The organism is Marinobacter sp. 3-2 (genome assembly GCF_003751355.1).
GTDB lineage: Bacteria > Pseudomonadota > Gammaproteobacteria > Pseudomonadales > Oleiphilaceae > Marinobacter > Marinobacter adhaerens.
Genome location: NZ_RJUQ01000015.1, coordinates 57,672 through 113,839, shown reverse-complemented (window position 1 = coordinate 113,839; position 56,168 = coordinate 57,672). Strand labels below are relative to the sequence as shown.

Sequence of the window (56,168 nt, the reverse complement as noted above, 5' to 3'; positions counted from 1 at the left end):
TCACCGTGAACCACGGCTTCACCGAATTCAAAGCGACAGGAGATGACATTCGCATAGGCCCCGGCGAAATAGTGGGTCAGCTCATCCAGGCCCGATACGGTGCTCAGTGGGTCCTGGAACCGGATATCCTCGCTGTAGACCCGGGAGAGCTTGTTCAGATTACCCTTGTCGAGTTCGTTGAACAGCGCTCTGAAATTATCGAGCGTTGCCGGCACCGCCGAATTACGCGTACCTACTTCGATCTTTGAGGCGGTTGTCATTGCCTGCTCCTCCTCATTTTATCCAGTTCGCGTGTTTCGTCCTGAATGTGCTTGGGTATCGGGTTGAGCTCCCAGATGATGCCAAGCTTCGACATCAACCATAGCCCATACCAGGTGATGTCAATTTCATACCACCGGAACCCCTGGCGAACAGATTGCGGCCAGCGGTGGTGATTGTTGTGCCATCCTTCGCCCAGGGTAAGCAGGGCGAGCCAGAAGTTGTTCCGGCTGTCATCCGAGGTTTCAAATCGGCGCTTGCCCCAGACATGAGACAGAGAGTTGATGGATACCGTGGCGTGAAACAGCACGACGGTTGAAATGAAGAATCCCCAGACAAGCATCTGCAGACCGTTGGTCCCCAACCCTGGAGCCCACGCGGCCAAAGCCTCGCCCAGCGCGTAGATACCAACGGCGGCGAGAGCCGGTACCAGAGCGTCAAACCGGTTAATCAGCCTGAGTTCCGGGAATTTCAGCCAGTCCCGAATCCGGCGTTCGTCGGTCGCAAAGCCGGCGTCACAGGTGAACCACCCCATGTGGGACCACCAGAATCCGCCCTGATGGGGCGAGTGCAGGTCCTGAACATCATCGGAGTGCTGATGATGGTGGCGGTGGTGGGCAGCCCACCAGAGCGGGCCGCGTTGGGCCGCACTGGCGCCGAGCACCGCGAATACAAACTGGGCAGGCCGGCTGGTCTTGAACGTCTTGTGGGCAAAATAACGATGGTAGAATCCGGTAATCGCAAACATCCGCACGAGGAAGAAAGCAATCGCGAATCCGATGGCGAATGCGCTTACGCCGGTGTAAAACGCCAGAAGGCAGGCCAGATGGAGCGCAATGAACGGAATAACGCGTAAAAAATTGAATGATCGGGACGTGGTGTCTATGTGATCCGAACCTGCTTCGGAATCGAACCACCTCAGAATGTTTGTAAGCCAATGTTGCATTCGGGTCATACCCTGATTGCCCTTTCTCTTTAATGGAATCTTGATCGCACACTCAGTCTTGATGCCGCTGGTGCTTCATGGAGAGTAGTACGATCTCACTACTGTAATTGGATGCACGATAAACCATGTTTAATCAAACCTTTGATTCGTCACTTATACGCCGTATCGCCATTGTCGGTTCAGGCCTCTCCGGGCTGACCGCCGCTATCCAGCTGCGCGGTCTCGGCCATGACGTTACGGTCTTCGAAAAAAGCCGGGGACCGGGTGGCAGGCTCGCTGCGAAGCGGGTAACCGGCGGGTCAGCAGATATGGGCGCGCAATACTTCACCTCCCGGAACCCGGATTTCCTGCCGTTTCTCCATAAATTTGCCGGCCCTGAAAGCTTCGGACCGTGGGAAGGACGGTTTGGTTTCCAGACGAATGCTGATAAATGGGAGTCCTTCCCTCAGGAGACCCGTTACGTCGGTATTCCCCGCATGACAGCGATTACCCGGGCCCTGTCCGGACACGCTCACGTTGTTACCGAGACACGCGTTGCCAGATTGGCCCGAAACGACCAGTCCTGGTCTCTCTTTTCCACCGCCGGCTCGCACCTCGGCGATTTTGATGCAGTTATCGTTACCGCGCCTCCGGCACAGGCTCGGGATTTGCTGGCGGACAGCGGCCTCGACGCTCTGGCCTCCCACCTGGACGATCCGGTGAGCCGGGTTCTGCCATGCTGGGCCGTTGCCGCCCACTTCCCGATATCGCCCTGGCCGCATCACGAAGGCATGCGCTGCAAGCACCCGGCGCTGTTCTGGGTGGCCAACAACTCCAGCAAGCCCGGTCGAAACGACGAGGGCCAGTGGTGGGTTTTGCACGCCAGCCCGGCCTGGACCGAAGACCATGTGGATACACCAGCCGAGGAGGTGGCCGAAAAACTGTTGGCTGCGTTTCGTGAAACGACCGGCTTCGATACCGGTCCGGACGAAGTGGTTACCCATCGCTGGCTCTACGCGCGCTCTGAAGGCGGAGAATACCCTGGCCATCTTTGGTTCCCGGATTACAAGATCGGGCTCGCAGGCGACTGGCTCAGTGGCGGCCGGGTAGAGGGCGCGTTCGACAGTGCCTGCGGACTGGTTGCCGAACTGACGACCGCTCCCACTACTCAGTGAGAGAGTCCTGGTTACCGGTGGTCACATCGGGCCTGGTATAGAAGTGCGTGATGGTGCCGTCACTGAACTTGCTGAAGAAGGCGCTGACGTCGGTGATCTTCTTCAGCGACCGGGTGCGGTGGATAGGTTCGCGCACGAGCACCTTGATGCCGTTGAAGTTGTCCTGAATGTTCGAGAAGCGCGCCCGCATCGAACAGGTCACTACCTGGGCAGGGCTGAGAGAAAGCTCTTCGGCCAACCATGCGCTATGACGTTCGATCCCCCTGGCTGAGAGGTCTTCCCGGGTATCCAGGTGGTTCAGTTTCACCCGGTTTACAATGCAGAACGAGAAACTCTTCGGGTGCTTGCGGGCCACTTTCCGAAACGCCTCCCAGAAGAAGTTGTCGGTCAGTTCTGCAAAGTAGGCCATGTCGCTCAGGCAGGTATCCACCCATTCAAAGTTCTCCGGGTCATCGAGCACTTCGTTGATCGCTTCCCGAAGCAGCCAGTCAAAGCCCAGCGCGGTCTTGTGCGCGTAAACCTTGCGGTACATCTGGTGGCGACTGTAGACAAAGTCCTCGAGCGCCCCCAGCCCTTTCTGGGTTATGGCCAGCCCCAGCCAGGGTTCGGACACATCCCATCCAAAACGCAGGTTGCTCAAAAGGTGGTCCAGATTGAAACCGCCGATGGTTACCGAAGAGTGGAAGCCGTCCCGCAGCATGTAATCGGCCCGGTCAGCGTCGATTTCGCCGGATACAATCGATGACAGCAGATCCATCACCAGCCCGGGTATGTTTTCGCTGAGCGGTGATCCCGCCGCGGCATCCTCTCCCGCAATAAAGGCCCAGAATGTGCGGGCATGACGACAGAACGTCTCGCTGGGTTTTACGTCCGTCGTTTCCATAATGCCGATAACGTCCCGGGCGAAAAGCCCGGCACTTTCGAGATCCACCGCCATGAGCACATCGTGGGCGACACGCACCGAATAATGCTCGTGTTCCAGCTCGTCGGGTTCTTCCGGGTGGTAGGCGGAATAATCCACGCCGCGCCACAGATCCCGGAAGCGGCCGGGACGGGACATCAGTTCCCGAATGCGCCGGGCCTGGGTGAACTGATGGGAAAAACTTGAATGCCCGCTGTCATGCAGAAGACAGCCCAACCGGATGGTTTTGGCCAGATAGTCGATGGCGTCGAGCTGGCTCAGGCTAAGGTCGGTTTGCTCGCTGAGCTGGCGCTCCCTGAGGTAGGCGTCGATCATCGAGCGGAACATGCGCGTGCCCACATGCATCACACCAATACTGTGCAGAAAGCGGGAATGGGTTGCACCGGGAAAGACCAGGCTCAGGATGTCGTTCTGGCAAATGTTTCGCAGTCGCTGGAACAGCGGGTGATCAATCACCTGGATCTCGTGCCGGTAAAGCGGAATGCCTCCGTGAACCGGATCCATGATCAGCTTGTCATAGGCTCCGAGTAGATCGTTTACGGCACGTCGCATCAGATGGAATCCTCCGAGTTCATGAACTTGGCCTTGTTATATCACAGGGGCGTGCCAGAATAGGCTTAATCAAGCCAATTTATCGTTTATCGCTGGTAGTTTAGGGCAGTCGCCATGACCTCGCGCACCGAGCGCATACTTATAATAGACGCCGATGAAAAGGCCCGTACGGATCTCGCCCGTTACCTTGAAGCGAGGGGGTTCTACGTAACCGGCTACCGGGATCTCGCCAGCGCCAAGGCGCTTTTTGACGATAACATTCCCGATGTCATCTTTGCAGACCTGCCTCCGGAGTCCATCCGGGATCTCGCCAATCGCCTTGAAGAAGCCGAAACATTCACGCCGATCGTAGCCTGTTCGTCCAGCGAGTCCAGCGCCGATGTGGTCAGCGCCCTCAGGGCCGGGGCGGCGGACTTTGTCCTCAAACCCTGCAACGACGACAAGGGCGCACTGGACGATGTTATCGGGAAATTGTTCGACCGGGTCCGGGTCAACAGGCTGAATCAGCTTTACCGGCAGGAGCTTGAAGAGGCTAATCGTGACCTGCGGGACGGCATCGCCGAGCTGCGGGCAGACCAGCGCGCTGGCCGAAAGGTCCAGTTACGGATGCTTCCGGAGCATGAACAGGTGATGAGTGGTCTGCACGTGGACCACATGATCAAGCCATCGCTTTACCTGAGCGGTGATTTTCTGGATTACTTCCGTATTTCCGACGACAAGGTTCTGGTGTACATCGCCGATGTCTCCGGCCATGGCGCCAGTTCCGCGTTTGTAACCGTATTGCTGAAGAACCTGACCAACCGCTTGCAGCGAAACCTTCGCCGGGGCTCCAGTGAAGATATCCTGTACCCGGACCGATTCCTGGAACGCATCAATTCCGAGTTGCTGGATACCGGCCTCGGTAAACACGTAACCGTATTCGTTGGCATTATTTCCCTGAGCGAACGTAAGTTGAATTATGCAGTCGGCGCCCATTTCCCGATGCCCATCCTGTCCTTTGAGGGTGGGGAGGCTGCGTTTCTCGAGGGAAGCGGGCTTCCGGTAGGGCTGTTTGAGACGCCGGAATGGGAAGTGTATGAGGTTCCCCTGAACAAGCCGTTTCATCTGACCCTGTTTTCGGATGGAATTCTGGAAGTTATCCGGGAAAAGGGACTGGATGAAAAGGAGCGGACACTACTTGAACTCGTATCGGGAGGTCGTCACACTATCGCCTCTCTGAACGAGGCTCTGCATCTGGAACAGATCACAGAGCTGCCGGACGATATCGCTATCGTATCGGTAACTGATACCATGAACGGATCAGATAACACCCCGTCGAATTAGTGGCAGTGTGAAACATGGCTGGTTACAAGATCCTGCAAGCTGAAAAACAGGGCATCTATGTCCTGAAGTTTATTGGGGAAATCCGGCTGAACCTGTGTTCGACGCTGGACAATCTGGTTGAGTCCATCACCCAGGACCCGGAGTTCAAGACCGTGGTGATCGACCTGACCGAGACCGAGATTATCGACAGCACCACACTCGGACTGCTTGCCAAGATCGCGATGGCGGCCCAGAAACAGAGCAACTTCCTGCCCACACTTATTTCGACCAATCCCGATATTACCCGCATTATCACTTCCATGGGTTTCGACAAGATCTTTATTATTGTGCGAGAACCCGCGTCCCGAATTGAAGAGCTTGAAGAGATTCCCGTACTCAGGGCCAGCGAACAACAGGTTCGAGACAAGGTTCTTGATGCCCATAAAGTGCTGATGGGCCTGAACAGCCGAAACAGGGAAGAATTCAAGAATCTGGTGCGCGCTCTGGAATGTGAAGAGCCCGGTTAACTGCGCCGCCCTGGTGCGACATTGCCGGTATCACACCTGATCTGACAGAACGGAAGAACTATGTCTGAACAATCGACGCCCCGGAACACTGAGGCAGCCGCGCCAGTACATGATGTGGCGGTTCTGGGCGGTGGCAGTTTTGGTACTGCCATGGCCAAGGTGCTGGGTGAAAACGGTCACCGTGTTCATTTCTGGATGCGTGGCAAAGCCCAGGCCGAAGAGATCCGCAGCACCCGAATCAATAGCCGCTACATGCCAGGCATTGAGCTGACCGGTGACATTCAGCCCACCACAGACCTGGCGGATGCTGTCAGCAAGGCAGAGATCGTCTTTGTTGCCATTCCGAGCAAAGCCTTTCGGGCCGTTATCCGCGAGAACAGCGACAAATTCCGCGACGAGCAAATTGTCATCAGCCTCACCAAGGGGATTGAAGAGCACGGCTTCAAACTGATGAGCGAGATTCTGCAGGAAGAGATCCCTCGTTGTCGTACTGGCGTGCTCAGTGGCCCCAACCTGGCTGGTGAAATCGTAAACCGGGATCTGACCGCCACTGTTATTGCCGCCAAGGATCCGGATGTACGCCGCTCGGTTCAGGACCTCCTTGGGTGCGAGTATTTTCGCGTTTACGCGAACGTGGATGTGTATGGCGTGGAACTCGCCGGGGCACTGAAGAACATCTATGCGATTGTTGCGGGTCTTGCCTCCGCCCTGGAAATGGGTGAGAACGCCAAGGCCATGCTGATTACCCGCGGTCTTGCAGAGATGAGCCGGTTTGCCGTCAGCCTTGGCGCCAACCCAATGACATTCATGGGGCTGGCGGGTGTCGGTGATCTGATCGTGACCTGCACCTCATCCAAGAGCCGGAACTTTCGAGTGGGTTATGCCGTTGGCCAGGGCCAGAAACTGGACGATGCCGTGGCGGAGCTCGGGCAGGTGGCCGAGGGCATCTATACCCTGAAGCTCGTCAAGCAGAAAGCCGAGGCCATCGGGATCTATATGCCACTGGTTCGTGGGCTTTACGAGATCCTCTATGACAACGCTTCAATCAAGGCGGTCATCAATAGCCTCATGATGTCGGTCCAGAATTCCGACGTAGAATTTATACTGCCGCGGACCATCAGCCAGTAACAGGCCCGCTGAACCGGGACCAGGCCGGAAAGGAGAGAGCCCTTGCAACTGCTCATCATGCGCCATGGGGAAGCTGGCTGGCATACGCTGGATCAGGAACGTGAACTGACAGAGGCCGGCCGGCTTGGCGTGGCTGAGGTTGCCGCTCGCATCGCGGAGTCGCCCTGGCGCCCGAAGCTGGTCTGGAGCAGCCCCTATGTGCGTGCCAGGCAAACGGCGGCGATCGTCTCCGAAATTCTCAATTGTCCCGTTGAAGAAAAGATGTTTATCACTCCGGACGACGACCCGGCAGCCTGCCTTGATGCATTGATTGAGCATCACGAATCACCCCTGTTGATCGTTTCCCACATGCCCCTGGTGGGAGGGCTTGCCACGCTTCTGGTTGACGCACACCGCCGGGGCATTCCGTTCATGACCTCCCAGGCCGTCATGCTGGATATGCCAGTAGTCGGCCCCGGTTGCGCTGACTTGAAAGCCCAGTTTCTGCCCTGATATCGCCAGTAAGTAATTTTTGAATTCTCAAATCCGAGCCCGACTATGTACAGCTTTCCAATCGACTACGTGGAGCCGGTCTTCCGGCCTCCCAGTGAAGCCAAGTCACTGATCCTGCCGGTCACCAACGGCTGCTCCTGGAACAAGTGCACGTTTTGCGAGATGTATACGCAGCCGCAAAAGAAATTCCGGGCCCGCAAGCCTGAAGATGTGCTCCAGGACATCCGTAATGCGGCTCGCAGCCTGGGTGGCGTGCGCCGGGTTTTTCTTGCAGACGGTGATGCCATGGTATTGCCGACCCGTCGCCTGTTGGAAATACTGGGTCAGCTCAGGGAGGCTTTTCCGGATCTTCAGCGGGTTTCCAGCTACTGTCTGCCCCGCAACCTCGCGAAAAAGAGCGTGGAAGAACTGGCTCAACTGAAGGATGCAGGTCTGGAAATTCTCTATGTCGGTATGGAATCCGGCGATGATGAAATCCTGCGCCGGGTCAACAAGGGCGAAACCTGGGAATCCACCCGCTCGGCACTGATGAAAATCCGTGAAGCCGGTCTTACGAGCTCTGTCATGGTGCTGAACGGGCTGGGCGGAGAAAACCTTTCGCGCCAGCACGCGATCAATACCGCAACGCTCTGCAACGAAACACAGCCGGATTATCTTTCCACCCTCGTGGTCAGTTTCCCACAGGGAGAAGAACGTTTCCGCGAGGGCTTCGGAGACGATTTCGTGCCGCTGTCTCAAAAGGGGCTCTTTGAAGAGATACGCCTGTTCCTGGAGCATCTTGAGCTGGATAAGACCATCTTCCGCAGTGATCACGCTTCAAATTACCTCGTGCTGAAAGGCACGCTGGGCCGTGACAAGCAGAAAATGCTGGACCAGGTAAACCTCGCCATTACTAACCCCGGTGCAGCACCGTTGCGCGCGGAGTGGATGCGCGGGTTGTAATTCAGATAGTCGGGAGCCACCGTTATGAGCATGAATCCGGATAATCTTGCAAAGCAGGTGGAGGAAACCGTGAAGAAGGCCGGGAATCCACCCATTGATCAGTGGGACCCCGAGCTTTCCGGGGATATGGATCTTCGCATCAGCCGCGATGGTCAGTGGATCTTCAAAGGCGAGCCGCTGGCTCGAGAAGCGATTGTACGTCTGTTTTCCACCATTCTCCGCCGGGAAAGCGACGGCGAATACTACCTGGTGACGCCCGTTGAAAAGTGGCGCATCCAAGTAGAGGACGCGCCGTTGCTCGCCCATTCCCTGACCGTGACTAAAGAGAGCGACCGGCAGGTCATTTCCCTGACCACCAATGTCGGCGAAACCCTCGAGATCGGCCAGGACCATCCACTGGAAGTGACCACCTATCCGGGCTCCGATGAGCCAAGACCCGTGGTAAAGGTTCGCCATGGGGTCGAAGCGCGACTGGTAACCGCAGCCTATTACGACCTGGCGGAGCATGTTGTGGAACGGAATGAAGACGGACACCCGGTTCTTGGGGTATTCAGCCACGGAATTTTCTACAAAATCGGGCAGGGTGGTTGAAAACCCGTACCGCGGCCCCAGAATTACGGTAGAAAACGCATTAGCTCAGTTGTTAAACTGTGTTTTCATACTTGTTATGAGCCTGGCTCTCTAACGAGGCCCGGTGGTCGTTAGTCCCTCTGTTCAGTCTGGCTGTTCACGATCACTTTCGATTGCCTAAATCAATTAAACAGTCATTGCGGACACGCAAGGAGATCACATGGCCCAACCTCGTGTTGTCACCATCCATTACACGCTCACCAACGATCAGGGAGAGCAGCTTGATTCCTCCCGTGTAGAAGGTCGTGAGCCTCTGTCCTACCTGGAAGGTGCACAGAACATTATCGGTGGACTGGAAAGTGCACTGAACGAAAAGAACGCAGGCGATCAGGTTAAGGTTTCTGTAGAACCTGCTGAAGGCTACGGCGAAGTTAACGAAGAGCTGATTCAGCCGGTTCCGCGTTCTGCGTTTGAAGGCGTTGATACCATCGAGCCGGGCATGCAGTTCCAGGCGCAGACCCCGGGCGGCCCCCAAGTCGTTCGTGTGGTAGAAGTTGGCGACGAAACCGTCACCATCGACGCCAACCATCCGCTCGCTGGCCAGACTCTGCACTTCGACGTAGAAGTAGTAGAAGCTCGCGACGCGACTGACGAAGAGCAAGAGCACGGCCACGCTCACTAAGCTTTTCTGAAGCGCAACGAAAAACGGCTCCCACGGGAGCCGTTTTTTATGCCAAAAAAACGGCCCGCGAGGGGCCGTTTTCTACCGGAATCCGGACTTACATGTTCGGATAATTCGGGCCACCGCCCCCTTCCGGAGTTACCCAGTTAATGTTCTGTGCAGGATCCTTGATGTCGCAGGTCTTGCAGTGAACACAGTTCTGGGCGTTGATCTGGAAGCGCTTTCCGCTGCCATCGTCTTTCTCGACAACTTCATAAACACCAGCAGGGCAGTAGCGCTGCGCAGGCTCATCGTATTTAGGCAGGTTGTCGCGGATCGGAAGGTCCGGATCGGTCAGTTTAAGGTGAACCGGCTGATCTTCCTCGTGGTTGGTGTTTGAAATGAACACCGAGGACAGACGATCGAAGGTCAGGGTGTTATCCGGCTTGGGATAGGTCACCTTCTTGCACTCGGCTGCCGGCTTCATGGTGGCATAATCCGGAGTGGTATCGTGGAAGGTAATCGGCAGGCTGCCGCGCAGGATGTTCTGCTCAAAGTAGGCGATGGCGCCACCGACTATATTGCCGAACTTGTGCATCGCCGGGCCGAAGTTACGCTCTGCGTATAGCTCCTTGAACAGCCAGCTGTCTTCAAATTTCTTCTGGAAGCTGCTGATCTCTTCGCCGCTCTTGCCGTCCTTCAGCGCTTCGAAAACTGCCTCGGCGCCCAACATGCCGGACTTCATGGCGGTGTGGGAGCCCTTGATCTTGGAACCGTTCAGCGTGCCCGCGTCACAGCCCAGCAAGAGACCACCCGGGAAGCTCATCTTGGGCAGAGCGTTGTAGCCACCCTTGGTAATTGCACGGGCGCCGTAGGAAACGCGCTTGCCGCCTTCCAGGTGTTTCTTGATCTCCGGATGCAGCTTCAGCCGCTGAAATTCCTCAAACGGGCTCAGATGCGGGTTGCTGTAGGACAGATCGGTGATCAGGCCCACATATACCTGGCCATTCTCGAGGTGATACAGGAAAGAACCACCGGTGGAGCCGGTTTCTTTCAGGGGCCAGCCGGTGGTATGAACTACGAGGCCCGGCTCGTGTTTGGCCGGATCAATATCCCACAGTTCCTTGATACCGATACCGTAGTGCTGCGGGTCTTTGCCTTCATCAAGCTTGAACTCGTTGATCAGGCGCTTGCCCAGGTGACCGCGGCAGCCCTCGGTGAACAGGGTGTACTTCGCGCGCAGTTCCATGCCCGGCATGTAGCCGTCTTTTTCGGAACCGTCGCGGGCCACGCCCATATCGCCGGTAATGATGCCTTTTACCTGACCGTCTTCAATGATGGTTTCGGACGCGGCAAAGCCGGGATACACCTCAACGCCAAGCTGTTCGGCCTGTTCGGCGAGCCAGCGGCACAGGTTACCCAGGCTGATAATGTAGTTGCCATGGTTGTGCATGTTCTTGGGCACAAACGCATTCGGGATCTTGGTGGCGCTGTCCTGGTTCTTCAGCAGGAAAATGTCGTCCCGGGTAACGGGCGTGTTGAGCGGGGCGCCTTTCTCTTTCCAGTCCGGGAAGAGTTCGTTGAGGGCAGTGGGCTCGAATACGGTACCGGCCAGAATGTGGGCGCCGATCTCAGAACCTTTCTCTACAACGCATACGGTGAGTTCCTCGCCAGCTTCCTGTGCCAGTTGCATGACACGGCACGCTGCCGACAGGCCCGCCGGGCCGCCGCCGACGATCAGAACATCAAATTCCATCGATTCGCGTTCCACGTTGGTCTCCTCAAACATCTTTAATGGATATTATGTGCCCGCAGGCCAATTATTCTGGGCCGCCATCATACCGGTAAAAGTGCCTATAGACGACTGCCCCAAGCCGTTTGTCCCGACTTGCATAACCAAAAGGATACCGTATTTGAAGAATCAAACAAACGTTTGTTTGAAATTCGCCCTGTCCTTTGGCATTGTAAGAGCACACTGAAACATCGTGTGTTTTGAGTCGAAATCTAGTATCGTCTCATTGCCGTCCCCGGTCAATACCGGGGAATTGGCTGAAAGTTCAGTCCTGGCGCGTCGTTTGAGGCTATTGATTCTGCCGTGTGTTGCCTCCATCATTAGTGCGCATTGAATTTCGGCAGGCTCTGCGCGAGGACTGCAAGTCATAAACCCATCGTAGAAGAACGAGGAATCTATGAAGGTTCTGGTCGCTGTAAAACGAGTAATCGACTACAACGTAAAGGTGCGCGTCAAGCCGGACAACACCGGTGTTGACCTCGCCAACGTCAAGATGGCAATGAACCCGTTCTGCGAAATCGCGGTAGAAGAAGCCGTTCGCCTGAAAGAGAAGGGTGTTGCCAGTGAAATCGTGGTGGTATCCATTGGCCCGAAAGCCTCCCAGGAGCAGATCCGTACTGCGCTGGCGCTGGGTGCTGACCGTGGTATCCACGTCGAAACGGACGAGGAGGTTCAGTCTCTCGAAGCGGCCAAGCTGCTCAAGGCTGTTGTTGAGAAAGAAGAGCCGAAGCTGGTCATTCTTGGCAAGCAGTCCATCGATTCCGATAACAACCAGACTGGCCAGATGCTGGCCGCGCTGACCGGCATGGGTCAGGGTACTTTCGCTTCCGAAGTGGTTGTTGAGGGCGACAAGGTTAACGTAACCCGCGAGGTAGACGGTGGTCTGATGACCGTTGCTCTGAACCTGCCTGCGGTTGTCACTACCGACCTGCGTCTGAACGAGCCGCGCTACGCTTCTCTGCCGAACATCATGAAGGCGAAGAAGAAGCCGCTGGACAACATGAGCCCGGCCGATCTGGGTGTCGACATCGCTCCGCGCCTTTCCACCCTGAAGGTTGAAGCGCCTGCTTCCCGTCAGGCGGGTGTGAAAGTGGCCGACGTTGCCGAGCTGGTCGATAAACTGAAGAACGAAGCGAAGGTGATCTAAATGAGCATCCTTGTAATTGCTGAACATGACAACAGCAGCCTGAAACAGGCTACCCTGAATGTTGTAGCGGCTGCCAAGGCCATCGGCGGAGACATCGACGTACTGGTTGCCGGTGAGAACTGTGGTGCCGTTGCTGAAGCAGCTGCCAAGGCCGAAGGCGTTAACAAGGTACTGGTTGCCGATAACGCCGCTTATGGTCACTTCCTGGGCGAAAACCTGGGTGAGCTGGTTGCCGAAGTAGGCAAGGGCTACAGCCACATCCTGGCCGCCGCTGGAACCGTGGGCAAAGACTTCATGCCGCGTGTTGCCGCACTGTTGGATGTTGCGCAGGTTTCCGACATCATGCGTGTGGAGTCCGAAGACACCTTCGTTCGCCCGATCTACGCCGGTAACGCCATTGCCACTGTAAAATCCAGTGACAGCATCAAAGTCGTTACTGTTCGTCCGACCGCGTTCGACCCGGTTGCTGCTGAAGGTGGCTCCGCTTCTGTCGAGCAATTGGACGTCGTGAAAGACGCTGGACTGTCCCAGTTCGTCAGCGAAGAGCTGGCCAAGTCCGACCGCCCTGATCTGGCAAGCGCCGGTATCGTGGTTTCTGGTGGTCGCGGTATGCAAAACGGCGACAACTTCAAGATGCTTGAGCAGGTAGCCGATCTGATGGGTGCCGCGGTTGGCGCATCCCGTGCTGCTGTCGATGCCGGTTTCGTACCGAACGACATGCAGGTTGGCCAGACCGGTAAGATTGTTGCTCCGCAGCTGTACATCGCTGTGGGTATTTCCGGTGCCATCCAGCACCTGGCCGGTATGTCCGATTCCAAGGTGATCGTTGCGATCAACAAGGATGAAGAAGCGCCGATTTTCCAGGTTGCCGATTATGGTCTGGTAGCGGATCTGTTCGAAGCCGTTCCCCAGCTTGAAGAAGAGCTGAAGAAAGTTCTGTAACTTTCTGCCTGGCTTGAGAAAAGGCACCTTCGGGTGCCTTTTTCTTTTGGGTGAAGCCAGAATACCTGCCATGATATCTGACCCCGACGGTTGAACCGGATACACGAACCATGACCACAATGCCGTTTGATGCCTTAGCCTGCCCACTGGACGGCTGCGCACTGGTGCCCAGCGAAAAAACCTGGCGTTGCGAGAACGGACACAGCTTTGATGTTGCCCGGCAGGGCTACGTTCATCTGTTACCCGTTCAAAAGAAACGTTCCCTGGACCCGGGTGATAGCAAGGAAATGGTTGCGGCCAGACAACGGTTTCTGAATGCAGGGTTCTACACAAACATCGCCGAGGCCGTGAGCGATCAGGTATTGCAGTGGCTCCCGAGCGAGGGCACCGGATCAATTCTGGACGCAGGCTCCGGCGAAGGTTATTACCTTCGACACCTCGCGAGCTTGGCTGGCCCCAGAGATATCTCCATGATCGGCGTTGACATCTCCAAGTGGGCCGTTCTGGCCGCGGCCAAACAGGACAAACAGACCCGGTGGGTGGTTGGCAGCAATGCCAACCTGCCAATACTGCCGGAATCCCTGGATCTCGTGCTTTGCCTGTTCGGTTTTCCGGTTTTCAGTGAATTCGCTCGGGTGCTGAAGCCCGGCGGGAAGGTTATACAGGTGGATGCCGGCTCAGACCACCTTCGGGAACTGCGTGAAATCATTTACCCCGAACTGAAACCACCCGCAGACACTGAGATGGCTGATCCCGAGGGCTTCCGGACCCTGGATTCGACCGTGCTAAGGTTCCCGCTGAGTCTTCCAAACCAGGAAAGCATTGCCGATCTCCTGGCCATGACGCCGCATCTTTATCGGGCCAACTCGGAGGGTCTTGAGAAGGCTGCTTCGCTCGAATCACTGGTGGTGACAGTCGACGTGGTTCTGAAATGCTTGGAAAGGCGTTAACCCCGAATTTCATTGACCGTCGTCGGAACCCTGAGCCTTGCCGCTCTTGCGGGAGGCGAGCCGCTTTTCTGCTTTCCCGATGATCAGGGTATCGGCGAGGATGTGCAGGGCCTTGTTGGTCGTGCGCACGGTCTTGTAGATCTGTTGACTCTTCTGGTCATGGGTGGCCCGCGCTTTGCGGGCAGTCTGCCGGAACTCCTCATCCTTCGAGAACAGATCAATCAGCCCGAAAGTCGTGTTCGAGATTGCCTTGTGCAGCTTTTCTACGGCGCTCGCGCCACCCGAAACCGAGTCCTCCAGCAACCGCGCCCGGTTCCGGACCTCGAGAAGATCCATTCTGCTTTTCTGGATGGCACTGTGCGCCGACACACGATGGGAATTGAGAATCCGTGCTTCACGGCGACAGAGCAGCAGCTGCCAGTAGGCGATGCAGAATCCGCAAAAGGCCAGTAGCAGCAACAATACGATTGCGGCCAGGTTCATGATGGGGCCCTCCAGTCACACATTGCGATCATCGATACTCAATCTGCATATCCACGTCGATTTCGCGCTCTGTCATCTCTTCCTCAAGTTCTTTCATCACTTCTTGGTACACCATTTTGCGAACCATCACGGGGAGTTTGTCGGCAAGCACTCGGGCAGAGCGTGACTCCCGCTTGGCCAGGGCAATCGGATCCAGTACCCGAAGCGTAATAACCAGCTCCGGTTCCTGCTCGGAATCTGCGATATCGTCGTTTTCCATCATTCGGGCGATCACTTTGCGCTGTTCAAGAACCTGCCAGCAGACAAAGCCGCTGAACAGGACAAGCAGGATGCTCAAGACTGTTAAAAAGGTGATCAATTCGAACCTCCGGAAATCGTTTTCTTGCTCTGCCTGCCAGTGTGCCCCAAGCAGTATGACAAACGATTGGCCGTGAAGACGGATTTACCGGTGTTGCCGGGAAAGTAGAACGAGCGCTCAAAACTGTTAACATTGGTTGCAGTTGTTCAATGAGCTACGCAGAATCAACGGGTTAAGGCCGACTATTCATACCAACAGAGGATTGTTCATGGTTTGGTTCAAGGCGTTTGCAAGTGGTTTTCTCGCAACCCTGGTGTTTCATCAGGGTCTGTTCGCACTGTTCTGGCTCGGGGGCATCGTGCCCGCAGCGCCCTTCAACCTGTCACCAGTGCCGCCGCTGGGTGTGCCCCAGGTTGTGTCATTGGCGTTCTTTGGTGGCCTTTGGGGCATGTTGTTGTGGCTGATCCTTGGGCGCCTGGCAGGGGTGAAGTTCTGGCTGGGGCATGTCATTGTAGGGGCTGTAGGTCCCACAGCAGTCGCCATGCTGGTGGTATTCCCCCTGAAAGGGCTTGATGTCTCGGCCCAGACCTGGGTGGGCGGCTTGCTCCTCAACGGTTTCTGGGGCCTGGGTGTTGCCGTATTCATGCGTTTGATGGGCGAGAAAGCGGTTGCCGGGCTCCGCTGAAATACCATTGATTCGTTATCATTTTCTGTTGTTATCACTGTTTACTAAGGAAGAGCAATGACCAAATCCGCAGAAACAGCCCATGATCTGGTGGTGTTCGGTGCCACCAGCTTCGTCGGCCAGATTCTTACCCGTTACTTGCTCGAGACCTACGGTGTAGGCCAATCGGTAAAATGGGCGATTGCCGGACGCTCCGAGAGCAAGCTGAATACGCTGAAGAGTAGCCTAGGCGACAAAGCCAGGGATCTGCCGGTGATTCTTGCCGATGCCGCCGACGACGCAGCACTCAAGTCCATGTGTGAGCAGACCCGCGTGATTATATCCACGGTCGGCCCTTATGCGCTTTACGGCGAGCCGCTGGTCAAGGCTTGCGTACAGACTGGCACGGACTACTGCGATCTCACCGGCGAAGTTCAATGGATTCGCAAGATGGTGGAGCGTTACGAGGCGGAGGCGAAAACCTCCGGAGCGCGCATTGTTCACTGTTGCGGTTTCGATTCGATTCCCTCTGATATGGGCGTCTGGTTCCTGCAGAATCAGGCGGAGCAGACGTTCGGAATGCCGTGCCAGGATGTCCGCATGCGGGTCAAGACCGCCAAGGGCGAGTTCTCCGGCGGTACGGTTGCCTCCATGATGAATGTGGCGAAGGAAGCGGCGGCGGATCCGAAGCTGCGCAAGGAGCTGGCCAACCCGTTTTCCATCTGTCCGCCGGAACATCGCTCCAAGACCCGGCAGCCCAGCCTCAAGGGCGCCGAGTTTGATAAGACGTTCAACGCCTGGCTTGCTCCCTTCGTGATGGGCGCCATCAATACACGGGTGGTGCATCGCTCCAATGCCATGCAGAACGCGCGGTACGGCAAGGAATTCACCTACGATGAAGCCATGATGACCGGTCGTGGCACCAAGGGCCGGCTGGCTGCGTATGCGATCACCGGCGGCCTGGCGGCGTTCTTTACCGCCTCGGCCATCAAACCGACTCGCTGGCTGGTGGAGAAGTTCGTCCCCCAGCCGGGCGAAGGCCCAAGCCCCGAAGCCCAGAAAGCCGGTTTTTATGATCTGCGCTTTGTTGGTCGCACCGAGGATGGCAAGACCATCATCACCAAAGTGACCGGCGATCAGGATCCGGGCTACGGTTCCACCGGCAAGATGTTGGGCGAAGCGGGCATGTGCCTGGCGTTCGATATTCCGGCGGATCAGCCGGGTGGGTTCTGGACACCGTCTTCTCTGCTGGATGGCAAGCTGATGGACAGGCTTACCAGCAAAGCGGGACTAACCTTTGAGGTTCTCGAAACCCGCTAACCGCTCAGGTAGATCACACGGTCGGTGCCCGGAAGGGCATCCGACCCGTGTGCGAGACTGACCACGGTTTTCCCTTCCAGAAGCGATTCCATCCGTTTTGCTATCCTCGACCGGGTCTCGGCATCCAGGCCAGTGAACGGCTCATCCAGTATGACCAGGGGAGCTGGATTCAGTAACACCCGCGCCAGTGCCACTCTTCTTGCCTCGCCGCCTGAGAGCCTGCTCCCGGCGCTGCCCAGCCAGGTATCGAGTTGATCCGGCTCGGTAGCGAAGCGCTCAGCCAGTTCCATCTGCTCCAGCATGCTCCAGAGTTCTGTCTCCGAAGCCTCCGGAGAGCCCAGTAACAGGTTGGCCCGCAACGTGTCTTCAAACAGCACGGTTTTCTGGGTCAGGTAAACGCAATCCCTCCGCGCCAGGCTTCCCTGAGCAACCGGCAAAAGGCCTGCGAGCACATCGGCGAGTGAAGACTTTCCACTGCCGGAGTGGCCCAGAATACCGATGCGCTTGCCATCCTCAATCTCAAGATTGAAGCGCGTGAAAAGCGGCGCGTAACCGGCGTGCTTAACCGCAATATTGTCTGCAAGAAGGGCGGTTTCCGGCGGTAATCCTTGCTTTTCGTTCACAGCCTGCCGTTCCTCTTTGCGGCAATCGCGGTTCAGACGCGCCGCGGAAGCGATGGTGGCTCCGAGCTTGCCAAAGGCATCAGGCAGCATGGCATAGACCTCAGCCAGTCCGAGCAGAGCAATGGGCAGTAAAACCAGCACAGGCCCGGATAGCGTGCCCGCCTGGAACAGGGCAAAGCCCGCCCAGAGCGCAAGGACCGCAGAGAGATTTACCAGCAGATGGGTTCCCGCCAGGTGCCAGCCCACACGGGTGTCGGTTTTGGCCTGTTCTGAGGTTACCTGATGGGCCTGGCGCATAAGCCAGGCAGCATGTTTGCCAGTGCGACCGGCAGCAGTAAGTTCCGAGAAACCTTCAATATGTTCGATGACCGCCGTTCGCAATTCTTCCTGCCGGTCGCTTTGCCGGGCCGCGAGTTGCCAGGTCCTGAGGTAAACACCAACTGTTGCGACCGCCAGAGCAATCACAAGCAGCAGTCCCACTAGTACAGCGGTTCCAACATCAAACAGAATGGCTGCCAGCACCAACACCAGGACGGTTACCAGGCCAGCAAGAGCCGTAGGTGCGATCAAGCGAAGGTACAGGGTATCAAGGGCATCGACATCGCTGGTCAGGCGCGAGAGCCACTGGGCGCCACTCAGCTCTCCACGGCGGACGCGCGTGGCGCGGGACAGCCGAGAGAACAGGTTCACGCGGATGTCTGTAAGCAGTCTCAGAACCGTATCGTGGTTATACACCCGTTCCAGATACCGGAACACTGTTCGGGAAACAGCGAAAAACCGGATAGCGCCACCGGGCACGTAAAGGTTGATAGTGGCCGCCACCCCGGCAGCCAGGAGCAATCCCACCAGCGCCGTTTTGGTAAGGAACCAGCCAGACACAGCCAACAGCGCAATGCCGGAGAGCAGGGTGGCGAGAATCAGAAAACCACCTACCACCAGGCGTCCGGGCCGCTTTAAGATCAGCTCCAGCCACGGTTTCAGCTCACGCATCCCGAACCTCCCCGCCGGAGACCAGCAGAACCCGGTTTGCCAGGGTGAGCAAGGCCTGGTGATGGGTGGAGAAGATCAGGGTTTTGCCGGCTACCGCCAATTTGTGCAGAGCCTCCAGCACAAACACCTCGCTGTCGCTGTCGAGGCCCGCGGTGGGTTCATCCAGCAGAATCAGGTCATAATCCGCCAGGAAAATACGTGCCAGGCTCAGCCGCCGTGCCTGTCCGCCGGAGAGCCCCTGACCCTCCTCGGATACCGGGCTGTAGATACGCTGTTGGCGGCTATCCAGCAGGGAACCAAGGCCGACGTTGCGCAGGGCGGTTTCAATGGCAATATCGGAGGCATCTGGTGTAGTCAGCCTGAGGTTATCGGCCCAGGTACCCTGAACCAGGAAGCCTTTCTGCCCCAGCCAGCCGAACCGGAAACTTCCCGCTGATTCGCCAAACAGGTGGAGTTCGCCGGTATCCGGTGCCATAAACCCGGCCAACAGATGCAGCAGGGTAGACTTGCCGCCGCCCGAGGGGCCGGTGAGGGCAATTACTTCGCCTTTCTGAATGGTCAGCGAGAGATCCTGAATCACGGGCTGATCCGACCGAAAGCGTTTGCTGACGGACCGCAACTCGATGCGATCATCCGAGCCCACCACCGGTTTGCTATCCGTGGACGTTTCGAAGTGCATTGGCGAACCTAGCCGTTCAAGAATTTCTGTGCCCGCGCCCATCGCCGCTGCGCGATCGTGATAATGCTGTGACAGCGTCCGTAAGGGCTGGAAGAACTCCGGGGCCAGCAACAGAATCAGAAGCCCGGAAAACAGCGTGAGATCTTCGGACGGGCCATAGGTGATGTAGCCCAGCAAACCAAAACCGATGTAAATGGCGATAACGGCAATGGCCACTGAGGCAAAGAACTCCAGGACCGCGGACGAGAGAAACGCAATCCGCAGCGTTTTCATGGTAACGCGCCGATAGTGATCGGATCGTTTGCGAATGAGTTCTGCAGCACCCGTCGTCTGGCCAAACAACTGGAGGGTGGTTAGCCCGCGCACCTTGTCCAGAAACTGTCCGGAGAGCCGGCTGATGGTCTCGAAGTGCTGCTGGTTTAGTTTTTCCGCGCCCATGCCCACCAGCGCCATGAACAGCGGAATCAGCGGTGCAGACAACAGCAGGAAAATACCGGCCAGCCAGTCCAGCCAGAAGACGAGAACGAGGATCAGCAGGGGCACGATCATCGACAGCGTCATTTGCGGCAGAAAACGGGCGAAATAACCGTGCAGTGCTTCCACGTGGTCAATCCATTCCCGGGCAAGGGTGCCTGCGGAGGATTGGCCCAGCTCTACCGGGCCGGTGGCTTGCCAGTGTTTGTGGAGCTGACGCCTGGCATCCCGCCGTACCTGTTCGCTGCAACGGGCAGCAAAACGCGTCTGAAAGCCCTGGCCAAGTGCCCGAACCACCAGTGCGAGAATGAGCCCAAGGAAGAGGGGAGTGAGGTCCGCGATAGGGACCTCGTCAATCACGCCCAGATGAATTATCCGGGCCAACAAAACCATCTGGATGATGGTCGCTATGCCGGCCACTGTGCCCGCTGCAACAGCACTGCGGATCCAGAGGCGATTGCCGAGGGCAAGCTGCGCGAGCCAGCCTTTTACGGCTTTCTGGTCAATGGCGGGGGAACCTCCCCCGCCATCATTGGCCAGTGGCTCCGCCACTCAGTGGTATCCCTCTCCGGCGCGCACCTTGCCGCGGAAGACCCAGTAGGTCCAGGCGGTGTACACCAGCACGATCGGGATCACGAACAGAAGGCCCAACAGCAGGAACAGCTGGGACTCGTAGGCGGAAGCGGCTTCCCAGAGCGTGTATTCCGGTGGAACCACATAAGGCCAGCGGCTGACTACCAGACCCAGATAGGTGGTGATGAACAGCCCCATGGTAGCCACAAACGGCATGCCGTCCCGGCGATCACGTACTGAACGGTAGATCTGGATAGCACAAAGCAGGGTCAGGACTGGCAGAACCCAGATGATACTCAGGTTAGAGAACCAGCGCTCACGGACCATTTCGTCCACGAACGGCGTCCAGACTCCAATGATGCCAAAGACAACCAGCACCGCCAGCAGCAACGGAAGGGTGATCTTGTAGGCCCACTGCTGCAGGTAACCCTCGGTTTTCATGATCAGCCAGGTGGAACCCAGCAGGGAGTAGCCGGCCAGCATTCCGAGGCCCGTGAGAACGGTGAATGGCGTGAGCCAGTCCAGCGCGCCGCCCACATAGACGCCGTTGGCGGTTTCGAAACCCTGGATATAGGCGCCGACGACAGCGCCCTGTGCGAAGGACGCAACGGTTGAACCGCCCGCGAAAGCCCAGTTCCACAGATAGCGGGAGGTGCGGGCTTTGAACCGGAACTCAAACGCCACGCCCCGGAAGATCAGCCCGGCCAGCAGCAGGAATACACCGATGTACAGTGCCGGCAGGAAGATGGAATACACCATCGGGAATGCGGCAAGGAGCCCGGCACCACCCAGCACCAGCCAGGTTTCGTTACCGTCCCACACCGGCGCCACGGAGTTCATCATGGTGTCCCGGGCTTCCTCGTTCGGGGCGAAGGGGAAGAGAATCCCGACGCCCAGATCGAAGCCGTCCATCAGCACATACATGATGATGCCGAAGCCAATAATGAATGCCCAGATAAGAGGCAGATCAAACAGTTCCATAATCAGTGACCTCCCTGGTTTACGGGCTTGGCAGTACCAACAGTATCGCCGGAGTCGTGATCGATTTCGAAAGGCACGTGTGCGGCGGAGAACGGACGCTTCGGCCGTTCGGCCTCGTGCTCGTCTTCATCGTGGTCTTCGAGACCGACATAAAGCACGCGCATCAGGTAATACACGCCGGCAGAGAACACCAGAGCGTACACAACGATATAGCCGATGAGTGTGAACAATGCCATGCCGCCCGTCAGTGAGGGAGTCAATGCCTGTGCCTGGGTCATCTGGCCGTACACCAGCCAGGGCGCCCGGCCTGTTTCGGTCACGAACCAGCCTGTCAGCACCGCAAAGAAGGGGGCAATGCTCATAAAGCGCATACCCTGCAGGAACCAGCTGGTGCGCCAGTACCTTCCTCCGGCCCTCAAAACCAGGCCGGTGACTGCGAAGGCGATCATCAGCAAGCCAATACCCACCATGATCCGGAAGGACCAGAACACGATCGCGACGGGCGGCTGCTCTTCAACAGCCACTTCGTTCAGGCCCGGAACCTCGCCGTCCCATTCGTGGGTGAGAATGAAACTGGCCAGGCTGGGAATGCCAATCTCAAACAGGTTGCGCTGGTTTTCCTGATCGGGAATGGCAAACAACAACAGAGGCACATTGCGGGAAGTTTCCCAATTGCCTTCCATCGCTGACACCTTGGCCGGCTGATGCTCCAGAGTGTTCAGGCCGTGGAAATCCCCCAGGACTGCCTGGGCGGGCGCAATGAACAGCAACAGCCAAAGGCACATAGACAGTGCTTTCTTGTTGGCCTCAACCTCGCGACCGCGCAACAGGTACCAGGCGCTCACGCCGGCCACAACAAAGCCACCGGTAAGGAAAGAAGCCAATGCCATGTGGGCGAAGCGATAGGGGAATGAGGGATTGAAGATCGCCTCGCTCCAGGAGGTGACGTAGAACACGCCGTCGCGAAGTTCGGTGCCGGCCGGAGTCTGCATCCAGCTGTTCGCCGAAAGAATCCAGAACGACGAAATGAAGGTGCCGGTGGCAACCATGATAGCGGCAAACAGGTGAACACCAGCAGGCACCTTGTCGCGACCAAACAGGAGCACGCCGAGGAACGCCGCCTCAAGGAAGAACGCTGTGACCACCTCATAGCTCAGGATTGGGCCAAGGAAATTGGCAGAGGCCTGGGCGAAGTTACTCCAGTTGGTACCAAACTGGAACGACATCACGATGCCTGATACCACCCCCATGCCGAACACCACGGCAAACACCTTGGTCCAGAAGGCAGAGAGCTTCACCCATAGCGGATTTTCGGTTTTGAAGGCCAGGCCCTCGAGTACCGCGATATAGGAAGCGAGGCCGATGGTAAACACCGGAAAAATGGCGTGAAATGACACCACGAACGCGAACTGGATTCGCGATAGGATGAGAGGATCAAGTTCCATGGGAACCCTCCGGTAACGATCACATCATAACAAACGGGCCCAGCGAACCCGTTCAGCCGCTGCCTTAGCTCTGATTGTTATATTGTTATCACCGGCAGATGGTTACTATGCTACTAAATAAGCTAGCAGTTTCGATAGGGCCGATTGTCGCACCCTTGATTTAAAACAATTATGGTGATGCCGATGAGCTTTTACGAAGACAGAATACTGCCACACATCATAGACCGGGCTTGCTCAATGGGCCAGGTGATGAAACTTCGTAGCCAGGTGGTTCCCCATGCCAAAGGTGTGGTTCTGGAAGTGGGTATGGGCTCGGCCATCAATATGGAGTTCTACAACGCCAATAACGTCGATATGGTGTACGGCCTGGAGCCCTCAGAAGGCATGCGTAGAAAGGCCCAGCCCAACCTCGCCAAAACCCCAATAAAGGTGGAATGGCTGGATCTGCCCGGGGAGAAAATCCCTCTGGACGACAACTCCGTGGACACCGTTCTGCTGACCTTCACGCTGTGCACGATTCCCGACTGGAACGCCGCCCTTCAACAGATGCGCCGAGTGCTCAAACCCGGCGGTGAACTCCTGTTCCTGGAACACGGCGAATCGCCCCACGATGACACGAGGAAATGGCAAAACCGCATTACCCCGGGCTGGAAAAAGCTGGCCGGCGGCTGCCACCTGAACCGACACATCGCAGACCTGATCCGTCACGCCGGCTTTGAAATCCAGGAACTTGAAAACCTCTGCATCCCCAAGGCACCGAAAATCGCGGGATACATTTATAAGGGCAGGGCGATCAACCCGCTAGAGACCAGCCCGGCGGCCTGATAGTGCGGGCAGAATCCGAATTGCGTTACCCCACGCAGACTTATACAATTCTGCCCGTCAAAACCTCCCCCGAATGCTCCGGTGGTGAAATTGGTAGACACAAGAGACTTAAAATCTCTCGACCGTTAGGTCGTGCCGGTTCGATTCCGGCCCGGAGCACCATCTTTGCAGCCTTCCGAAGCGCAACGGTAATAGTGCTCTTCCAGTCTCAGATATTTATCGTTTCCGAGGTCCTTAAACGAGAAAAGCCAACCCGGGGGCTGGCCTCACTGACACCAAATGGCGATCATTGCATTTTTTTTCGACGCGCCACGACGAGACCTGTGAGTCCAAGTCCCAATAGAGCAAGGGTGCCGGGTTCAGGAACACTCTTTGCTTCACCTTTCCAGATAACGCCTGTCGCGTAGTTTTCACTATTGGTTACATAAAAGTTGAGTCTCCCATCGCCCGCAATAAGAGGGGACCCGCCCAACAGATCTATGACGTCGATGACCTTCGTCCACGGAGAGCTGATGTTGTAGTCTTCAGAGTCAAAGATCGTTTGGCCTTTGCTCTTGATTATCAGATCGTCATCGTAGGAGACAAACAATGAGTGGATGATCGCGTCTGTGCCAGTTTTGTTGAGGTCTTCCTCCCAAATCCGGTAACCCGCGTTATCGACCCACCAGCTAGCCTGATCCTGTATCCAGTCTGCTCCATCAAGAGCTGTGCCGGTAGGATCGACATAGGTTCCGACGGTTTGCCCAGAAAGAGTACATCCAACGCATTCGTCCCCAAGGCTGGACATGAAAGGAATTGCGTGTGCAATGGCGGATGTAAAGCTGAGTACAGCTGTTGCTGCTATTAGGCTCAGTGTCTTCATATGCTTTCCCTTAGTGCTCCGGTGAATTATTCCTTTTGCCGGACAGAAGCGAATTACGCTCCAGTGGCGCCTTAACCAAGCATTTATTACGCCGACAAAAAAATAACTCGGGAAAACATATAGATGGAAAAACTTTTTTCATTTAGAACAAAGCTCCACCTCAAATACGTAAAGAATCCCGACACTCCGTCAGTTCGTGGGAATTTATTCCGAATAAAGCGATGACAGAGAACCAGTCAATTGACCTGATTCCCCTCGTCTGAAAGCAAGTGATCGAAGCTCTCACGCCTGCCGTACGCTTTAACTCAATGTTTTCCGCATGAGGAGACAAGCCGCCATGGCCGAAGTTGAAGCTATTGGTAAGCAAATCGCAGATTATGTGAACGATCCCATCGAAAAAGCCAAGCGGCTGATCGTGACGCCAGTGGGGCAGGCGAGAATGATTGTCTGTACGCCATCACCCGGCCAGGGTGCCTCCTCGGCGATTGAAGCGGCAAACAGTCTGCTTTCGGAAGATGATCAGATAGCGCTGGTCGAAGATGTCAGTGAACTGACAGATCCTGCGCAGGTGGTTTCCATCATCAATGATGGTGGTATCGAGACTGAAAAGGGGTTCCATGTGGCTTTCAGTCTTTCTGACGAGACGATTGCAAGGCAGGTGGAGAAAGAGCTCGACCTCAAGGTCTTTACGGGGCAATAGCCCCGTTTGATAGATAGGCGGCCATTTGGCCGCCGCCACTATTTTTTCGACATTGCTTCCAGCATTTTGTTAACCGCTTCCAGGTGCTCAGGCTCGTTGTGGCACATGCCCTGGAAGTTGGCGCACACATCCAGAAAATCCTTCAGCTCCATCCTCGGTGCCATTTTCATCAGGCGTTTGGTGAGGCGAGTGGCTTTCGGTGGCTGGCTGGCCATGCGGCTTGCCATGGTATGAGCAGCGTTCATCAGTTCGTCCGCTGGCACCACCTCCAGAACAACGCCCAGCTCCTTTGCCTCCGTAGCATCGATCACCCGCCCGGTGAGTGTTAGCTCGAAGGCGCGCTGGTAGCCAATCAGGCGCTGCATGAACCAGGCGCCGCCGTCACCCGGAATGATTCCCAGGTTAAGAAAGGTTTCGCCGAACTTTGCGTTTTCCGAGGCAATGCGGATATCGGCCATGTTGGCCAAATCGAAGCCGGCGCCGATGGCGGGACCGTTGACCGCGGCGATGATGGGCACTTCCACATTCTGAAGGGCCAGCGGAATACGCTGAATGCCTTTGCGGTAACGGTCGGCGCATTCGGCCACGTCACCGGCAAAATCGCCGCTGCGGTTGGCCATGTCCCGGATGTTGCCGCCGGCGCTGAACGCAGAGCCCGCTCCGGTGATCACCAGTACCGACACGTCTTCGCACTGGTTAACCCATTCCGCGGTGGTCACGATGTCGTCGATCAGGTTTGAGCCGGTCAGCGCATTGCGCAGGTCGTGACGGTTCAGAGTAAGCGTGGCGACACGGTTCTCGAGGGTCAACAGGGCATCGGTGAGCTTGGGTACGGTGGTCATTTTTGCGGTTCCTTGTTTTTGATCAGCGCGTATCTTCGCGCGCGGGAACCGGGTTAATCAACTGCCACCCGCGCTTTTCGGTACCGGCTTACTTCCGTCCAGCCATGCACCGCCAGGGCGGAGAATACTAAAACACCACCTACCAGGCTGAGCTTTGGCGGTACTTCGCCGAGGAATAGCCAAACAAGGAAAGACCCGAACACGGTTTCCAGAAGCAGCATCAGGCTGACTTCCGCCGCCGGAATATAGCGGGGGCCAATCTGGATCAGGATGCACGCAGTGGGCAGGAACACCAGACAGAGCAGAGCGATAAAGAAGAAATCACGGGCCGAGGGCATCTGCGCACCACCAAGCAATGCCGCAACACCTGCCAACACCAGCGCGCCGAACATAAGCATCACGCTCATATCGCTGTCGGGTTTGGAGCGCGCTACGTTGAGGTTGGAGGCCAGGGCAGTGGCGGCAACCACCGCCATCAACAGACCCAGAGGGTCGCCCTTGCCGAATTCTCCCACGGCCATGAAGGTGGCGCCGGTGACGCACACCAAAATGACTACCCAGGTGCGAAGAGGCAGCGTTTCTTTCCAGACCGCCCAGGCAATCACGGCCGCGATGACCGGCGCGGTGTTCAGGATGACCAGCACATTGCCGGCGGCTGTGTTCTTCATGCCAACCACGAACCCGAGGGTACTGATGGCAAAGGCACCGGCACAGAACAGGCCTTTACGGCCGCATTTTCGAATTTCAGGCACCAGCCGGGAACGGTATCGCGCCCAGCTGATCACAAAAAAACTGATCGCCAGTAACAGGCCGCGCCAGAACAGAAAGACCACAGGATCCACGGAGGTGATTTTCACCAGCAACGCATCGGGCACGATAAACAGCACGCCCAGAGCTGCGATGGTCAGTCCTTTGATTCTGGTCGTCTGCAACGTGGCTTCGCCTGTTCCGGTGTGGTGGTTCGGTTAATTTATGGGTTGTCCTGTTCCGGCAGCGGCTGGATGCTGTTGATGTCGCCGGTTGGTGTTGCTGGATCGTCTTTTACGATTATGAAGACTGCTCCGCCGATAACCGCGATAGCGAAGATGGCTTTGAGGATCATTGATTTTGACATGCGTTATTCCTCTCTGCAGTTTTGGTTTCTACCAACAGCCTATGGGCAGCAGAGGTCTATAACAACCGCAACGCATTGAAAACTGAGCATCCTACAAAAGTCGCTTCGACAGTATAGACGCAGTCAGCAATACTCTGGGTAAGATTCCAGAATGCCCGGTGCAGCAACGATTCAAATGGAGTGTCCACATGACTGAACAAACACAAGAGCTGGTGCACAAGTACAGCGAAAATGGCATTACCACGCTTACACTGAACCAGCCGGAGAAGAAAAACAGCCTTTCCATGGCTATGCTCGAGGCCTTGTCTGAAGAGCTGGAGATCATCGCCTCCGATTCGGAAACGCGGGTTGTCGTCCTTGCGGCTCATGGCAACGTGTTTTGTGCCGGCCATGACCTCCGGGAAGTGCGTGAGCAGTTCGATAGCCATGAATTCCAGCTGGCCCTGTTTAACCAGTGCAGCAAGGTGATGCAGCAGATCGTGAACCTGCCCCGGCCAGTCATTGCGCGGGTGGCGGGTGTTGCGACCGCCGCCGGCTGCCAGCTGGTGGCCAGCTGCGACCTGGCCGTGGCGGCCGATACGGCCCGGTTTGCGACGCCTGGCGTCAATATCGGGCTGTTCTGTTCCACGCCGATGGTGGCACTGTCCCGGAATGTGTCACGCAAGCACGCCATGGAAATGCTGCTGACCGGTGAGATGATTGGTGCCGTGAAAGCTGAACGCATCGGACTGGTCAATCAGATTGTTGATGAGCAGCACCTGGACGAAATGGTTTACAAGCTGGCGCGTACCATTGCCGACAAGTCTGGCCATACCCTGAAGATTGGTAAAGAAGCCTTCTACCGGCAACTGGAAATGCCGCTGGAGGACGCTTATGAGTACACCTCAAAGGTGATGGCAGACAACATGATGGCGGACGATGCCCAGGAAGGTATCTGCGCATTTCTGGAGAAGCGCAAGCCAGAGTGGCAGGACAGCTGAACCGGTTGCTGAGACATTGCCCGGCCTAATTTGCCGGGCAATTGTCCTTTCCGATGGCGAGCCGGTCGCCCGTTCCGATTCCATGTTCCAGAAAAAAGCCGGCGTTCATCTCCACGGCCTCGATGAATGGCACACCGGCCGGGTAGGTGGGGCAACCGGAGCCGCTGGCCGAGGGGCAGGGCACCATCTTGCGAATGCTGCCAATCTTGCCATCCTCGTTCAGGTAGGCAATGTCGAGGGGAATCAGGGTCTCGTACATCCAGAATCCGTGGCTGGCTGATCTCGGCTCGCGGTATTTAAACAGCATTCCGGCATCGGCTGCCATGGACTTACGGCCCATCAGTCCTTTCTGGCGTTGCTCGAAAGTGCTAGCAATCTCGAGTTGCACTGGCACCATTCCCGACGCAGACACAAAGCAGGCCTCGACAACCGGCAGGCCGCCCTGAGGCGCAGCAATGCCTGAGGAGCAGCCGTAGAGCAATAAGCTGACTGTAAGGAGGGCCCAGACTCCCGCCCCCCGAACCGGGCTTGATGCGCAGGTCACGAGCGCAACCGGTAGCCGGTCTTGAAAATCCACCAGATCCCGACAATGCATGCCGTGAGGAATACGAGGGTCATTCCCACACTGATGGCAATATGAACGTCAGACACGCCGTAAAACGCCCAACGGAAACCGCTGATCAGGTAAACCACCGGATTGAAAAGGCTCACGGTCTGCCAGACCTCTGGCAGCATGTCGATTGAATAGAAGGTACCGCCAAGGAAAACCAGCGGTGTGACAATCATCATCGGCACGATCTGCAGTTTTTCGAATCCGTCGGCCCAGATGCCGATAATGAAACCAAACAGGCTGAAGGTCACCGAGGTAAGCACCAGGAAGGAGAGCATCCAGAAGGGGTGCAGTACGTCGTAGTCCACGAAAAACTTGGCGGTCGCCAGGATGATCAGCCCCAGAATGATGGACTTGGTGGCAGCAGCACCGACATAGCCCAGCACCACCTCCACATAGGAAACCGGGGCAGAGAGCACTTCATAAATCGTGCCCGAGAACTTGGGCATGTAGATGCCGAAGGAGGCGTTGGAAATGCTTTGCATCAGCAGCGACAGCATCACCAGGCCGGGGATGATGTAAGCGCCGTAGGCGATGTTGTCGATGTCGCCCATCCGCGAGCCGATCGCTGAGCCGAACACCACGAAATACAGGCAGGTGGAGATAACCGGCGAGAGCACACTCTGCATCACAGTGCGCTTCATGCGGGCCATTTCAAAATTGTAGATTGCGCGGATACCGTACAGGTTCATGCTTTTCTCCAGAATAGCCGGCCGTTTTACTCGTGCACCAGGCCGACAAAAATCTCTTCAAGGGAGCTTTCCCGGGTTTGGAGGTCTCGGTATTCGATACCGAGATCGCCAAGCGTGCGAAGCAATCGGGTTACCCCTGCCTGCTCTCGCTGGGAATCGAAGGTGTATATAAGCTCGTAACCATCCTCTGACAGCTCTATCGGCTCCAGAGTCAGTTCACCGGGCACCTTGTCCAGTTTGTGCTGCAGCTGCAGTCGCAACTCTTTTTTGCCCAGCTTGGTCATCAACTGGGCCTTGTCCTCGACCAGAATGATCTCGCCACCGCGAATGACACCGATGCGATCCGCCATTTCCTCGGCTTCTTCGATGTAGTGGGTGGTGAGAATAATGGTCACGCCATGTTCCCGAAGTTTGCGCACCATTTCCCACATGTCCCGGCGCAGCTCAACGTCGACGCCGGCCGTGGGCTCATCCAGAAACAGTATCTGGGGCTCATGGGAGAGCGCCTTGGCAATCATCAGGCGGCGCTTCATGCCACCGGAGAGAGACATGATGCGGTTGTTGCGTTTGTCCCAGAGAGAAAGGTCTTTCAAAATTTTCTCAATGTGTGCGGGTTTCGGCGCCTTGCCGAATAGCCCACGACTGAAGGAAACGGCATTCCAGACCGTTTCGAATGAATCAGTGTTGAGTTCCTGTGGCACCAGGCCGATAGTCTCGCGGGCCTTGCGGTAATCTTTGACAATGTCGTAACCGGCGGCCGTTACCTGTCCGGAGGAGGCATTGACGATACCGCAGATGATACTGATGAGCGTGGTCTTGCCGGCACCATTAGGGCCGAGGAGGGCGAAAATCTCGCCACGGTGAATATCCAGGTTGATGTCTTTCAGAGCCTGAAAACCGTCACCATATACCTTGCTCAGGTGCTTAACGGAAATATCCGGCTGCACGGGCGTGTCCTGTGGTCAGAATGGGTCGAATTGAAGGCGCAGTATTTTCTCATGAGTAGCGCCAGTTTAGAAACCTTTGCCTTGGCCGGAGAAAACCCCATAATGCCGGCCAGGTTTGTTCAGGAAGCCGTTATGTTACGCGCTATTGCTGTTACAGGATTGATTCTGGCCGTGGTTGTTGCCGGTGTGTTCGGTTGGCGCCTGCTCGGAGACACTGGCGAAACGTCCGGCGGAGAAAGCCAGACCGTTCAGTGTGATCTGCTGGAAAGCGGTCCGTGTCAATGGTCAAGTGGTACCGGAGATTGGCGGGTTGCCCTCAACACCACGGGCGACGGCGCTCAGGGCACCGAATACCAGCTAACCGTTGCCACACCGGAACGCCCGGAACGCCCGGAACGCTTTCTGGCTGTTCTCCGGGGCGAGTCCATGTACATGGGCGAGTACCCGGTGCCCCTCGGCAAACAGTCGGAAAACCAGTACTCCGCCCGTTTCACAGCCCCGTTTTGCACCGTGGATGGCAAAATGACCTGGCGCATTGACCTGCAACAGGGCCAGGAACCCATCGAAAACATCCCGGTTAAGCTGGTTTTCCAGGCAAAATAGCACCGGGACAGCTGAACCGGCAACTGGTCGGCTGACAACGGTACGGGATTGTGTAAAATCATCGCATCGCCATTTGCAGGGACAACGTGATGGATTACGGAGATAGCGTTCAGAAGGTTCTGCTCAGAAAAATCCGCAAAGCGGAACAGGATTTGATTCAGCTAAAGCTGGATTACTGCCGGTTTGTTTTCGGCCTGACTCATCGCGCGAAAGTGCTGGCCGGCGGCGTAACCTATGTGGTTCGTTCCGTGGATGTGGACAGCATGGCCAATACGGATGATGGCGGCTTCAGCCGGCCTGAAATAACCGGAACCCGAGTGGACGAGCAGGATCATGCGGAACCCGTTGCCCTGGGTACCGACTGGGTACTTGAAACCGCAAACAAACAGGCTGCTAAATAAACGCGTTGGCAGTAATGGCGTCGTAAAGACTCGACGTGGGCGGTACGAAATGGTTGTATCGCCAGAACTCCGCTCCTTCCAGACCCGCCCGGAAGCAAGCCAGATAAACCGCACTGTCTGTTAATGTGCTGATCGCCTGCATCGCCTCCGGTTGACGAATCCCCGTTTTTCGATTGATGGTCTGGGCAACAATCCCGGCCAGGGCCTCGGAATGCCGACTGCCTTTGTCGCTCATGGCGCACCCGGCACCGTACAGCCAAGCCGTGGCATAGGCTTTGACCGCATCGGGTGCGGTCGCTAGCGCCAGGCCCTTTACACGGCAATCCCGTTCCTGGAGACCCGCCAGAATGTGCAATCGGGTGATGAGCTCAGCCCGGTCCGGAGCAGCTTCAGGAGTCGGCCTTCTGCTGGCAACCGGCCATTCGGAATTGTTTGAGGGCAGGTCGGTAGCTACCGTGTCCTTCGTTGCTGGCCAGATTTCCTGGCGACCGACTGCGATGGGTTCGGAACGCACCAGCGAGATAACCCGCACAGCCAACAGGACAAGCAGCGCCAGCAGCCCGACCTGAATGAAGAGAATCAACCCGTTAACCATCATCACCAGAACTCTAAATGTTGCAATAGGTGATCAGAGTGTAACGGAAGGTATCCGCACAATACCGCCAACCGGTCGCCAATTACCGGTTTAGCGTTGGCCGAAATGACGGAACTGTGATGGGGATCGCAGTGCGGGTTAGCAGGTGGGCATGGTCTGCAAGGCCAGCTTGCGGCGAATGTAGCGGCCGAGGGTATCAATGCCGATGTTCAGCAGTGCTGTGATGAGGATCAGCACCATAGCCCGGTCAAACCGTATGTTCTGGATGGCGCTGTCGACGTAGAAGCCCAGGGTATAGATCCCCAGTATGCCGAGAATCGCGGTTTCCCGCATGATGATTTCCCACCGGTAAAACAGAAACGCCAGGAACGATCGATACACCCGCGGGACCAGCTCCCAGCTGTAGCGATTGAAGCCGGTTGGCGCATCGGGCCGCAGGCGAATGCCGTTGGTCTGGCGGCCAATCAGGTGCCCGATGATACCTCCATTGTGCAGCGCGAGCGCGACAACTGCTGGGAGCATTGAAGGACCCCAGAGCTGCAGCAGGATGTAGGCAAGGATGTATTCCGGTGTTGAGCGGGCTATGACTAGAAATATATGCCCCGATGTGCGCCGAACCGGGCCACCGAAGTGGTTGGAGATCAGAGGGAATGCCAGGAGCGTCAGGATGCCCGTTGCGACCAGGGCGATCTGAGTGAGTATCACAGTATTCCAGATACCGGGCATGGCCTCGTTAATCATAAGATCGTTGAACCATGGGATCAGGCCGGCGACCCCTTCACCATTTCGCAGAGGGCTGGGAACGATGTCCTCGGTAAAGAAACGGGCCACATTGCCCCAGACAATAGGCAGGCCATCGCCCAGGAAGAAGGGCGCCCCGAGGATATAGACGGGCAGAAGTCTGGGCCTGACCCAGAGAGGCATGGTGGCAATCAGCACGTAGAAGAGGATCAGCATGGCGCCGGCGTCTGAATAGAGCCCCTGGGAGAAGGAGGTTTCCAGATAGAAACCGAGTGTCGGCAGGCCCACGAACCCGAGGATGGCGCTGGAACGGAGGCCGCACTCCAACCGATAGGCCGTATAGGTACGAAGCTGAACCCAGCAATCGGGGATCCGGGTGTAAAGAAACGCCGCTATCGTACCGGTGCCGGGGGGCAACAACCGTCCCGGCTCCGGGTCCGTCTCATCCAGGATTTCGGAATACACTTTGGCAAAGATCCCGGAGTAGGGAATGGCAATTGCCAGTACACCAGTCAGCGGATGAAAACCGAAAAACTGAAGGAAGATCAGGGCCCAGAACAGCTCGTGGATGGCCCGGATAAACGCACAGAAGATGCGCACGGGCAGGAAACGGTAAACCAATGACAGCAGGAAACCGCAAACGCTGCCCAGGGCTACCCCGACAAACGCAAAGGCAACGGTTCTCAGCAGGGCCGTCATTAGCCCTTCGCTGCTGAAGAAGTTGGGTGTCAGAACCCCCAGGAAAAAGTTACCAAGGTCCCGCCATGGGTTGGACGCCGTAATGGCGATGTCTGCGAACAACAGGCCAACAATGGCGACGGCCACAAAAATGAAGCTGGTGCGGACCGTTGGGGAAGAGAACATGAGCGTGGCCGTTTCCCTAATACAGCGACGTGATGTCGGTGGCCGACAGGCGCTCACTGGATTCGTCCAGCGCAACCTGACCGTCCTGAATGCCGACAATGCGACTGCAGTATTTCAACGCCATCTCCACATCGTGCAGCGCGATCACACTGGTCTGGAAACGTTCTTTCAGCAGTTCCATCACCAGATGAGCCATCGGTCCATCGAGCGCTGAAATGGGCTCGTCCGCAAGGAGTACAGGCGCCTTACGATAGAGGGCGCGTGCAATGGCGACACGCTGGCGCTGTCCACCGGAGAGCGACGCGGTGGGTAGCCATAGTTTTTCAGGCATACCCAGGGCCTTCAGCAATTCACGCACTTCGTCGCGATTTTTTGAAAACGGGCGGATCAGGGTAAGGGTGTTGTACCAGGTGGAATGTTTATCCAGCTGCCCCATAAACACGTTATGGAATACAGGCAGAGCATTCACCAGCCCGAGGTCTTGAGGAACGAGCGAGGACTCCCGGTTTACCCTTTCATGAATCAGCCGGATAAGCGTGGATTTTCCGGCACCACTCTTACCCACGAGGGCAACGTGTTCTCCCTCGTTAACTTTCAGCGACAGCGGGCCAATGACCCGCTCGCCGCCAAAAGAGGCCGTGAGGCCTGAAAGATCAAACCCTGACATCAGTCCAGGATTCCAATCTCTTCCGCAGTTTTGCGAATGGGCTCGTAGTCATCGTTGGAGGCCGGAATGAAGCCGGACCGGGGGAAGCTCTCGAGCAGCGCCTGATCGTCTAGGTTCAGCAGGGCCTCAGTTACACGCTCCTTGAAGCCATCACCGAAACGCTCGTTAACGTCACCACGAATTGTCCACTGGTAGTCGGGGTAGGGCGGAGTTTCCCAGATGACCTGAACGGCATCGGTATCGATGTTGCCGTCCGCCAGTTCCTTTTCCCAAACCTGGAAGTTCAGTGCGCCAACCTGGTAAGTGCCAGCTTCAACCAGGCGCAGGGTGCGCGTGTGGTTGCCACTGAAACCAACGCGGGAGAAGAAGTCTTCCGGCTGGGCGCCGAACACGTCCCGGATGTAGAACTCGGGCATAAGACGACCGGAAGTTGATCCTTTCGAGCCGAAAGTGAAGGTTTTGTCTTTCAGGTTATCTTCAAGAGCGGAAAGCTCGTCGGCAGGCTCGATGCCGGTGCTGGTGTTGGCGATAAAGTAGGTCTGGAATGCTTCATCTTCGACGCCCTGAGCGATGGCCTCAGAGCCGGGAACCAGGCGACGCGCCTGAACACCGGACAGCCCGCCGAACCAGGCCAGCTGAACCTGATTGTTACGGAACGCGGACACTGCGGCTGCGTAGGATTTAACCGGGATGTACCTAACCTCAACATCCAGTTCTTGGGAGAGATAATCGGCCACACCTTTGAATCTCTCGACCAGCTTGGTTTCGTCTTCATCGGGTATAGCGGTGAACACGAAGGTTTCAGCCGTAGCCGAAGCGGCGGTAAAACAGAAAAGACTGGAAACCATCAATTTCCGTATTAGATTAAGGGCCATTGGAGTTCCTTATTTTGCCAGACTGTGTGGAATGTGACTCAAGGGAAGTCGGGGCTCCCCGGTGCCTTGCAGGATACCTTGATTTACGTTAACTCTGAACAGCTATACGGTTTGCGGGTTTAATTGGCTCAGCACCGAACATTCCGAATTTCAGTCACCTGGGTCACGGCCAAGACTATGCGCATTACAATGATCACACCCGCTCAGCCGGGTTCAAAAGCCGGAAACCGGGCCACCGCTGAACGCTGGAAAATCCTGTTGGAGAAGGCCGGTCATGCGGTGGGTATCGTAACTGACTACCGCGGTGAGCCCTGTGACGCTTTTATCGCTCTCCATGCGTGGCGAAGCGTTGATGCCATCAGACAGTTTCGGACAACCTGGCCCGAACAACCCCTGATTGTTGCGCTGACCGGCACGGATATCTATCGCCACCAGCAGGAGTTTCCGGAAGAAACCCTTTATTCCATGGAGGCCGCGGATGCCCTGATCGGCCTGCACAGTCTTGTCGCCCGCGACATTCCGACAGAAATGTCCGACAAGCTCACCACACTTTACCAGTCCGCAGACGGGCCGGAAGCATTTCCCGAGCCACGCAAAAATGTGCAAGAGACGGGATTCAGAGTCTGTGTTATCGGCCATCTCCGCGAAGAAAAGGATTCACTCAGGGCGGCTTATGCAGCCCGCCTTTTGCCCGACGACTCCCGCATTCAGGTTGTCTGCGCTGGCAAAGCTTATAACGAGGATTGGCGCACCAAAGCGGAACAGGAGATGGCGAGTAATCCTCGATTCCAGTGGCTTGGGGAGCTCGATAAGGGCAAAACCCGGCAGTTGATGGCCGATAGCCAGGTCATGGTGATCAGCTCCGTGATGGAGGGTGGCGCGAACGTGGTATCCGAGGCCTGCCGCGCCGGTCTTCCGGTGATCGCCTCGGACATCCCCGGGAATGTTGGGCTGCTGGGCAAAGATTATGCTGGCTATTTTCCGGTTGGAAAGGAACGCGCTCTGGCAGATCTTCTCTACAAAGCAGAGCAGGATCCGGAATTTCTGGGCGCCCTCAAGCATCAAGTCAATGGGCTTGCCGGGCATTTCATGCCTGAGAAAGAGCAGGCGTCCCTGAAGCAGGCGCTGCACCTTGCGATACAGCGCTGCTCACAAAGACGTTAATCCCGCAAGGATATGGGTTCGATCGGTCCGGTTTCGTCCTGGGCGGTAATTCGCCCGATTATGGCGGTATGCGGATAGCCAAGGGCTTTCAGTTCCCGTACACACTCTTCTGCCTTGTCCGCGGCAACGCTTGCTAGCAGCCCGCCCGCTGTTTGCGGATCAAAGATCAACGGGTAACGTGCATGGTTGACCCACTTTTCCTGATCCCTGATACCGCGGCGCAACCGAATGTTAGCGGGTTGCAGCGAACTGAGAATCCCTGCTGCTGCTGTTTCCTCCGCGCCGGGAAGGATCGGTATGGCAGAAAGATCCAGCTCGGCATCCACACCCGAGGGCTTGGTCATTTCAACCAGATGCCCGAGGAGACCGAAGCCGGTAACGTCGGTACAGGCTTTTGATCCAAATTTCCTCAGGCAGTCAGCCGCCGCTTTGTTGGACTGGACCATGGAGGTGAGGGCGGAATCGATCCACCGACCTTTGGCAGCCAGCTTTGCGTGAGCGGCAAACAGGGTGCCTGTGCCGATGGGCTTGGTGAGAATCAGGGCATCGCCGGCTTTCAGGCCGCCTTTGCTCATGACTTCTTCCGGGTCGATCAGGCCGTTGACTGCAAAACCCAGGGCCAGTTCCTTGCCCTCGCCGGTGTGCCCTCCAACCAGCGCGCACCCTGCCTCGTTCAGCACTTCAACAGCACCGGACATCATCTGATAGACGACATCCTCAACCTTGGATTCAATGCCGTAAGGCACCGTGGCAACGGCCGTGGCACTCTGGGCTTCGGCGCCCATGGCAAAGACGTCACCGAGGCTATGATTGGCCGCGACCTTGCCGAAGATGTAGGGGTCGGCAATGAACGCACGGAAGAAATCCACGGTGTGAACAACGGCTTTGCCGGGCGGCACTGTCAAAACGGCGGCATCGTCCGGGGCGTGAAGACCGATCAGGATATCGTCCCGCTCGATGGGTTTCAGCTCTCCCAGGGCACGCGAAAGAACGGTGCTGCCCACCTTGGCACCACAACCACCACAACGCATGGCAACCGCCGAAATGGCCTGGGAGGCTTCCTCGGCATTCTGTGCGGCAGCCGTATCCGGCAGTTTGGATTCTTCCTCCATTGGAGGCAGATCATTGAACTTCTTCATGAAGCGGCGATCGATCCAGTCTTTCCAGCGCCAGACCCAGGCGCCGTCGAACTGCAATTCTCCCCGGGAGGCAACAGCGTACTTGTCCCCGGTACTGATTAGCGCTAACCACTTCTTCTGAGGATGAAAATCCTTCGGATCCTTGCCGGTTGCAAGCCGTTTGAGGTTGTCGGCGAGGGGAGGTCCCTGTCTTACCGCAAATACCCCCGCTTTTTCTCGGGGGTGATTCAAGACGTTGGCAATATCGCCAGCAGCAAAAATGCTGTCGTCATTCTCCACTTGCAGGGTATCGCGTACTCTCAGGAACAGACCATCGTCCAGCGCCAGGCCTGTGTCCTTGAGCCATTCTGGGCCACCAGCCCGGGTTACCCAGAGCACTTCGTCCGTTTGCAGGGTTTCGCCGGATTCGGTAATCAATAACCCTTCCTGAACCTTGCTGACTGGCGATCCCAGATGGACCTTCACACCACGATTCGACAAGGTTTTTCGGAAAACCTCACGCACCTTGGGGTTGTGGGTCGGTAGAATTTGGTCGGCGGCGTCGAAGAGGTGGAAATGCAGCTGATCGGGATCTTTGCCACGCTGTTTCAGTTCATTCTTCAGTCGAAACTGCATGGCGAGGGTCAGCTCAACGCCACCGGCTCCGGCGCCAACCACCGCAACCGCCAGCGGCCCGTCGTGATTCTCGATACGGGAGAGCAGTGCAAGCCAGCGGTTGTTGAAGCCGGTGATCGGCTTCACCGGAACCGCGTGGTCGGAAGCGCCTTCCACTTCATTGACCCGCGGCGAAGAGCCAATATTGATGGACAGAATGTCGTAGGGCACATCCGGGCGACCACGGCAGATAACCCGCTTCCGATCCCGGTCGATGCCCATGGCTTCGGCCCTGTAAAAGCGCGCACCTGCGTATTCCGCCAGGCGGCTCAGATCGATGTGGACGTCATCGTAGCTGTAGTGGCCGGCCACGTAGCCAGGCAGCATGCCGGAATAGGGGGTGTGGGTGTCGCGGCAGATCAGGGTCAGGCGCACGCCGGGGACAGGGTTCATGGCGAACCGCTTAAGAACCCCGACGTGGCTGTGCCCGCCGCCAATCAGGACAATGTCCCGTAAAACAGGCTGGTCAGGCGTTCGCATCAGCCGATTTTCTTGGCTTCAGCGCTGAATTGACTGTATCCCTTGACGTTTGAGAAGGCCTTCAGCTTTTCCTGGTCTTCTGCAGACGGATTGGCGATCTGATCGATGGAGGTAATGCCAGCGTCCTTCATCTTCTTGGCGGTTGCTGGGCCGATACCCTTAACCAGCGTCAGGTCACTCTTGTCGACCGGCTTTGCAGCCTTGGCCGCTGGTGCTTTCTTGGCAGCAGGCTTCTTCGCAGCCGGCTTTTTCGCCGCAGGCTTGCTGGTTGAGCCTTTAGCTTTGGAAGCTGTTTTGGCGGTTTTCTTCGGCGCTGATTTCTTGGCTGCGGTGCTGGCCTCTTTACTCACTTCATCTGTGAGCTTCTTGACCTCTTCACCCGCTTCCTTGGAAGCCACCCCAAGCCGCTCGAGAATGCTGCTCTGCAGTTCATGGAACTCTTCCAGGCGACGCTCAAACTCTTCGTGGAAACGCTTCATCTCGCGGTCGCGAAGCTCGTCGATTTCCTTGAGCAGCTTGCGAACAGGCTCCTGAACCTGGTTCTGCAGGCTGTCGAACTGCTTCAGCGCATCGTTCACCAGGCCTTCGATCTGAGACGAAGTCTTTTCGAACTCCTTGTTGACCTTTTTCACGATTTTATCAACGTTCTGTTTGGCTTTCTTCGCCATGGAATGTCTCCTTACGGGCAAGTTTCAACGAAAACAAATATCAGGCCATTTGCCGGAAACCGGACATGGAACCTGGAGAACGACGTGATTTGAGCGACTGCTTCTTGGATAGCACTTCCCGGATTCTGCGGAGCTTTTCCGCCAGCGATGAGCTGCCGTTGGAGTCGAGCTCTACAAAATCGATTGAATAGAAGAAATTGCTGCAGTGTTTTCTGCGTTCGGTCACCAGACCGGCGAGTCCCTCTGCGCGGATCTTGTCGAACGGCATATCCATCACGAGATCCAGCACCACGGTATCACCCGGATTGAACACTTTGTCGGTTTTCATAACACAACCGTAGCCGTCCAGCTCATACAGGGCGGCCTCGACAAGTTCCTTTCGAAAAAGGCCTTGTCTGACTCGGAATCGTGCGACAAGGTCCGGCAATGCTTCGTTCATGAATCGGGTTCTCTGGTGATTTCCGTATCCACAGCAACCTGTCCCATCGGAAGACAGGCTGGATATTGGTTAAACAATAGACACTGAATTCTAGTTTTGCAACGCCATCAGTGCCATACGATCGACCGCTAACGCAGTTATTTAACAATTCCAACTGGCTGATCGGGCCAGTTTACTTGGTCTTCAATTCATACATATCAACGCGGCGATCTTTCAGGTTAGTGACAGACCCCTCGTTGCGCACCAGTTTCAGCTTTTCCAGGTCCATATCGGAGAACATGATCATCTCCGTATTCGGCGTGGTTTCCGCCATAACTGCATCGTGCGGGAAGGCAAAATCCGAGGGTGAGAATACGGCAGACTGGGCGTACTGGACGTCCAGGTTCTCAACTTTCGGCAGGTTGCCAACGCTACCAGTGACCACCACATAGCATTCGTTTTCGATTGCGCGAGCCTGGGCGCACTGGCGAACCCTGAGGTAGCCGTTTTTCGTGTCGGTCCAGAACGGCACCATGATGATATCAACCTCCTGGCTGGCAGCAATACGGCCCAGTTCAGGGAATTCGATGTCATAGCAGATCATGATGGCGACCCGGCCAGCATCGGTCTCGAAGACTTCAAACTGGTTGCCGCCTTCGATAACCCAGTCGCGGCGTTCGTGGGGCGTGATGTGAATCTTGCGTTGCTCATCAACACGGCCGTCGCGGTGGCAGAGATAGGACACGTTATACACCCGGTCGTTTTCGATCAGGGGCATGGAGCCGGTGATAATGTTGATGTTGTAGCTCACCGCCATTTCAGACATCTCTTCCCGAAACTGCTGGGTAAATCCGGCGAGGAAGCGGATGGCCCGGGTCTGGTCCATCTGATCGGTTAGTCCCATCAGCGGCGCGTTGAAAAACTCCGGGAAGATGGCGAAGTCACTTTTGTAGTCAGACAAGGCATCCACGAAGTACTCAACCTGCTCGAGCACCTCTTCAACCGAGGTGAATTCCCGCATCTGCCACTGCACAGCGCCCAGCCTTATCTGAGTTTTCTTGACGCTCAGAACCGGGGAAGGTGGGGTATAGAGAATGTTCCGCCATTCCAGCAACGTCGCGTAGCCCTGGGATTTCTCATCCTCGGGCAGGTATTTGTGCATCAACCGCGTAACCTGGAAATCGTTCGAGAGCTGGAAACTCAGAATCGGATCGTAGATTTCCTTGCGATCGACCCGTTGAATGTACTCTTCAGGCGAATACTGTTCGGCGTATTTGAAGTAGCTCGGTATGCGCCCGCCCGCCAGGATGGCACGCAGGTTCATGGAGCGGCAGAGTTCTTTTCGCGCTTCGTAGAGTCGACGACCCAGTCGGTAGCCCCGGTAGTCGGGGTGGATAAAGACATCCAGCCCATAGAGGGAGTCACCATTGGCGTTGTGCCAGATCTTCTCGTTACGGAGGATCAAATCGTCGTAGGTATGCGGGTTGCTGAAACGCTCGTACTTAACGCAAACCGTCAGCGCAACCGCAATAAGCTGGCCACTTTCCTCAATGCAGATCTGGCCGTCGGGGAACTGCTCCACCAATGCCTTGATGGTGTCCTTCGGCCAGGAGCCTCCGATGTCGTCGTATACCCGATCCATAAGCTTCTGAAGCTGATCGTAGTCATCAAGCCTCAGGTTCCGGAGGTTAAGGTGCAGTTCTTCATGGGCCATTCAGTTCGGCTCCCGTTCGTTATGGAATGAGGACAATCTCAGCGTCTGCGTCAATAATTGGAAAGTTTAACAGAAGCCGCTAAAGACTTCGCACCATGGGCCGAAACACACATTAACGAATATCAATTTTATTGCTGAGGATTCGACCGTGCAGCTGACATTCGGGCAAAAGCTCCTGACTGCTTTCGGTATTCTGTTGCTGTTGGTTATGGGGGCTTTTACGCTCTCTGGCGATTTACGGCTACAAAACACCACAGAAACCTATGTGAACGCGCTGATCGACGACACCGTGCAGCAGAGCACGTCGAGCATCGCAGAGTGGCTCAATACCAGGCTGGTGATGACTGAAGCCACCGCCAAAGCCCTGGAGAATGCCGAGAACGACGAAGACGCGCGGGTTATTCTCCAGGCTATTACCACCGGCGGCGGGTTCCGGGATGTCTATGTAGGGCGCACCGACGGCTACATGCTGATGAAATCCCCGGAGGCGAATGCCACGCTGCCAGCGGATTACGATCCCCGTCAGCGCCCCTGGTACAAGAAGGCCATGAGCCTCGGCAGCGCCTCGTTTACCGAGCCGTATCAGGATGCCAGCACCAACGACATGATCATCTCCACACTTGCGCCCGTGAAGCGCGGTGAATACGAAGGCGTGGCCGGTGCTGATATCGGCCTGGGCGCGATAGCAAAAACGCTGAGCACAGTCACCCTTGCGGACACCGGTTACGCCACTTTGATCAATGAGCGGGGCACCATACTGTTCCACCCACGGCAAAACCTTGTCGGCAAGAACATCAGTGAGCTCATTGGCGGCAAGCCGGATCTTGGCGGGGACGCTCACGAATACAGTAATGATGACGGCAACTGGGAGGCCAGCTTCCATCCGATCAGTGAAGCGCGCGGCGTGCAATGGTATCTGGGGACCTTTGTAAACGCGGACAAGATCAACGCACCGGTCCAGAGCGCCAGAATGACTGGATTGATCATGGCCGTGATCGGCCTGATCGTTTCTCTGGTGATTCTGCATCTGGGCATCAAGGTCCTGATGGCGCCGGTTCGCCGCTTGAACAAGGCCATGGCGGACATTGGCAGTGGTGATGCCGACCTGACCCAGCGTCTGGACGACAGTGCAAAAGATGAATTCGGTGAGTTGGCCCGGAGCTTTAACCAGTTTGTCGAGAATATCCAGACGGTTGTTCGGGATGTCCAGAAGGGTAGCGCCGAACTCGGGAAAAATGTCAGCTCGCTGAGAGATACCGCCAGTACCAGTCGTTCGAGCGTGGAGAGCCAGCAGGCCGAGATCGACATGGTGGCGACCGCGATCAACGAGATGTCGGCCGCTGCCGGCGAGATCGCCCAGAACGCACAGCAAACCGCAGACGCCGCCAACACTGCGGATGCAGACAGCCGTGCTTCGCTGGAGACCGTCGCTGCCTCCCGGGACGCCGTGCAAAAGCTCTCGAAGGAGATTAATGCGGCCGCAGAGGTCATCCACACCCTTGGCAAGGACGTTACGTCAATCACAACAGTGCTTGAAGTGATTCAGGGTATTGCAGAGCAAACCAACCTGCTGGCATTGAATGCCGCCATTGAAGCGGCTCGGGCCGGTGAAGCAGGGCGGGGCTTCGCAGTTGTGGCAGACGAGGTACGTAACCTTGCCCAGCGCACCCAGTCCAGCACCGAGGAAATCAACGACATGATTGAGCGTCTGCAGAAGGGCGCCAATGATGCGGTCGATGTCATGAATGCCTCAACTGCCGTATCCAATGTCAGTATGGAAAAAGCGCAGGACGCCATGGATGCCCTCAACCGGATTGCCGAGGCAATCACGTCCATCAGCCAGATGACGTCACAGATTGCCACAGCATCCGAAGAACAGACGTCGGTTACCGAGGAGTTGAACTCGTCGATTACCCGGATTGCGAATCAGGGCCAGGAAGCGGCGGCCGCGGCCACAGAAAACGATGTTTACAGCGGGCAGATTGAACGCATCGGCACCGCACTGAACCAGAACGTGTCGAGGTTCCGGGTGTAAGCGCAGGGCGCCCGCTAGCGGCTTAGGACTTCTAGCCGACGGCGCAGGTTCTCGAAGGTTTTGCGACCAACGTAACGGGATTCTTCGCTCAGGTACGGGTTTTCGAGGGTGATGACCGTACGCTCGTCGAGATCAAGCTCTTTCACAGCGCGGGCGTAGTAGTGCCTGAGGAAATCATTGAAGCTGCCATCGTGGATGGCGCGTTCGATTCCCAGCTGAAGGCGATGGGCGGTTTCCTGGTCTTCGGGACCGACAAAGAGATAGGACGGCATCGGGTAGGCGATCAACAGATCAGGCTCGATTACCAGATTAGGATCCTGCTCCAATTCCAGGTCGTAAAGCACTTCGCTTACACCCCTGGCAAAACACTCGAAGCGTTCATTGCGCAACATTCCGAACAGTATTTCGTATCGGGAGTGAGTGACCACCGGAATACCGTTGGCTTCAAGCACCGGTGTGTCTGGCCAGTGGGCGCCCTGGCCAATCCGAATCTGACTGTCTCTCAAGTCATCCAGAGTCTTGATTCCCGCAAACCGGGGCAGGGATTCCGGCATAACCACGCAAACCCGAAAACCGAGCAACCCGCCATCGACCGGAAACGGTATGGCGGTCAGGGACTTCTCCCGTTCTGCGGAGGTAGCAACATTGGCGATGTCAACTAATCGTGACTGGCCGTCTGTCAGTTCCCTCAGTACGCGGCCCTGGCTCAGCTCTTCACTTCTGATGATCTGAAATTCTCCGTACTCTGGCGTCTTCTTCAGAGCAAGCTCCACCAGGGCCCGGATGGCAGGACTGTCGTAATTCCGGTACCAGAGTACGTAACCGCGCACGGCGGCTGCCTGCGACGCAGTGGTCGATGAAGTTGTGGCTGAGAGTGGTCCTGCCGCAAGGCAGAAAGCCAATGGCATCAGGCAAAGAACCAGTTTTCGAAACCGGTGGAAGACCAGGGAAGCGGGCAGAGAATATTCCAAATCAGAGATCCTTTCTTACTACTGGAAAAACCGGCTATCAAGCAGTCATGATTCAGGCACGCATCCTCACTTTAGAACAGAAACTCAAAAATAAATCGGACAACATCCAAAAAAATTGTAAAACCTTCTTGCGAGCACTGAAGTCCGTTGTAATCATCAGTTCCCCATCAATTTCGGAGCTTGGCAATGGCAATTATCGATAATCTCATCGGAGCGACCGGTCAATGGGTGGCAAGTACCGACCCCAAGGCCACATTGGCCAGCCCTCTGGCTTGGCTGAAGAAAACGGGCGGGTACGCAGCGGTAAACAAGATCATCGGTCTGTCGATTCCTTTTGCACCACGGAACAACTTCAGCGTTGAGGAGGTCAGGCCAGGATATGTAAGAGCGAAAATCCGCTTGAGAGGCAACAAAAACCACTTCGGCAGCCTTTATGCGGGCGCGTACTTCCTGGTAGCCGAAATTCCCGGTGGCGTGCTGACCCTATTTGATCTGGGGCCTTCGTACACGCCGATTCTCAAGGAAATGACGTTGCAGTTTCTCCAGCCAGCCAACAGCGATGTCACTGTAGAATTCACCCTGGATCCCGAAACCGTGGCAGCCATTCTTGCTGACGCTGACGAGACCGGGCGGGCGAAATTCTCCCTGGAAGGGAAACTGGTGGACGAAGAGGGCAACCATGTAGCCACCTCCATCGCCCATTACCGCGTCCGGAAGAAAGGGTTTAAAGCAGAGGCCTGACCAATTCAGGCCTGTTCGAGGCCAGCGATGGTTTGCAGGAAAATCTCGCCGTATTTCTCTAGCTTGGCGGCGCCCACGCCGCTGACTTCCGCCAGCTCATCCAGGGTGCGCGGTTTGCGTTCCAGCATTCCAAACAGGGTAGTGTCATGGAAAATGACGTAGGGCGGCACGCCCTGTTTGTCAGCCAGCTCCTTGCGGCAGGCTCGAAGCGCCTCCCAGCCGGCCTTGTCGGTAATCTGTTCTGAGACCGGCGAACCCGACCGGCCGCCGTTTGCCCGGCCGGTTGTCTTCTTGATTTCCGGGTCCTTGCGCAGCTCAATGGTCTGACGTCCTTTCAGCAGTGGCCGACACTGCTCGGTCAACTGGAGCGCACCATAGCCCTCCGGATCTGCGCGGAGGTAACCATTGGCCACCAGTTGCCGGTAGACCGATTTCCACTCGTTGGCACTCAGTTCGGTTCCAATGCCGTAGGTTGACACCTGATGGTGCCCGGATTGGAGAATCCGCTCATTTTCCGAGCCTCGCAGAACATCAATCAGATAGGTAACGCCGAAACGCTGGCCCGTGCGGAAAACACAGGAAAGGGCTTTCTGGACGGCGACGGTTCCATCCCAGGTGTCCGGTGGATTCAGGCAGGTGTCGCAATTACCGCAGGGTTGCTCAAGCTCGTCCCCGAAATAACGCAGCAGCACCTGACGCCGGCAACTGGTGACCTCGCAGAGACCCAGCATCGCATCCAGCTTCTGCCGTTCCACGCGCTTGAAATGGTCGTTACCCTGTGAGCTTTCCAGCATCTGGCGCAGTTTGATGACATCCTGCAGGCCATAAACCATCCAGGCCGTAGATGGCTTGCCGTCACGCCCCGCCCGACCGGTTTCCTGATAGTAGGCTTCAAGGCTCTTCGGCAGATCCAGATGGGCGACAAAGCGAACGTCCGGTTTATCGATACCCATGCCGAAGGCGATGGTGGCAACAATAATCACCCCGTCTTCACGCAGGAACCGCTCCTGGTGATGGGCACGCTGTTCCGAGGACAGGCCTGCATGATAGGGCAGAGCGGTATAGCCTTTCTGGGCCAGGGTTTTCGCGGTGGCGTCGACCTTGTTCCGGGACAGGCAGTAAACGATGCCACAATCGCCCTCATGTTCCGCTTTAATAAAATCCAGTAACTGTTTGTTCGCGTTTATTTTTGGCGCTATACGGTACTGAATGTTGGGGCGATCGAAGCCACTGACGAAGTGTCTTGCCTCTGTCAGTGACAGTCGTTCCGCAATCTCCTTTCGGGTTCGCTCATCCGCGGTTGCGGTCAACGCGATGCGGGGTACGCCTGGAAACTGTTCTGCCAGCATGCTGAGCTGAAGGTAATCGGATCGGAAATCGTGACCCCATTGGGACACACAATGGGCCTCGTCGATAGCGAACAGCGAGATGGAGGCGTCATGAAGCAATTCGATGGTGCGCGGCTGTATCAGTCGTTCAGGGGCGCAGTACAGAAGGTCAAGCTCACCGGTCATGAGCGCGTATTCGGTCGCCCGGGCCTGCTCGAAATCCATGGTTGAATTCAGGAACGCAGCCCGGACCCCCAGCTCTTTCAATGCCGCAACCTGGTCCTGCATCAGGGCAATCAGAGGTGAAATTACGATCGCAGTGCCCGAGCGAACCAGCGCCGGTACCTGGTAGCAAAGAGATTTACCGCCGCCCGTCGGCATGAGCACAAGCGCATCGCGGCCTTCCGATACTTCCCGGATGATGTCACCCTGAAGCGGACGGAAGGATTCATAACCAAAGACTTCGTGCAGCACCTGTTCCGGATCACGGCCCGAGGTGGTTGGGCGCTCGGTGGAAAGCTGTTCGAAATCCTGATCAAGATACATAGAATAACCGGTTGCTCGGCCTGGAGCCGCTGTATTGATTCGGGTGGAGTGCCGGGTTCGGCGCAGTCGCGAATGATACCAGATTAACCCTGAGGATTGGCCAGCAAACCCACGGGCCGGGTGGAGGCAAACTAATCTAAGAAACGCTACAATACCGCGTTTTTGAACCACCGTTTCACGCCATACTGTGACAGACACTGATAACAACAGGGCTTCCATGCAGGAATTTGATGCCATCCGTCCCTATTCGGACGAAGAAACCGGCGCCGCTATCAACCGCCTGGTCAACGATCAGGAATTTCTGGATATGGTCGGTCGCTTCAAGTCACCGACTCTGGCCCGCTGGGCGCCGGCCATGTTGCGTGTATTTACCCGTCGCTGGTTAAACAGCCATTTTGGCCACTACACACGAGTCGATGATCTCCAGGCCGGGCTTTCCAGCTACGTGGGTGAGCTGGTTGAGAGCACAACCACGCGAGTAACGACCAGCGGGCTGGAGAACCTCGACAAGCGCGGCGCCTATCTGTTTATTTCGAACCATCGGGACATTGTTTTCGACCCCATGGTGGTGAACTACCAGCTGTTCCAGAATGGTTTCCATACCACCCGGATTGCCATTGGCGACAACCTGCTTGCCAACCGGGTGTTCGCTGAAATGATGCGACTGAACAAGAGCTTTGTAGTGCGACGCAGCATGACAAGCCCCCGCGAGATGCGTGATGCCTACATCACACTCTCCGGCTTTATCAACCACAGCATCGATACCAATCACAGCATATGGATTGCCCAACGTGAGGGCCGGGCGAAGGATGGGCTGGACTTTACCGACCCTGCCATCATCAAGATGTTCTATATGAGCCGCAAAAAAAGCGGGCTCGGGTTTGACGAAGCCATGAATCGGCTGCATGTGGTGCCAGTTTCTATTGCCTACGAGTACGATCCGTGCGATGCCGACAAAGCCCAGGAGCTGGAAACCCGGGCCCGGACCGGCCAGTACATCAAGCGAGAGGGTGAAGATACCGAACAGATCATGAAGGGACTGACCGGTTTCAAAGGGCACGTGCATGTGCACTTTGGTGCGCCCATCCATGATTCACCGGATAACCCGAAAGATCTGGCCGCCCGTATAGATCGGGAGATGCATGCAAACTATCACCTGCATGCCTCCAACCTGGTGGCTTATCAGCAGCGTGGTCTTCATCCCCAGGCCCACGGTACGCCGGATACCGTCAGCGATTCAGTGGTCACTGCCGAAACCTGGTCACCGGCGGAAATGGAAGCTGCTGAAGCCGAGATGGAGCGGAGACTGGAAGCCTGCGATCCGGCCATCCGGCCTTATCTGCTGGATATGTATGCTAATCCAGTGGTTACCGCGCTCGAAGCCAATGCCGAGAAATCCGGCCATTCCGAATAAACCGGTACATAATTTTCAGACATGAGGTAAACCGTGCAGGATCTTCAGTACATTGAGATTGAAACCGGGGAAAACCCGACCGCAGCCGTCATCTGGCTTCATGGCCTTGGTGCGAGCGGCCACGACTTCGAGCCCGTAGTGCCGGAACTGGGCCTGCCGGAAGATACAGCGGTACGCTTCATCTTTCCCCATGCGCCCAATCTGCCTGTCACCATCAACGGTGGCATGTCCATGCCCGCCTGGTATGACATCAAGGCCATGGATATCGACCGTGTGGTGGATACGGAACAGTTGCGGGCGTCTGCCGATGCGGTCGCCAAACTGGTCGAGCAGCAAAAACACAAAGGCATCCCGCCGGAGCGTATTATCATCGCCGGATTCTCCCAGGGAGGCGCCGTTGCCTATGAACTGGGGCTCAGCTACCCGGAACGTTTTGGCGGTGTTCTGGCGCTTTCAACCTACTTCGCCACCGCGGACACGGTTGAGCGCTCTGAGGCCAATGCTGATGTGCCGATCAGCGTGTATCACGGAACCTTCGATCCGATGGTGCCGGAATCACTGGGTGTGCGCAGTGTCGAAACCCTGAAGGAGATGGGCTACGACCCTTCTTATCAGACATTCCCCATGGAACACAGTGTGTGCCTTGAAGAAATACAGGACATCGGCCGATTCATTCGCCGGCACCTGCTTTGAGGCACCGCCATGCCCTGGGTCAGACCCAGAGCATGGCGCCCATCTCCAACGGATGCGTCAGTGATTCGTGATAGGGGTACATCCTGAGCCTGAGAGTCTGCAAGCCGGGATAGGGTGGCTGCACGCGGGTGGAGAACACGGTTCGCCCCTCCGCTTCGCTTTCCTTATCCAGCAAGAAACTGTCTGGGCCCGGGCTGTTATGGGTGCCGGTACATTCCGGGCTGACCAGGCACTCCACCCGCACATCCTTCGCTGAAAGGCCATTGAGCCTTGCCTCGACTCTGAGTTCTACGCCGCCATCATGGGGGCAGGCAGCTTCGACGCAGCCAACCACGTTTAATTCCACTCCCGGCCAGGCATGCCTGACCCTTGCCTTCCAGTCCGCCAGTTCTTTGGCAACCTCGCCGTTGTCGGCCATCAGCAAAGCACCCTGGGTTGACGCCGGCTGGTAATAGTTATTGACGTAATCCATCACCATACGCCGGGCGTTAAACCTTGGTGTGATCGACTTCATCGAAGCCTTGGATCGCTGGACCCAGCCTTTCGAAAAGCCCTGGGAGGCGCGCTCGTAGTAGAGGGGAACCACTTCGAATTCGAGCAGATCGATCAGGTCCCGGGCCTCTTCCTCATTCCGGAATTCAGGGTCCAGTTCGGTATCCCTGGGAGGGATGCCCCAGCCATTTTTTCCGTCATAGCCTTCGCCCCACCAGCCGTCGAGCACGCTGAGATTAAGAGCGCCATTGAGGGCTGCTTTCTCTCCGGAGGTGCCACTGGCCTCTTTCGGGTATTCCGGTGTGTTCAGCCACACATCGACGCCACTGAGCAGCCTGCGGGCCATGGCCTGGTCATAGTCCTCCAGGAGAATCAGGTGCCCCATCAACGAAGGGTGCATGGAAAGGTCGTGGATTACCTTGATCAGTTGCTGACCGGGTTTGTCCTTGGGATGGGCCTTGCCGGCAAATACCAGCACCACCGGGCGGTCCGGATCGGTCAGGATGCTTTCGAGGCGTTCCAGGTCCGAGAAGATCAGCGTCGCGCGTTTGTAGGTGGCGAACCGCCTTGCAAACCCGATAACCAGCGTGTCTTTTTCCGAGGAAACAAGCTGCCGGGTCATCCTGTCAGTGACGGAATGGCCGGTGCCGTTGCGTTTATGCTGGCGCCTTAGCCGCTGGACAATGTATTCGCCCATTTGCTGTTTCAGGGCCTTGTGAACGCTCCAGTAGTGATAGTCCGGGATCTGGTCGATAAACTTCCAGAATTCCGGGTTCCGGAGTTCACTTTTCCAGGTGGGCGCCTGTATATCGAACAGGCTAGACCATTCCGGCGCCAGAAACGTCGGTACGTGCACACCGTTGGTAATGTACCCGATAGGGTTTTCTGCCGACGGCACCTGGGGCCAGATATCGCCCTCCATCAACGAGGCGACACCACCGTGAATCCGGCTCACCCCGTTGTGGAAACGAGAGCCGCGCAGGCCCAGACTGGTCATGTTGAAACTGTCCCCACCGTCCTTCGAGCCCAGGGCAAACACCTGATCAAAATCCAGGGCAGATTCCTCGATATATCGCCCCAGGGCATGATGAACGAGGGAGCGGGGGAAGATGTCGTGGCCGGCCGGTACCGGCGTATGCGTTGTGAACAGCGTTGCGCCGGCAACGGCTTCAAGCGCGGCCTCGAAACTCAACCCGGAAACCATGGTGTGCCTGCAGCGTTCCAGAATCTGGAATGCGGCATGGCCCTCGTTGATATGCCAGACCGTCGGCTTGAGGTTCAGCGCCTCCACAACCCGGGTTCCACCAATGCCAAGCAGCATTTCCTGGCTGATCCGCGTGGACTCGTCGCCACCGTAGAGCTGGAGCGTGAGATCCCGGTCTTCCGGGCCGTTTTCTTCGGTATTGCTGTCCAGCAGGTATAAGCGGATATGGCCGACGCGGGCTTCCCACACACGCGCCACAACATCACGCCCGGGGAAGGGGACGGAGACCTTGAGCCACTTGCCGTCTATCTCCACCGGTGAAATAGGCAATTCATCGCTGGAATGGGACTGGTAGCGCGCAATCTGCTGACCGTGGGCGTCGATACTCTGGATAAAGTAACCCTGCCGATACAACAGACCCACAGCGACAAAGGGCAGGGCCAGGTCACTGGCGGCCTTGCAATGATCGCCGGCAAGGATGCCCAGGCCGCCGGAATAGATCGGAAAACTTTCGTGGAAGCCGAATTCGGCACAGAAGTAAGCCACCAGGGCCTGTTCCGGATCGAGCTTCTCCGTCACTTCCGGGCCGGGGCCAGCCTCGAGATAGGCATCGTAGCTGCTCAGGACCCGACGATACTCGGCCAGAAACGCCCGGTCTTCAGAGGCTTCATCGAGTCGATCCTGGGCAACCCGCCGCAGGAAAAGCTTCGGGTTGTGCTCGACTTTCTGCCATAGCGGTAGGTCAATACGGACAAAAAGGCTTCGAACGCCGTGGTCCCAGCTGTAGAACAGGTCATTGGCAAGCTCTTCCAGTCGTTCCAGGGGTTCGGGAAGCAGGGGATGAGCTTCAAGTCGGAATTCCGTTGCTTTATGCATGTTGGTTGCCTCCAGGCGGGCAAGCGCTCGCACTAATCCAGCTGTTGTTGGTCACGTTCTTTGAGAATACGTTGATACAGATCGCCATAGGTGCGAGCCCGCTGCTTCCAGGAATAGTCGATCGCCATGCCGTTGTCCTGCAATCGCCGCCATTGCTTACGTTTTTCAAAAACCTGTAGCGCGCGGTTTACGGCAGCCAGTAACGAATCGGCATTGGCGCCGGTAAAAACGAATCCGGTGGCCTTGTCGATGCCAACCTCCTGAGGGTCCTGGACCGTGTCTGCCAGCCCGCCAACACCGTGCACCACCGGAATCGTGCCGTACCTGAGGCTGTACATCTGGTTGAGCCCACAGGGCTCGAATCTCGATGGCATCAGGAACAGGTCACATCCGGCCGTGATGCGATGGGAGAGCCCCTCGTTGTAGCCCAACGTGAGAGACATTTGCCCCGGCCATTGCCGGGCAAGGCGTTTCAGGGGCTCCTCGTAACTGGCTTCACCGGAACCAAGAACGACAAACTGGCAACCCTGTTCCAGCAGGCGCGGCATCACCGAAACCAGCCAGTCCACGCCTTTCTGTTCAACCAGTCGCCCGATGAAGCCCAATAGTGGACCGCCGTTTACCTCCAGCCCGAGCTCTTGCTGCAGGCCGGCCTGGCACTGCGTCTTGTTTTTCAAGTGATTCCGGCCATAGTGAAAGGCCAGTTCAGGGTCCTCCTCGGGATTCCAGACCCGGTTATCGATGCCGTTGAGAATGCCGGTGAGCGCGTCCTGGCGGTGTCGAAGCAAACCATCAAGTCCATTACCGAATTCCGGGGTCTGGATCTCGAGCGCATAGGTCGGGCTGACGGTGGTGATTCGGTCACTGAAAACCAGGCCGCCCTTGATGAACGAAAGCTGCCCGTAGAATTCAAGCTGCTCGAGGTTCCAGAGCGAATCAGGCAGACCCAGGGCACGGAAAGTCTCGTGGGAGAAGAGTCCCTGGTAGGCGAGGTTATGGATGGTAAACACAGTGCCGGGCCTGTCGTGGTAGGCCTCGAGAAATACCGGTATCAGCCCGGTTTGCCAGTCGTTGCAATGCACCAGGTCCGGTCTCCAGGACAGGCCAGCCTCTCCCATGGTAATCATGGCGCCGACCTTTCCGAACAGCTCAAAGCGATGGGCATTGTCCCACCAGTCTTTGCCTTCCTCGTTCTTGTAGGGGTTGCCAGGGCGATCAAACAATGGCGGACAGTCCACCAGCCATAGCGTGACCGCGGTGCCGGGGAGTCGGGTCTGCCAGAGGCTCACATTGTATTGCCCCAGCTGAAACCGCGCCTTCCTTCGGGAGCCTGCCTTTCTTGCCGCTTTCAAAGCATCGGGATAGCCCGGAAGAAGTATCTGTACGTCGTATTCCAGGCGGCAGAGCGCTTCCGGCAAACTTGCAGAAACGTCGGCAAGACCGCCGGTTTTCATCAAGGGATAAACCTCACTGGTTGCAAACAGCACCCGGATCATAAAGCCGGCCTCAGAATGATCGCGCCCAGTGGTGGCAGGGTTAATTCCACGGACCAGTCACGGTTCATCCAGGGCTGGGCATCCGCAGGCATGGGGTAGGGATTTCCCAGATTACTGCCACCGTAATACTCTGAATCGGAGTTAAAAATTTCCCGCCAGTTTCCACCTTCAGGCAGGCCGATCCGATAGTGGTGTCTGGGCATGGGTGTGAAATTAACGACAATCACCGAGGTTTCGCCCTTGGCGGTGCGCAGGAAACTGATCACTGACTGGGGGGAATCATGGCAGTCGATCCACTCGAAACCATCCGGCTTGAAGCAGGCGCCATGTAACGAGACCTCCCGCCGGTAGATACCGTTCAGGTCCTGAACCAGCTTTTTAATACCCTGATGCTCCGGATAGGCCAGCAGCGACCAGTCCAGTTCCCGGGATTCACTCCATTCGCGTCGTTGCCCGAATTCACCGCCCATGAAAAGAAGTTTGGAGCCCGGGTAACTGAACATGTAGGTAAAAAGAACCCTCAAGGTAGCCCTCTGTTGCCATTCGTCGCCGGTCATTTTGTTGATCAGGCTACCTTTGCCATGAACCACTTCGTCGTGGGAAAGCGGCAGCAGGAAATTCTCCGAGAAGGCATAGAGCAGCCCAAAGGTCAGCTTGTCGTGATGATACTGACGATACACCGGATCCTGCGCCAGATAGTCCAGGGTGTCGTGCATCCAGCCCATGTTCCATTTCAGGTTGAACCCGAGTCCGCCAATTTCCGGTGGCCGGGTTACACGCGGCCAGGAGGTCGATTCTTCCGCACAGACCAGCGTTCCGGGGAAGCGGCTCTGGCAGACCTGGTTCAATTCCCGCAGGAACTCAATGGCTTCGAGGTTTTCATGGCCTCCATGCACGTTGGGCTCCCATTCGCCTTCCTTGCGGGAGTAGTTGAGGTACAGCATGGAAGCCACCGCATCCACCCTGAGCCCGTCGATATGAAAGGCGTCCAGCCAGAACAAGGCACTGCCGATCAGGAAGTTCCGCACCTCATGCCGGCCATAGTTGTAGATGAGTGTGCCCCAGTCCTGATGGCGCCCTTTGCGGGGATCTTCATGTTCGTAAAGCGCGCTGCCATCAAAGCGGGCAAGGGCGTGTTCATCGGTCGGGAAATGTCCCGGTACCCAGTCCAGAATCACGCCGATGTTGTGCCGGTGGCATTGGTCCACCAGATAACGAAGATCGTCCGGCGTGCCGAACCGACTGGTGGGCGCGTAGTAGCCGGTGGTCTGGTATCCCCAGGATTCATCCAGGGGGTGTTCGGTGACCGGCAACAGTTCAATGTGGGTGAAGCCCAGTTCGAGCACATAGGGAATGAGTTGGTCGGCCAGTTCCCGATAGGTCAGCCATCGACCCGAACCGTGGTGGCGCCAGGAGGCGGCATGAACCTCGTAGATGGAGATGGGCGAATCCTGCCAGTTCCAGCGACCCCGCCGGGCCAGCCAGTCGCCATCGCCCCAGCCAAAGTGGCCGCGCTCGGTGACTACAGCAGCGGTGGAGGGCCTGAGCTCGAAAGCCTGTCCGTAGGGATCGGTTTTCAGGATCTGCCGGCCTTTGTCCGTCGTGATGGCGAATTTATAGAGAGCGCCGTTACCGATGCCCGGGATAAAGCAGGACCAAACCCCCGTGCCTTCATGCAACGACATGGGATGGATGCCCGCGTTCCATTCGTTAAAGTCACCGGCAACACTGACGGCGCTGGCGTGGGGCGCCCAGACTGCAAACCGGACACCTTCCACGCCTCGGTTCCTGCAGACATGGGCACCGAGCACGTTGTAAATGTGCCAGTGGCGACCCTCGGCAAAAAGGTGGAGGTCGAATTCGCTGAGCGTTGGACTGTCCATAGACCGTGCTGTTCCTGACCAGATGAGGCGCTTTGAGCGTCCCTTCATTGGACGCGAAAGGGCCTGTTTAAAAAATGACCCAAAACAAGTTTACGTCATAATTCCGTGCTAGTGTTCTACTATAGTTTAAGGCGTCAAAAACGTGGCAAACCCTTGCGGTTAAACGACCGGTTACAGGGAAGGTTTTCTTCAGGGAAGCAGCTATGCAAACGGCCAAGCGTTTCGTCAGTCGTCTCACTCGTCAGACTCTTGCACTGGTTCTTGCCGGAGGGCGGGGATCCCGCCTCCACGATCTCACCAAATGGCGGGCCAAACCGGCGGTGCCCTTTGGAGGCAAGTTCCGGATTATCGATTTTCCACTCTCGAACTGCATAAACTCCGGCATCGGGCAGGTTGGTGTAATCACCCAGTACAAATCCCATTCCCTGATCCGCCATATCCAGCGGGGTTGGGGGTTTCTCCGGGGAGAACTGGATGAGTTCGTAGAGCTCTTACCTGCGCAACAGCGGATCGAGACTTCCTGGTATGAAGGAACGGCGGACGCTGTACTTCAGAACCTCGACATCATTCGCAGCCACCAGCCAGAGTATGTGCTGATTCTTGCGGGTGATCACGTGTACAAGATGGACTACGGCACCATGCTGGCCCATCACGTGGAGAATGATGCCGATATTACTGTCGGCTGTATCGAAGTACCTCTCGATGAAGCCTCGGCATTCGGGGTGATGTCGGTAGATGACGAGTTGAGGGTCACCGAGTTCGTCGAGAAGCCCGCACAGCCAAAGCCAATGCCAGGCCAGCCCGGAAAGGCGCTGGCATCCATGGGCATCTATGTGTTCAGCACCCAGGTGCTTTTCGACGAGCTCATGCGCGACCAGCAGATGGATGGCGAATCGTCCCACGATTTCGGCAAGGACATTATTCCCTCCGTCATCAAGCGTCTGCGGGTGGTCGCCTTCCCGTTCCGTAATCCGGTTGAGAACAAGCCGGCCTATTGGCGCGATGTGGGCACCGTTGACGCACTCTGGCAGGCAAACCTGGAGCTGATCGGAATCAGCCCGGAGCTCAATCTCTATGATTCCCACTGGCCGATATGGACCTATCAGGAACAGCTGCCAC

At 56.7% G+C, this 56,168-nt stretch carries 55 protein-coding genes and 1 tRNA gene (2 of these 56 cut by a window edge); 26 read left to right on the top strand and 30 right to left on the bottom strand.

Going from position 1 to position 56,168, the window contains the following annotated elements; all coding sequences use genetic code 11:
• A protein-coding gene (locus tag EDB94_RS14690; protein WP_062784247.1) for a nuclear transport factor 2 family protein crosses the window boundary here: on the bottom strand, positions 1-260 show its 5' portion. 208 nt of this gene lie to the left of the window's left edge; the window shows 260 of its 468 coding nt (coding positions 1-260); its start codon is at positions 258-260; its stop codon lies off the left edge, out of view.
• Positions 257-1,213: an acyl-CoA desaturase gene (locus EDB94_RS14685; RefSeq protein ID WP_108018627.1), complete on the bottom strand. Its 957-nt coding sequence runs from the start codon at positions 1,211-1,213 to the stop codon at positions 257-259. The genes EDB94_RS14690 and EDB94_RS14685 overlap by 4 nt, the downstream gene beginning before the upstream one ends.
• A 116-nt stretch (positions 1,214-1,329) precedes the next feature.
• Here EDB94_RS14685 and EDB94_RS14680 point away from each other — a divergent pair, with 116 nt between their 5' ends.
• Positions 1,330-2,358: an NAD(P)/FAD-dependent oxidoreductase gene (locus EDB94_RS14680; RefSeq protein WP_108018626.1), complete on the top strand. Its 1,029-nt coding sequence runs from the start codon at positions 1,330-1,332 to the stop codon at positions 2,356-2,358.
• Here the strand turns inward: EDB94_RS14680 and EDB94_RS14675 are convergent.
• A complete protein-coding gene (locus tag EDB94_RS14675; RefSeq protein ID WP_108018625.1) occupies positions 2,348-3,832 on the bottom strand; it encodes an HD domain-containing protein in 1,485 nt (494 codons plus the stop codon). The two genes, EDB94_RS14680 and EDB94_RS14675, sit on opposite strands and share 11 nt — an antisense overlap.
• Positions 3,833-3,946: 114 nt before the next feature.
• Here EDB94_RS14675 and EDB94_RS14670 point away from each other — a divergent pair, with 114 nt between their 5' ends.
• The 7 genes from EDB94_RS14670 (at position 3,947) to EDB94_RS14640 (ending at position 9,475) form a co-directional block, all read left to right on the top strand.
• The gene (locus tag EDB94_RS14670) at positions 3,947-5,155 is read left to right on the top strand and encodes a PP2C family protein-serine/threonine phosphatase (protein WP_062784255.1); all 1,209 of its coding nucleotides are present in this window, start codon (positions 3,947-3,949) and stop codon (positions 5,153-5,155) included.
• Positions 5,156-5,169: 14 nt separating this feature from the next.
• A complete protein-coding gene (locus EDB94_RS14665) occupies positions 5,170-5,661 on the top strand; it encodes an STAS domain-containing protein (protein WP_008171643.1) in 492 nt (163 codons plus the stop codon).
• Between the two features lie 60 nt (positions 5,662-5,721).
• Positions 5,722-6,789 (top strand): NAD(P)H-dependent glycerol-3-phosphate dehydrogenase, encoded by a 1,068-nt coding sequence (locus tag EDB94_RS14660; RefSeq protein ID WP_008171642.1) that lies wholly within the window; start codon positions 5,722-5,724, stop codon positions 6,787-6,789.
• 42 nt (positions 6,790-6,831) lie between these two features.
• Positions 6,832-7,281 (top strand): histidine phosphatase family protein, encoded by a 450-nt coding sequence (locus EDB94_RS14655; protein WP_053115346.1) that lies wholly within the window; start codon positions 6,832-6,834, stop codon positions 7,279-7,281.
• A gap of 45 nt (positions 7,282-7,326) precedes the next feature.
• On the top strand, positions 7,327-8,223 hold the full coding sequence (locus EDB94_RS14650) for a radical SAM protein (RefSeq protein ID WP_108018624.1): 897 nt from the start codon (positions 7,327-7,329) through the stop codon (positions 8,221-8,223).
• Positions 8,224-8,247: 24 nt separating this feature from the next.
• Positions 8,248-8,814 carry a DUF1285 domain-containing protein gene (locus tag EDB94_RS14645; RefSeq protein ID WP_108018623.1) on the top strand — a complete coding sequence of 189 codons (567 nt, stop codon included), beginning with the start codon at positions 8,248-8,250 and terminating at the stop codon, positions 8,812-8,814.
• Between the two features lie 199 nt (positions 8,815-9,013).
• Positions 9,014-9,475 (top strand): peptidylprolyl isomerase, encoded by a 462-nt coding sequence (locus EDB94_RS14640; protein ID WP_008171631.1) that lies wholly within the window; start codon positions 9,014-9,016, stop codon positions 9,473-9,475.
• Between the two features lie 97 nt (positions 9,476-9,572).
• On the opposite strand, the gene EDB94_RS14635 is transcribed toward EDB94_RS14640, so the two are convergent.
• Entirely contained in the window at positions 9,573-11,225 is a 1,653-nt protein-coding gene (locus tag EDB94_RS14635) for an electron transfer flavoprotein-ubiquinone oxidoreductase (RefSeq protein ID WP_104271341.1), read from the bottom strand.
• A 418-nt stretch (positions 11,226-11,643) separates the two neighbouring features.
• Between EDB94_RS14635 and EDB94_RS14630 the strand changes: the two genes are divergently transcribed.
• The 3 genes from EDB94_RS14630 to EDB94_RS14620 all read left to right on the top strand — a co-directional run bounded on the left by EDB94_RS14630 (position 11,644) and on the right by EDB94_RS14620 (position 14,285).
• On the top strand, positions 11,644-12,393 hold the full coding sequence (locus EDB94_RS14630; RefSeq protein ID WP_008171627.1) for an electron transfer flavoprotein subunit beta/FixA family protein: 750 nt from the start codon (positions 11,644-11,646) through the stop codon (positions 12,391-12,393).
• Positions 12,394-13,335 carry an electron transfer flavoprotein subunit alpha/FixB family protein gene (locus EDB94_RS14625; RefSeq protein ID WP_108018622.1) on the top strand — a complete coding sequence of 314 codons (942 nt, stop codon included), beginning with the start codon at positions 12,394-12,396 and terminating at the stop codon, positions 13,333-13,335. It abuts the gene before it with no gap.
• Positions 13,336-13,445: 110 nt separating this feature from the next.
• Positions 13,446-14,285, top strand: coding sequence for a putative RNA methyltransferase (locus EDB94_RS14620; RefSeq protein ID WP_108018621.1), 840 nt, complete (start codon positions 13,446-13,448; stop codon positions 14,283-14,285).
• Positions 14,286-14,294: 9 nt separating this feature from the next.
• Here the strand turns inward: EDB94_RS14620 and EDB94_RS14615 are convergent, their stop codons facing one another.
• Both EDB94_RS14615 and EDB94_RS14610 read right to left on the bottom strand, forming a co-directional pair.
• The gene (locus tag EDB94_RS14615; protein ID WP_014577130.1) at positions 14,295-14,768 is read right to left on the bottom strand and encodes a hypothetical protein; all 474 of its coding nucleotides are present in this window, start codon (positions 14,766-14,768) and stop codon (positions 14,295-14,297) included.
• A gap of 28 nt (positions 14,769-14,796) precedes the next feature.
• Positions 14,797-15,126 carry a hypothetical protein gene (locus EDB94_RS14610; RefSeq protein WP_041645222.1) on the bottom strand — a complete coding sequence of 110 codons (330 nt, stop codon included), beginning with the start codon at positions 15,124-15,126 and terminating at the stop codon, positions 14,797-14,799.
• 208 nt (positions 15,127-15,334) lie between these two features.
• On the opposite strand from EDB94_RS14610, the gene EDB94_RS14605 reads away from it, so the two are divergent.
• Complete coding sequence (locus EDB94_RS14605; protein ID WP_014577128.1) at positions 15,335-15,751, top strand: hypothetical protein; 417 nt, start codon at positions 15,335-15,337, stop codon at positions 15,749-15,751.
• A 57-nt stretch (positions 15,752-15,808) separates the two neighbouring features.
• Positions 15,809-17,050 (top strand): trans-acting enoyl reductase family protein, encoded by a 1,242-nt coding sequence (locus EDB94_RS14600; protein WP_014577127.1) that lies wholly within the window; start codon positions 15,809-15,811, stop codon positions 17,048-17,050.
• Here the strand turns inward: EDB94_RS14600 and cydC are convergent.
• From cydC to EDB94_RS14580, 4 genes are read right to left on the bottom strand one after another with little or no spacing between them, the layout of a single operon-like run.
• Complete coding sequence (cydC, locus tag EDB94_RS14595; RefSeq protein ID WP_108018620.1) at positions 17,047-18,663, bottom strand: thiol reductant ABC exporter subunit CydC; 1,617 nt, start codon at positions 18,661-18,663, stop codon at positions 17,047-17,049. The genes EDB94_RS14600 and cydC overlap by 4 nt on opposite strands.
• A complete protein-coding gene (cydD, locus tag EDB94_RS14590) occupies positions 18,656-20,368 on the bottom strand; it encodes a thiol reductant ABC exporter subunit CydD (protein ID WP_108018619.1) in 1,713 nt (570 codons plus the stop codon). The genes cydC and cydD overlap by 8 nt, the downstream gene beginning before the upstream one ends.
• A complete protein-coding gene (cydB, locus tag EDB94_RS14585) occupies positions 20,369-21,370 on the bottom strand; it encodes a cytochrome d ubiquinol oxidase subunit II (protein ID WP_014577124.1) in 1,002 nt (333 codons plus the stop codon). It abuts the gene before it with no gap.
• Positions 21,371-21,372: 2 nt separating this feature from the next.
• Positions 21,373-22,815 carry a cytochrome ubiquinol oxidase subunit I gene (locus EDB94_RS14580; protein WP_108018618.1) on the bottom strand — a complete coding sequence of 481 codons (1,443 nt, stop codon included), beginning with the start codon at positions 22,813-22,815 and terminating at the stop codon, positions 21,373-21,375.
• Positions 22,816-22,998: 183 nt separating this feature from the next.
• On the opposite strand from EDB94_RS14580, the gene EDB94_RS14575 reads away from it, so the two are divergent.
• Complete coding sequence (locus tag EDB94_RS14575) at positions 22,999-23,640, top strand: class I SAM-dependent methyltransferase (protein WP_108018617.1); 642 nt, start codon at positions 22,999-23,001, stop codon at positions 23,638-23,640.
• A 75-nt stretch (positions 23,641-23,715) separates the two neighbouring features.
• Positions 23,716-23,802: transfer RNA gene (locus tag EDB94_RS14570), tRNA-Leu, on the top strand.
• 124 nt (positions 23,803-23,926) lie between these two features.
• On the opposite strand, the gene EDB94_RS20920 is transcribed toward EDB94_RS14570, so the two are convergent.
• Positions 23,927-24,502 (bottom strand): PEP-CTERM sorting domain-containing protein, encoded by a 576-nt coding sequence (locus tag EDB94_RS20920; protein WP_108018616.1) that lies wholly within the window; start codon positions 24,500-24,502, stop codon positions 23,927-23,929.
• A 337-nt stretch (positions 24,503-24,839) separates the two neighbouring features.
• On the opposite strand from EDB94_RS20920, the gene EDB94_RS14560 reads away from it, so the two are divergent.
• Positions 24,840-25,202, top strand: a complete 363-nt coding sequence (locus EDB94_RS14560; protein WP_104271974.1) for a hypothetical protein — start codon at positions 24,840-24,842, stop codon at positions 25,200-25,202.
• Between the two features lie 38 nt (positions 25,203-25,240).
• On the opposite strand, the gene EDB94_RS14555 is transcribed toward EDB94_RS14560, so the two are convergent.
• From EDB94_RS14555 to EDB94_RS20740, 3 genes are read right to left on the bottom strand one after another with little or no spacing between them, the layout of a single operon-like run.
• Positions 25,241-26,044 (bottom strand): enoyl-CoA hydratase-related protein, encoded by an 804-nt coding sequence (locus EDB94_RS14555; protein ID WP_108018615.1) that lies wholly within the window; start codon positions 26,042-26,044, stop codon positions 25,241-25,243.
• A 53-nt stretch (positions 26,045-26,097) separates the two neighbouring features.
• A complete protein-coding gene (locus EDB94_RS14550) occupies positions 26,098-26,976 on the bottom strand; it encodes a DMT family transporter (RefSeq protein ID WP_108018614.1) in 879 nt (292 codons plus the stop codon).
• A gap of 38 nt (positions 26,977-27,014) precedes the next feature.
• On the bottom strand, positions 27,015-27,158 hold the full coding sequence (locus tag EDB94_RS20740; protein ID WP_008171599.1) for a hypothetical protein: 144 nt from the start codon (positions 27,156-27,158) through the stop codon (positions 27,015-27,017).
• Between the two features lie 188 nt (positions 27,159-27,346).
• On the opposite strand from EDB94_RS20740, the gene EDB94_RS14545 reads away from it, so the two are divergent.
• Complete coding sequence (locus EDB94_RS14545) at positions 27,347-28,138, top strand: enoyl-CoA hydratase (protein ID WP_108018613.1); 792 nt, start codon at positions 27,347-27,349, stop codon at positions 28,136-28,138.
• Between the two features lie 25 nt (positions 28,139-28,163).
• Here EDB94_RS14545 and EDB94_RS14540 read toward each other — a convergent pair whose 3' ends face one another.
• Genes EDB94_RS14540 through EDB94_RS14530 form a run of 3 tightly spaced genes read right to left on the bottom strand, consistent with a single transcriptional unit; the run spans position 28,164 to position 30,387 of the window.
• Complete coding sequence (locus EDB94_RS14540) at positions 28,164-28,682, bottom strand: DUF192 domain-containing protein (RefSeq protein WP_181259045.1); 519 nt, start codon at positions 28,680-28,682, stop codon at positions 28,164-28,166.
• A complete protein-coding gene (locus EDB94_RS14535) occupies positions 28,679-29,440 on the bottom strand; it encodes an ABC transporter permease (RefSeq protein ID WP_108018611.1) in 762 nt (253 codons plus the stop codon). The genes EDB94_RS14540 and EDB94_RS14535 overlap by 4 nt, the downstream gene beginning before the upstream one ends.
• 26 nt (positions 29,441-29,466) lie before the next feature.
• Positions 29,467-30,387: an ABC transporter ATP-binding protein gene (locus EDB94_RS14530; protein WP_108018610.1), complete on the bottom strand. Its 921-nt coding sequence runs from the start codon at positions 30,385-30,387 to the stop codon at positions 29,467-29,469.
• A gap of 132 nt (positions 30,388-30,519) precedes the next feature.
• Here EDB94_RS14530 and EDB94_RS14525 point away from each other — a divergent pair, with 132 nt between their 5' ends.
• Both EDB94_RS14525 and EDB94_RS14520 read left to right on the top strand, forming a co-directional pair.
• Positions 30,520-30,990 carry a hypothetical protein gene (locus EDB94_RS14525; protein WP_260312602.1) on the top strand — a complete coding sequence of 157 codons (471 nt, stop codon included), beginning with the start codon at positions 30,520-30,522 and terminating at the stop codon, positions 30,988-30,990.
• Between the two features lie 89 nt (positions 30,991-31,079).
• Positions 31,080-31,391: a hypothetical protein gene (locus EDB94_RS14520; protein WP_008171587.1), complete on the top strand. Its 312-nt coding sequence runs from the start codon at positions 31,080-31,082 to the stop codon at positions 31,389-31,391.
• Here EDB94_RS14520 and EDB94_RS14515 read toward each other — a convergent pair.
• The 4 genes from EDB94_RS14515 to EDB94_RS14500 form a co-directional block, all read right to left on the bottom strand.
• A complete protein-coding gene (locus EDB94_RS14515; RefSeq protein ID WP_108018608.1) occupies positions 31,384-31,989 on the bottom strand; it encodes a hypothetical protein in 606 nt (201 codons plus the stop codon). The two genes, EDB94_RS14520 and EDB94_RS14515, sit on opposite strands and share 8 nt — an antisense overlap.
• A 135-nt stretch (positions 31,990-32,124) precedes the next feature.
• Positions 32,125-33,591, bottom strand: coding sequence for an ABC transporter permease (locus tag EDB94_RS14510; protein WP_014577109.1), 1,467 nt, complete (start codon positions 33,589-33,591; stop codon positions 32,125-32,127).
• A 16-nt stretch (positions 33,592-33,607) separates the two neighbouring features.
• A complete protein-coding gene (locus tag EDB94_RS14505; RefSeq protein ID WP_108018607.1) occupies positions 33,608-34,258 on the bottom strand; it encodes a phosphonate ABC transporter ATP-binding protein in 651 nt (216 codons plus the stop codon).
• Complete coding sequence (locus EDB94_RS14500) at positions 34,258-35,133, bottom strand: putative selenate ABC transporter substrate-binding protein (protein ID WP_219908258.1); 876 nt, start codon at positions 35,131-35,133, stop codon at positions 34,258-34,260. Before EDB94_RS14500 ends, EDB94_RS14505 begins: the two co-directional genes overlap by 1 nt.
• Before the next feature lie 177 nt (positions 35,134-35,310).
• Between EDB94_RS14500 and senB the strand changes: the two genes are divergently transcribed.
• On the top strand, positions 35,311-36,297 hold the full coding sequence (gene senB / locus EDB94_RS14495) for a selenoneine biosynthesis selenosugar synthase SenB (RefSeq protein WP_108018605.1): 987 nt from the start codon (positions 35,311-35,313) through the stop codon (positions 36,295-36,297).
• On the opposite strand, the gene selD is transcribed toward senB, so the two are convergent.
• The 4 genes from selD to EDB94_RS14475 form a co-directional block, all read right to left on the bottom strand.
• Positions 36,294-38,570: a selenide, water dikinase SelD gene (selD, locus tag EDB94_RS14490; protein ID WP_108018604.1), complete on the bottom strand. Its 2,277-nt coding sequence runs from the start codon at positions 38,568-38,570 to the stop codon at positions 36,294-36,296. The genes senB and selD overlap by 4 nt on opposite strands.
• The gene (locus EDB94_RS14485) at positions 38,570-39,238 is read right to left on the bottom strand and encodes a helix-hairpin-helix domain-containing protein (protein WP_088557278.1); all 669 of its coding nucleotides are present in this window, start codon (positions 39,236-39,238) and stop codon (positions 38,570-38,572) included. The genes selD and EDB94_RS14485 overlap by 1 nt, the downstream gene beginning before the upstream one ends.
• 40 nt (positions 39,239-39,278) lie before the next feature.
• Complete coding sequence (locus EDB94_RS14480) at positions 39,279-39,677, bottom strand: hypothetical protein (protein ID WP_008171578.1); 399 nt, start codon at positions 39,675-39,677, stop codon at positions 39,279-39,281.
• A 172-nt stretch (positions 39,678-39,849) separates the two neighbouring features.
• On the bottom strand, positions 39,850-41,370 hold the full coding sequence (locus EDB94_RS14475) for a carbon-nitrogen hydrolase family protein (RefSeq protein WP_008171577.1): 1,521 nt from the start codon (positions 41,368-41,370) through the stop codon (positions 39,850-39,852).
• A gap of 148 nt (positions 41,371-41,518) precedes the next feature.
• Between EDB94_RS14475 and EDB94_RS14470 the strand changes: the two genes are divergently transcribed.
• Positions 41,519-43,405 (top strand): methyl-accepting chemotaxis protein, encoded by a 1,887-nt coding sequence (locus tag EDB94_RS14470; RefSeq protein ID WP_108018603.1) that lies wholly within the window; start codon positions 41,519-41,521, stop codon positions 43,403-43,405.
• Positions 43,406-43,419: 14 nt separating this feature from the next.
• Here EDB94_RS14470 and EDB94_RS14465 read toward each other — a convergent pair whose 3' ends face one another.
• A complete protein-coding gene (locus EDB94_RS14465; protein WP_014577102.1) occupies positions 43,420-44,376 on the bottom strand; it encodes a hypothetical protein in 957 nt (318 codons plus the stop codon).
• Here EDB94_RS14465 and EDB94_RS20735 point away from each other — a divergent pair.
• Both EDB94_RS20735 and EDB94_RS14460 read left to right on the top strand, forming a co-directional pair.
• Positions 44,307-44,579: a hypothetical protein gene (locus tag EDB94_RS20735; protein WP_181259055.1), complete on the top strand. Its 273-nt coding sequence runs from the start codon at positions 44,307-44,309 to the stop codon at positions 44,577-44,579. The two genes, EDB94_RS14465 and EDB94_RS20735, sit on opposite strands and share 70 nt — an antisense overlap.
• Positions 44,563-45,117: a YiiD C-terminal domain-containing protein gene (locus EDB94_RS14460; protein WP_108018602.1), complete on the top strand. Its 555-nt coding sequence runs from the start codon at positions 44,563-44,565 to the stop codon at positions 45,115-45,117. Before EDB94_RS20735 ends, EDB94_RS14460 begins: the two co-directional genes overlap by 17 nt.
• 5 nt (positions 45,118-45,122) lie before the next feature.
• On the opposite strand, the gene recQ is transcribed toward EDB94_RS14460, so the two are convergent.
• Positions 45,123-46,991 (bottom strand): DNA helicase RecQ, encoded by a 1,869-nt coding sequence (gene recQ / locus EDB94_RS14455; RefSeq protein ID WP_014577099.1) that lies wholly within the window; start codon positions 46,989-46,991, stop codon positions 45,123-45,125.
• Positions 46,992-47,208: 217 nt separating this feature from the next.
• On the opposite strand from recQ, the gene EDB94_RS14450 reads away from it, so the two are divergent.
• Positions 47,209-48,405 carry a 1-acyl-sn-glycerol-3-phosphate acyltransferase gene (locus EDB94_RS14450; protein ID WP_108018601.1) on the top strand — a complete coding sequence of 399 codons (1,197 nt, stop codon included), beginning with the start codon at positions 47,209-47,211 and terminating at the stop codon, positions 48,403-48,405.
• A gap of 33 nt (positions 48,406-48,438) precedes the next feature.
• Positions 48,439-49,098, top strand: a complete 660-nt coding sequence (locus EDB94_RS14445) for an alpha/beta hydrolase (protein ID WP_008169693.1) — start codon at positions 48,439-48,441, stop codon at positions 49,096-49,098.
• Positions 49,099-49,117: 19 nt separating this feature from the next.
• Here the strand turns inward: EDB94_RS14445 and glgP are convergent, their stop codons facing one another.
• Genes glgP through glgB form a run of 3 tightly spaced genes read right to left on the bottom strand, consistent with a single transcriptional unit; the run spans position 49,118 to position 55,049 of the window.
• On the bottom strand, positions 49,118-51,670 hold the full coding sequence (gene glgP, locus EDB94_RS14440) for an alpha-glucan family phosphorylase (RefSeq protein ID WP_181259044.1): 2,553 nt from the start codon (positions 51,668-51,670) through the stop codon (positions 49,118-49,120).
• Between the two features lie 32 nt (positions 51,671-51,702).
• Entirely contained in the window at positions 51,703-53,166 is a 1,464-nt protein-coding gene (gene glgA, locus EDB94_RS14435) for a glycogen synthase GlgA (protein ID WP_108018599.1), read from the bottom strand.
• Positions 53,163-55,049, bottom strand: coding sequence for a 1,4-alpha-glucan branching protein GlgB (gene glgB / locus EDB94_RS14430; protein ID WP_108018598.1), 1,887 nt, complete (start codon positions 55,047-55,049; stop codon positions 53,163-53,165). The genes glgA and glgB overlap by 4 nt, the downstream gene beginning before the upstream one ends.
• 203 nt (positions 55,050-55,252) lie before the next feature.
• Between glgB and glgC the strand changes: the two genes are divergently transcribed.
• On the top strand, positions 55,253-56,168 hold the 5' portion of the coding sequence (gene glgC, locus EDB94_RS14425; RefSeq protein WP_108018597.1) for a glucose-1-phosphate adenylyltransferase. The gene runs 350 nt beyond the window's last position; the window shows 916 of its 1,266 coding nt (coding positions 1-916); it begins with the start codon at positions 55,253-55,255; the stop codon falls past the right edge of the window.

Excerpts from the sequence above, each read along its gene's own strand:
- EDB94_RS14500 (WP_219908258.1), bottom strand. The coding sequence starts at position 35,133 with ATGGCCCTTAATCTAATACGGAAATTGATGGTTTCCAGTCTTTTCTGT.
- glgP (WP_181259044.1), bottom strand. The coding sequence starts at position 51,670 with ATGCATAAAGCAACGGAATTCCGACTTGAAGCTCATCCCCTGCTTCCC.
- EDB94_RS14555 (WP_108018615.1), bottom strand. The coding sequence starts at position 26,044 with ATGACCACCGTACCCAAGCTCACCGATGCCCTGTTGACCCTCGAGAAC.
- glgB (WP_108018598.1), bottom strand. The coding sequence starts at position 55,049 with ATGGACAGTCCAACGCTCAGCGAATTCGACCTCCACCTTTTTGCCGAG.
- EDB94_RS14675 (WP_108018625.1), bottom strand. The coding sequence starts at position 3,832 with ATGCGACGTGCCGTAAACGATCTACTCGGAGCCTATGACAAGCTGATC.
- EDB94_RS14640 (WP_008171631.1), top strand. The coding sequence starts at position 9,014 with ATGGCCCAACCTCGTGTTGTCACCATCCATTACACGCTCACCAACGAT.
- selD (WP_108018604.1), bottom strand. The coding sequence starts at position 38,570 with ATGCGAACGCCTGACCAGCCTGTTTTACGGGACATTGTCCTGATTGGC.
- EDB94_RS14650 (WP_108018624.1), top strand. The coding sequence starts at position 7,327 with ATGTACAGCTTTCCAATCGACTACGTGGAGCCGGTCTTCCGGCCTCCC.
- EDB94_RS14460 (WP_108018602.1), top strand. The coding sequence starts at position 44,563 with ATGGCAATTATCGATAATCTCATCGGAGCGACCGGTCAATGGGTGGCA.
- EDB94_RS14545 (WP_108018613.1), top strand. The coding sequence starts at position 27,347 with ATGACTGAACAAACACAAGAGCTGGTGCACAAGTACAGCGAAAATGGC.
- EDB94_RS14575 (WP_108018617.1), top strand. The coding sequence starts at position 22,999 with ATGAGCTTTTACGAAGACAGAATACTGCCACACATCATAGACCGGGCT.
- senB (WP_108018605.1), top strand. The coding sequence starts at position 35,311 with ATGCGCATTACAATGATCACACCCGCTCAGCCGGGTTCAAAAGCCGGA.
- EDB94_RS14505 (WP_108018607.1), bottom strand. The coding sequence starts at position 34,258 with ATGTCAGGGTTTGATCTTTCAGGCCTCACGGCCTCTTTTGGCGGCGAG.
- EDB94_RS14510 (WP_014577109.1), bottom strand. The coding sequence starts at position 33,591 with ATGTTCTCTTCCCCAACGGTCCGCACCAGCTTCATTTTTGTGGCCGTC.
- EDB94_RS14580 (WP_108018618.1), bottom strand. The coding sequence starts at position 22,815 with ATGGAACTTGATCCTCTCATCCTATCGCGAATCCAGTTCGCGTTCGTG.
- EDB94_RS14620 (WP_108018621.1), top strand. The coding sequence starts at position 13,446 with ATGACCACAATGCCGTTTGATGCCTTAGCCTGCCCACTGGACGGCTGC.
- EDB94_RS14535 (WP_108018611.1), bottom strand. The coding sequence starts at position 29,440 with ATGAACCTGTACGGTATCCGCGCAATCTACAATTTTGAAATGGCCCGC.
- EDB94_RS14660 (WP_008171642.1), top strand. The coding sequence starts at position 5,722 with ATGTCTGAACAATCGACGCCCCGGAACACTGAGGCAGCCGCGCCAGTA.
- EDB94_RS14665 (WP_008171643.1), top strand. The coding sequence starts at position 5,170 with ATGGCTGGTTACAAGATCCTGCAAGCTGAAAAACAGGGCATCTATGTC.
- EDB94_RS14625 (WP_108018622.1), top strand. The coding sequence starts at position 12,394 with ATGAGCATCCTTGTAATTGCTGAACATGACAACAGCAGCCTGAAACAG.
- EDB94_RS14685 (WP_108018627.1), bottom strand. The coding sequence starts at position 1,213 with ATGACCCGAATGCAACATTGGCTTACAAACATTCTGAGGTGGTTCGAT.
- EDB94_RS14475 (WP_008171577.1), bottom strand. The coding sequence starts at position 41,370 with ATGGCCCATGAAGAACTGCACCTTAACCTCCGGAACCTGAGGCTTGAT.
- EDB94_RS20735 (WP_181259055.1), top strand. The coding sequence starts at position 44,307 with ATGGCATCAGGCAAAGAACCAGTTTTCGAAACCGGTGGAAGACCAGGG.
- EDB94_RS14515 (WP_108018608.1), bottom strand. The coding sequence starts at position 31,989 with ATGATGGTTAACGGGTTGATTCTCTTCATTCAGGTCGGGCTGCTGGCG.
- cydC (WP_108018620.1), bottom strand. The coding sequence starts at position 18,663 with ATGCGTGAGCTGAAACCGTGGCTGGAGCTGATCTTAAAGCGGCCCGGA.
- EDB94_RS20740 (WP_008171599.1), bottom strand. The coding sequence starts at position 27,158 with ATGTCAAAATCAATGATCCTCAAAGCCATCTTCGCTATCGCGGTTATC.
- EDB94_RS14600 (WP_014577127.1), top strand. The coding sequence starts at position 15,809 with ATGACCAAATCCGCAGAAACAGCCCATGATCTGGTGGTGTTCGGTGCC.
- EDB94_RS14645 (WP_108018623.1), top strand. The coding sequence starts at position 8,248 with ATGAGCATGAATCCGGATAATCTTGCAAAGCAGGTGGAGGAAACCGTG.
- cydB (WP_014577124.1), bottom strand. The coding sequence starts at position 21,370 with ATGGAACTGTTTGATCTGCCTCTTATCTGGGCATTCATTATTGGCTTC.
- EDB94_RS14630 (WP_008171627.1), top strand. The coding sequence starts at position 11,644 with ATGAAGGTTCTGGTCGCTGTAAAACGAGTAATCGACTACAACGTAAAG.
- EDB94_RS14520 (WP_008171587.1), top strand. The coding sequence starts at position 31,080 with ATGGATTACGGAGATAGCGTTCAGAAGGTTCTGCTCAGAAAAATCCGC.
- EDB94_RS14450 (WP_108018601.1), top strand. The coding sequence starts at position 47,209 with ATGCAGGAATTTGATGCCATCCGTCCCTATTCGGACGAAGAAACCGGC.
- EDB94_RS14480 (WP_008171578.1), bottom strand. The coding sequence starts at position 39,677 with ATGAACGAAGCATTGCCGGACCTTGTCGCACGATTCCGAGTCAGACAA.
- EDB94_RS14560 (WP_104271974.1), top strand. The coding sequence starts at position 24,840 with ATGGCCGAAGTTGAAGCTATTGGTAAGCAAATCGCAGATTATGTGAAC.
- EDB94_RS14485 (WP_088557278.1), bottom strand. The coding sequence starts at position 39,238 with ATGGCGAAGAAAGCCAAACAGAACGTTGATAAAATCGTGAAAAAGGTC.
- EDB94_RS14525 (WP_260312602.1), top strand. The coding sequence starts at position 30,520 with ATGTTACGCGCTATTGCTGTTACAGGATTGATTCTGGCCGTGGTTGTT.
- EDB94_RS14615 (WP_014577130.1), bottom strand. The coding sequence starts at position 14,768 with ATGAACCTGGCCGCAATCGTATTGTTGCTGCTACTGGCCTTTTGCGGA.
- EDB94_RS20920 (WP_108018616.1), bottom strand. The coding sequence starts at position 24,502 with ATGAAGACACTGAGCCTAATAGCAGCAACAGCTGTACTCAGCTTTACA.
- EDB94_RS14605 (WP_014577128.1), top strand. The coding sequence starts at position 15,335 with ATGGTTTGGTTCAAGGCGTTTGCAAGTGGTTTTCTCGCAACCCTGGTG.
- EDB94_RS14680 (WP_108018626.1), top strand. The coding sequence starts at position 1,330 with ATGTTTAATCAAACCTTTGATTCGTCACTTATACGCCGTATCGCCATT.
- EDB94_RS14670 (WP_062784255.1), top strand. The coding sequence starts at position 3,947 with ATGACCTCGCGCACCGAGCGCATACTTATAATAGACGCCGATGAAAAG.
- recQ (WP_014577099.1), bottom strand. The coding sequence starts at position 46,991 with ATGTATCTTGATCAGGATTTCGAACAGCTTTCCACCGAGCGCCCAACC.
- glgA (WP_108018599.1), bottom strand. The coding sequence starts at position 53,166 with ATGATCCGGGTGCTGTTTGCAACCAGTGAGGTTTATCCCTTGATGAAA.